The sequence below is a fragment of the uncultured Parolsenella sp. genome (genome assembly GCF_934660935.1).
Classification (GTDB): domain Bacteria; phylum Actinomycetota; class Coriobacteriia; order Coriobacteriales; family Atopobiaceae; genus Parolsenella.
The window spans coordinates 1-57671 of sequence record NZ_CAKUIH010000003.1 but is presented as its reverse complement, the minus strand read 5'-3'; the positions used below and the strand labels follow the sequence as shown (position 1 = coordinate 57671).

The window sequence follows — 57671 nt, the reverse complement described above, 5'->3', positions numbered from 1 at the left end:
GCGCTCGCCGGCGGCTTCATGGACGCCTATTCCTATATCGGCCGGGGAGGTGTCTTCGCCAACGCTCAGACGGGAAATATGCTGCTCGCGGCCGTGAACCTATCGAGTGGTGACCCGCGCTCGTCTCTCAAGCACCTGCTTCCGGTCATCGCCTTTGCGCTTGGCATCATGATGGCGGACCTCGTGCATGAGCGCTTTGCGAGCGTGCTGCACTGGCGTCAGGAGACGGTCCTCGTCGAGGCGGCGATCCTATTCGTCGTGAGCCGTCTGCCGGAGAGTCAGAACCTGCTGGCGAACTGTCTCACGTCGCTCGCGTGCGGTACGCAGGTCGAGAGCTTCCGCAAGATCCACGGGCATGGCATCGCGACGACGATGTGCATCGGCAACCTACGCTCGGCGCTGCAGAACGTCGACGACTTCATCATCACGCACAACCGTGGCTTCCTGCTTAACGGCCTGCTCTACTTTGGCGTTATCGCCATGTTCATGGCTGGCGCGGTGCTGGGCAACGCGTGCATCGGCTGGTTTGGCCTACGCGCCATCGCCGTGGCCTCCGCCTTGCTCGCGCTGGCCTTCACCGTGATGTTCGTTGATCTTGAGGGCAACGAGGAGTAATCGCGACCCGCAGAACGCAGTTGCGCCCGCAGAAGGGATCTCCTTTCTGCGGGCGCTTTTGCTAATCTGAAAAAGGGAACCTGAAAAAGGGACTGTCCCTTTTTCAGGTTGCGGCGGAAAAGTTGACAAAGGGACTGTCCCTTTGTCAACTCTCTAGCGGTCGGGCTCGTTTTCCATGGAGTTGGCGACACCGTGCATGACGTCGTCGCCGGAAAGCGCGCTGAGGAGCGTCGCGAAGCCGCGCGCGACGGGGAAGACCTCGGCGTCCGTGGCGCCCTGGGCAGCCTCCACCAAAACCTCGACCACGCGCTCCGTGGGAGCGAGCGGGATGTTGGTACGGCGGAGCGTCTCCTCGACATCCTCTGCCGCCACGCCATCAGAGCTGTTCTCGACACGCAGGCTCATGAGCTCGATGTGAGCCGCCATGCTGCAGGCGGAGTGGCTCATGACCGCCTTCTGATAGCACGCGTCCGCGACGTCAGTCTCGCCGAGCTTCCACTCGAGGAACGCGAGGCGGTAGTAGCACACGCCCACGCTCTGCGGGTCGAACGCGTACTCGAGCTGCTGGATAAGCTCGTTCGCCGCGGCCTCGAAGTCATGGTCGAGCTCGAAGCAGCGGGCGGCGCGGAGCGTGCCGGAGACATCGAATGGGCAGAGGTCCTGAGCTCGACGGGCGAAGCCGAGGGCTTCTTCCTGGCGGCCGGAGTCAATCAAGGCACTCGCCATGAGGAGCTGGGCGGCGAAGTAGGCGTCCGGCACGAGGCGGACCTCCTCGCCCTCCTTGGCAAGAAGCCTGTTGTAGAGCGCGCGGGAGACATAGCTCGTGAACTCGCGCCAGACAACGCCGTTGCCGTCCGCGTAGGTGTCGAGGGCGTCGACCGGGGCAAGGACGTCCGTGAGCGTCTCGATGGCGTCTGCGGACTTGCCGCTCGTGACCTGGTCGAGCGCGATCGCCGTCGCGCGGGAGAGGGCGCCGCCGTTGACGAACTCGTCCACGAAGGCGAGGGAGTCCTTGTCGTCGAGACGGCCGTCGATGATCGCCTGGGCGCAGCGCTCGCCGGCCTCGCGCACCGTAGCGTCACGGTCATTCTGCGTGAGGTCGAGGATGCGGCGGACATCTCCCAACGTGGTGCCGCCTAGCTGGCGCGCGACGGCCTCGGCCACCTGGGAGCGATGCGCGTCTTCGTTGATGCCGAGATCATGCACGTACTTCGTGCCAAGGAGGCTGGCCTCGAAATCCGGCAGGATGCGGCTCGAGAGATCGACGTTGTCATAGCGGCTCGCGGGGCAGAAGCGCTCCGCCTCCGGCACGAAGCCCTGCTCGACCGGGCAGAGGCGGTCTTCCTCGATGCGGAAGTCGACGCCCAGTTCGCGGCAGAGCTCGCGTGAATCGAAGGGCTTCGAGAGGTCATGCTCGCGCAGGGCCTCTCGCGAGATGTCTGCGCTGACGAGGCACCGGCGCCCGCGCGGGCTCTTGTCGACCACGGCGACGAACGCGTGGCAGAGGCGCCTCGAGCTGCGGAAGGCGTGCGCGGCGAGCAGGAGCGTCAGGCGAAGGGCGTAGTCTGTCGCCATTTGGTCGCGCATCTGGGAGGTAGCCGGGATGATACGGCCGAGCCCCTCGGAGTAGACGGAGTGGGGCTGGCAGAGGGCGTCCCTGTAGGGCGTCTCGATTGCGATGTCACCGCCCATGAGGTTCACGCGGAAACGCACGGAGAGGCGGAGCGGCAGGCGAAGGCTCTCGATGCCCGCGGAGAAGGTCTGGCGCACGCCCCACTCGCCGGCGACGTCGAGCATGCTCGCCTGCTTGATTGGCTTGGTGCCGAGCTGCGCGGTGAAGGTGCTCGCAAGGCCCTGGTTGAAGGCGTAGCACTCCTCGAGCGCGGCGGTGTGGTCGAGGCCCTTCCAGGCGAAGAGCGCGCGATTGAGGGCGCCTTCGAGGGCGATCACGCGCAGGGCCTCGCGCTCCGGAATGCGGCGCTTCGTCGTGCGGAGGAAGAAGCTCTTCGAGCGGTAGGGGAGGACGACCCCGAAATCCGGGATGTGAGCGCCGGGGTCATCGATTCCGGCCTCCTGGAGACCGCGGGCGAGGTAGAGGGAGAAGGCGTCCGGGTGCGGGGTCGTGGGGTCATCATCCGCCGAGCGCTCCTGAGCGAGGGTGTCGCGCGTGAGCGCGCGGAGCTCCCTCAGGGGGTTGTCCGCCTCGGCGAGGCGGCGGGAGAGCTCCTCGATGTCGCGGGGCTCGTCGTAGAGCGGGGCTGCGGGGACGTCGGCGTCAGTGGCGTTGTTGGCGTCAGGCGTGTTGCCAGACGCGACCATTGCAGCTCCGGCGTCGCTGGCCTGCGTGTCGCCATCCGCTGCGGTGTCAGCAATGGTGCCACTCGCGGCGTCTTTTGCCGCCGTGGCCGGCTGGCTATTCGCTTCGCGGGACGGGAAGGTGACGATGCCGTCGCGCGAAAGCCTGCCAAGCAGGAAGCACACGACGCTGACCAGGCCCAAGATGGACCCGATGGCGAAGCCAACCAATACCATGTTCGCGCTGCCGCCCATGAGCTCCTCTCCCAGCACTGAGACGTCGTGCTTCACGTGGTTCGCACGTCTGTGCGCCTTTATAATTTGCCTATCTTAGCTAACTATACCCGGCTACGGCGCAGCGGTGTCTTCTGGATATGACACCCGTGCACACGCACATAAAACCGCACGTTTTTGGCGTGTCGCGGGATGCCGTAGAGCCGCCGGGCCGTATCGCGCCGCGCCTGCGGCGAACAGAGGAGGAACCCATGCCCGTTGACATCAAGAGCCTCGCCGCACAGATCACCGAGGCAATCACGAACGCCCCGGAGCTCGCGCAGGAGCTCATCGACTCGCCCGCGCAGACCGTCGAGCGCATAACCGGCCAGAGCGAGGTGGATCTCACGGAGCTCTTCCAGCTCGTGCTTTCGAACCTCTCGAAGGTGGGCATCGACCTTTCCGGCCTCGACCTGACGAGGCTTGACCTGACCGCGATCGACCTCTCGAGGCTCGACCTCGGCGAGCTCGCCGGCATGGCGCGGTCCCTCGGCCTCAGCTTCACCGACCTCGCGGGAGCCGCGTCTGGCCTGCTTGGTGGCAGCGGCGTGTCCGGCCTGCTCGGCAGCCTCTTCGGTGGCAAATAGTCGGCGCGCGACTTCGCCATAGCCTACCGCTTGTAACGTTTCGAGGCCAAAAACGCGCTCAATCCCTTACAAACGGTAGGTTTCGTGCCTCGTCCGGCGTAGCGCCCCGCGCCGAACGTGTGCCACCCGCCCCTAGGCGAAGCGGTGCAGTAGCAGGCCGTTTCCGGGCAGAAGCTCGCACTCGACATCCTGTCCGCGCGGGACGAGGAGGGCGAGCGGGTGCAGGGCCGGCGATCGGGCGTCGAGGCTAGGCTTGCCGGCGCGGGCCTCGGCGGCGATCGCCACGGCAGCCTTCGCGGCGGCGAGGTCTCCCGTGGGCGCCACCTCGGTCGCGCCAATCGCCGCGACGATGGCCCCGACGGCATCCTCCCTGCTTACGCGCCACACTACGACCTGCGTACCAGTTCCGTTCGAGAGGTTGTAAAGCGGCGTGGCCGTCTGTGCTGCCGCGACGATCGTCTGGATTGCGAAGTTGTTCTCGTACGCGAGGGTCACGGCGTTCGTATGAGCGCCCAGGGAGCGCATGCGCGCGGCGGTCGAGTCTGCCGCGTCCGCGATTCCCGCCTCGGCGTCCTCACTGGCTGCTGCGGCAACGAGCCCGGTGAGCTCGCCGGCGTCGCAACAACACACGATGCCCTGGCGCACGACATCGCCGTCGCGACGTGCCACGAGGTAGAGCGCACGTCCCAGGTCCTGCATGTACGCACCCGAGGCGACGAGCGCGTCGAGCTCGGCGGCGGTCGCGGGCTCGCACATCTCGCCCATGCGCGTCGGAACGGGGCGGACGCTCGAGAAGGCCTGGATTTGCATCGTGTTCCTCCAAACTGAAAAGCGGCTGGGGGCCAAGGCCACCCAGCCGCGCGGGTTCGGGCGAGCGAGCCGTTGCGGTCGCTACTTGATGACTCGCACGCGATAGATCGCGGGAATCGCCTTGAGGGCTTCGATCGTAACATCCTCGAGGTGCTCGTCGGTGTCGAACATGGTGTAGGCGTTCTCGCCGGCGCTCTCGTTGACCATGCGTTGCACGTTGGCGTTGTCCTTCGCGAGGATGGCCGTGATTTGGCCGATCATGTTGGGGACGTTTGCGTGCAGGCACGCGATGCGGCTCGCGGCGCGCGCCTTGCCCATCGAGCAGGTGGGGTAGTTGACGGAGTTGGCGATGTTGCCGTTCTCGAGGTAGTCCTTGAGCTCGCTGATCGCCATGTCCGCGCAGTTGGCCTCGGCCTCGCCGGTGCCCGCGCCGGAGTGCGTGGTGATGAAGGTGTTGGGCATGCGGACGGTCTTGGGCGTGGCGAAGTCCGTCGCGAACCAGGAGAGGCGACCGCCGCGGAGAGCCGCGTCGACGGCGTCCTCGTCCACGATCGTCTCGCGTGCGTAGTTGATGAGGATGGCGCCCGGCTTGAGCAGGCCGAGGACGTCCGCGTCGATCATCGAGATGGTGTCGGCCTTGCTGGGGACGTGGAGGGTGAGGTAGTCGCAGTTGCGGCAGAGGTCCTCGAGCGTGCCCACGCGCTGGACCTCGCGCGAGAGCACCCACGCGTGCTCGACGGAGATGAACGGGTCATAGCCGAAGACCTGCATGCCGAGGTCGACGCAGGCGTTGGCGACCTTCGAGCCGACGTTGCCCAGGCCCACGACGCCGATGCGCTTGCCCTTGAGCTCGTGGCCGACGAACGCCTTCTTGGCCTTCTCGGCGTTGACCAGGATATTCTCGTCATCCGCGTGTGCGCGGACCCAGTCCATCGACTGTACGACGCCGCGGCTCGAGAGGATGAGCATCGCGAGGACGAGCTCCTTGACGGCGTTGGAGTTGGCACCCGGCGAGTTGAACACGACGACGCCTCGCTTGGCGTACTCCTTGATGGGGATGTTGTTCACGCCGGCACCGCAACGAGCGATGGCACGGACGGATTCCGGCAGGTCATAGCCGTGGAGGTCGGTCGAGCGCATGAGGATGGCGTCTGCGCCATCGGCATCGGGGACGAAGTCATAGCCCTCGCCAAATTCGACGTTGCCGTCCTTGGTGATGTCGTCGATCGTCTTGATGTGACGCATTACGCATGCTCCTTCTCGAACTCGGCCATGTAGTCGACGAGGGCGCGGACGCCTTCGACGGGTACTGCGTTGTAGACGCTCGCGCGCATGCCGCCCACGAGCCTGTGACCCTTCACGCCGGAGAGGCCGCGCGCGGTGGCGCCTGCCACGAACTCGGCGTCAAGCTCGTCGCTGCCCGTGCGGAATGTGACGTTGGAGATCGAGCGGCTCTCCGGCTGGGCGTGGCCGTGGAAGACCTTGCTGTGGTCGAGGAAATCATAGAGCAGGCCACTCTTCTCGAGGTTGCGCTCGCGCATGGCCTCAAGGCCGCCCTGCTCCTCGATCCAGCGGTAGACCTTGCCGCACAGGTAGATGCCAAAGGTGTTGGGCGTGTTGAGCATCGAGCCCTTCTCGGCCTGGGTGCGGTAGTCCATGTAGGTGGGGCAGCTGGGGATGGCGGGGCCGTCCTCGATGAGGTCCTCGCGCACGATGACGACGGTCACGCCCGCGCAGCCGGCGTTCTTCTGGGCGCCGGCGTAGAGCAGGCCGTAGCGGGAGACGTCGATGGGCTCCGCGAGGAAGCAGCTCGATACGTCGCCGACGAGCGGAAGCTCGCCGGTGTTGGGGATGTCGTGGAACTGCGTGCCGAAGATGGTGTTGTTCTGGCAGAAGTACAGGTAGTCATAGCCATAGATCTCTGCGAGCTCGCCAACGCCGACGACGCTGGGCACGCGGTCGAAGTTGGTCCACTCGCTCGTGGCGATGACCTCGGCCTCGCCGTATTTGCGAGCCTCCTGGTATGCCTTCTTGGAGAAGTTGCCAGAGACGATGTAGGCCGCACGGCCTGTCGCCATGAGGTTCATGGGGATGCCAGCAAACTGAAGCGTGGCGCCGCCCTGCAGGAAGAGGACCTTGTAGTCGCTGGGGATGTCGACGATGCGACGGAGGGTCGCCTCGGTTTCGTCGAAGATCTGCTGGTAGGCAGAAGATCGGTGGCTCATCTCGAGGACACTCATACCGCAGCCGCGGTAGTCGAGCATTTCCTCGGCGCACTCTGCGAGCACGCTTTCGGGCAGGGCCGAGGGCCCCGCTGCGAAGTTGAAGACGCGAGCCATGTGACCTCCTTGCCGCCGGCGAACCGACGCCTCGTTGCCCCGCGGGATGTTGGGGCTAGTTGCAAGTGCCATTAGGATAGCCGTCTCCGGTAGTTTTTCGTGTTAAGCCTTGGTAACGGAGCTCGAAGGTTGACTACGCTCGCGGGCGGTGTGCGCGCGGGTGGGTCTCCGGCATGCAAGTGGGTTTTTGTCTGCGGGCGTCCGGCGGTTGCCGGCGGAGAGCAACGTGGAACCAGTGCCTCCGCCTATGACTCGTCCGTGCTCTTGGCTTCGTCGAGGTAGCTGTAGAGGGTGTACTTCGAGATGCCGAAGTACTTGCAGACCTTCGGACCGCTCTTGGTGATGAGGAAGGCGCCCGTGTCGTTGAGGTAGCTGATGGCGCGCACGCGCTCCTCCTTGTTCATGAGGGCGGCAGGCTTGCCAACGAGCGCGACGCTCTGCTCGATGAGGTCGTCAAGCAAGTCCGCGACGTTCTTGACGATGGGCTCGGGGTCGCCGGTCGGGTCATCGTTAGGGCCAATGCCAGTCAGCGCGGAGAGGGTGTCCGCGGCGGCGGAGATAAGCGTGATGTCATAGTTGATGCCGAGGATGCCGATGGGCGTGCCTTCCTCGTCGCGGATGAAAACCGTGCTAGAACGTAGGATGCGGCCATCGTCCGTCTTGGTGAGGTAGGCGAGACGGTCGTCGAGCTTGTGGAGACGGCCCGCCTTGGCGGCCTCGAGGACGACATGGCTGGGGCCGTCGCCGACGGTGCGGCCGGTGACGTGGCCGTTCTCGATTGCGACGATCGAGCGACCGGGGTCGGTCGTCTCCAGGTCATGGATGACAACTTCGCAGTTCGACCCAAACTGTACGGCAATGGCGTGGGCGAGACGAGAATAGAAGTCGACTTGGGTTGCGTCCATGAGAGGCCTTTCAAATTGTTTAGGGTGAATCCGCTGGTCTCTCGACCGTTACACCGTATTGTAAACGGTCTACCTAACTTAAAGTATGGTACTAGATTACGACAAAAAATTAGTAAGGGAGAGCGATGCCGCGCGCGCTGACGGGCGACTGGCCTGTGGCGTCGGCAAGTGGGGTCGGCTGAGCGACGTCTGCCAATCGCGCTGCCCACCGCGCCGTCTGTCGCGCCATCGGCAGCACCGCGCGCCGTTCGAGCTGCTCGCGCCGTCTGTCACGTTACCCACCGCGCCGCTTGCTACCCGCGCTGCTTGCTGCGCCGTCGGCCGCGTCGCACTGCCCACCGCGCCGGCGCTCGCCATCATCTTTATCGTTAAATACGCTCTAATTTAGAGCCGAGAGGAGCAAATCATGGATGCTAAGTCCTTCGTTCTCAAGGGTAACGTCTGCTATAACACTACCCCGCAGGAGGTCACCTGCGTGCCATCCGGTTACGCCGTGTGCGTCGATGGCGTCTCCGCCGGCGTGTTTGCCGAGCTGCCGGAGGAGTTTGCCGCGCTTCCCCTCATCGATTGCGGCGACAACCTGATCATCCCCGGCATGAGCGACATCCACATCCACGCCCCGCAGTATGCGTTCCGCGGCCTCGGCATGGACCTCGAACTGCTTGATTGGCTCAACACCCACACCTTCCCGGAGGAGGCCCACTACGCGGACCTCGATTATGCCGGCCGTGCCTACGACATCTTCGCGGATGATCTGCGCCGCAGTGCCACGACGCGCGCCGTCGTCTTCGGCACGCTCCACGTTGAGGCGACCGAGCTGCTCATGGACAAGCTCGAGGCCTCCGGCATCACCTCCTACGTGGGCAAGGTGAACATGGACCGCAACGGTGGCGTTGACCTCGAGGAGGACACTGCCCAGTCCGCGGCTGACACTCGCCGTTGGCTTGCCGACGTCGACGGTCGCTATGACCACACGGCGCCGATCATCACTCCGCGCTTCACGCCGAGCGTCACCGACGAGCTCATGGGCGAGCTCGCGTCGATTCGCGACGAGTTTGGCCTGCCCGTCCAGAGCCACCTTTCCGAGAACCCCTCGGAGTGCGGCTGGGTCAAGGAGCTGTGCCCGTGGTCGAGTTGTTATGGCGACGCGTATGACCACTTCGGCATGCTGGGCGATCGCACCGTCATGGCACACTGTGTCTATTCCGACGAGACCGAGACCGAGCTTTTGCGCAGCACTGGTACGTACGTGGCGCACTGCCCGCAGAGCAATGCCCAGCTATCGAGCGGAATCGCGCCCGTTCGTCGTTACCTCGACCTTGGTATGAACGTTGGCCTCGGCACGGATGTGGCAGGTGGCCGAACCTCTCGATGTTCCGCTGCATGGCGGATGCCGTGGCGGTTTCGAAGCTGCGCTGGCGCCTCGTCGACGATGGCCTTGCTCCTCTGACGACGCAGGAGGCTCTGTGGCTGGCGACGGTCGGCGGCGGCTCGTTCTTCGGTCGCGTGGGTTCTCTTGCCGAGGGCTACGAGTTCGACGCCCTCGTCCTCGACGATTCCGCGATTCGCACTCCGCGTGTGCTTGACGTTTGGGAGCGGGTCGAGCGCTACGTCTACCTTGCTGAGGAGGGTGGCCGCCTCGTGCGCAAGTTTGTTTCCGGCCGCGAGATTGATCTCTCTTAGGAGGGTTGGCGCGGGTCCGTCCAACTGGGCGGGCCCGCGTTTTTGGTTTGTCTGGCTATCCGTTGTCGCGGCTTTGTCTGGACCCACCCCTTGCCTGGGCCCCCTCTTGCCTGGGCCCCCTCTTGCCTGGGCCCGCCCCTTGCCTGGACCCACCTCTTGTAACGTTTCGGGGCCGAAATCGATGGCGAACCCTTACAAGAGGTAGGTTTCGGCGAAGCGCGTCCACCGCGCCTCGCGTCGGTCGCGCCGTGCGCTGACGCTGGGCCTTATGCCAGGCAACTCGTCGTGCCGCCTGGCTTTTGCCTCACGCTGGTGAGCGCTCCAAACAATCTGTTTGCCTGCGGGCGAATCCGTTGGCCATTGTCGTGCGTTGTTGTCGCTTGTGAGTAACGAAACCCCAGCTAGCTCGTGTGGCAATGCCGACTAAAAAAAGATACCGTTCGCCGAAACGTCACAAATTGCTCGAATCGCGAACGCGGGGATAAACCTGCAGATATAACAAATAGTTAGGGCTAAAAACATAATGTACGCGCACTGCCGCTCGCCAGAGGAACGACATGGGTTTGCGGATGAATGGCAACAATGGGTTCAAGTCATGGTCACGAGGCCATGCTGCGCGCGGCGGGGGAGGGCCCGCCGGCGTTGCGCGAAACGGGGACACCCGCATGCGCCACGCGAGGCGGAGCAATCCGTCAGCCGGAGTCCGGCCGCGCTTCCATCAAAGAGTTGCAGGTGACAAACCCCGCCTGCCCGTTGGAGGGAGCACTATGCTGATCGTCGGCAATGGTCGTGTCATTACTCGCGACTCCAAGAACCCCTACCTCGAACGCGGTGCCGTCGCCATCGATGGAGACGCCATTTCCGCCATCGGCGATGAGGAGGAGCTCAAGGCCGCTAACCCTGGCTACGAGTACGTCGACGCCCATGGTGGCGTCATTATGCCGGGCCTCATCAACTGCCACACACACATCTACTCCGGCCTCGCCCGCGGCCTCGCCATCGAGGGCTGCAACCCCACCAACTTCCTCGAGAACCTCGAGCAGCAGTGGTGGAAGATCGACGACAACCTCACGCTTGACGGCACCCGCGCCTCCGCCTACGCCACGATCCTCGACTCGCTTCGTGACGGCGTGACCACGATCTTCGACCACCATGCCAGCTTCTGCGAGATCCCCGGCTCCCTCTTCGCCATTAAGGACGTTGCCAAGGAGCTCGGCATGCGCTCCTGCCTCTGCTACGAGGTTTCCGATCGCCGTGGCGAAGAGAAGCGCGACCAGTCCATCGCGGAGAACGCCGAGTTCGCAAAGTGGGCCCATGACGCCCGCGAGGCCGGTGACAACATGATCGCCGCGATGTTTGGCGGCCACGCCACCTTCACCCTGTCAGACGAGACGATGGACAAGATGGCCGAGGCCAACGACGGGCTCACCGGATTCCACATCCACGTCTGCGAGGGCATGAACGACGTCTGGGACTCCCGTCTCAACCGTGGCGGCATCTCGCCCGTCGAGCGTCTGCTCCAGCACAACCTCCTCGGTCCGGACACCATGCTCGGCCACTGCATCCACGTGACGCCTGCCGAGATGGACATCATCCGCGAGTCCGGCACCTGGCTCGTCAACAACCCCGAGTCCAACATGGGCAACGCCGTTGGCTGCGCTCCCGTCCTCGAGTTCTTCCGCCGCGGCATCCCGGTCTGCATGGGCACGGATGCCTACACCCACGACATGCTCGAGAGCCTCAAGGTCTTCCTGATCATCCAGCGCCACAACGCCGCCATGCCCAACGTTGGCTGGGGCGAGGCCATGACCATGCTCTTCGAGAACAACGCCAAGATGGCCACGAAGTACTTCGGCCGCCAGCTCGGCATTCTCGTGCCCGGCGCCGCCGCCGACGTCATCGTCATGGACTATCCGGTCTTCACGCCCTTCTCAGACGAGAACATCGACGGCCACATGCTCTTCGGCATGATGGGTAAGAACTGCCGCACCACCATCGTCAACGGCAAGGTCCTCTACAAGGACCGCGAGTTCGTCGCCTTCGACGAGGAGCGCATCAACGCCTGGACCCTCGAGCAGTCCAAGAAGCTCTGGGGCGACCTGAACCACCGCACCTACTAGTTTGTCCTCCTTCGGGCCGGCACGCCGCCGGCCCGTGGGCGTAGCCGGGCTGGGACCTGGCTACGCGTCCTCGTCCGGATGGGGTCTGGACGAGGACAAGGCGGCCTCCGCGGGGCCGTCGCGCGGGCGTAGGCTCGCCCGCGTTATCCACACTCGCCACGTCGCGCGGTCTCGACGGGGCAGGAGAGGAGCTCACACCATGAGCGACGTCATGAGGCCGATCCCGTTCGCACAGCTGATGAACTGGATCATCACCGAGCACGCAGACAAGGGCAGCATCTTCGGCATCCGCAAGATCGTGCGTCACGAGGGTGGTGCCGACCCGATCTTCGCCGAGAAGATCGAGACGCCCTTTGGTCCCGCCGCTGGCCCGAACAGCCAGCTCGCCCAGAACATCGTCGCCTCCTACGTGGCCGGCGCCCGCTTCTTCGAGCTCAAGACCGTCCAGGTCATGGACGGCGAGGAGCTTTCCGCGTGTGTCAACAAGCCCTGCATCGTGGCTGAGGACGAGTGCTACAACTGCGAGTGGTCCACGGAGCTCACCGTTCCGCAGGCCATGGACGAGTACATCAAGGCCTGGTGGGCCTGTAAGCTCCTCGCCCGCGAGCTCGGCCTCGGCGACCCGAACGGCTTCGTCTTCAACATGAGCGTGGGCTATGACCTCGAGGGCATCAAGAGCCCCAAGGTCGACGCCTACATCGAGGGTATGAAGGACGCCTCCAAGACCGACGTCTGGGCCGAGTGCCAGGCCTGGGCCAGTGCCAACCTCAACCGCTTCGAGAACGTTGACCAGGAGTTCGTCGACTCCGTGAGCCCGCGCGTCTCCTCCTCCGTGACCGAGTCCACGCTCCACGGCTGCCCGCCGGCGGAGATCGAGCGCATCGCCACCTATCTCATCACCGAGAAGGGCCTCAACACCTACATCAAGTGCAACCCCACGCTGCTCGGCTATGACTACGCCCGCGAGCGTCTCGATTCCCTTGGCTTCGACTACATCGCCTTCGACGACAAGCACTTCCGCGAGGACCTGCAGTGGGCCGACGCCATCCCCATGTTCGAGCGTCTCATCAAGCTGACGGCGGAGCGCGGCCTGTCCTTCGGCGTCAAGCTCACGAACACCTTCCCCGTTGACGTCACCCGCAAGGAGCTCCCGAGCGAGGAGATGTACATGAGCGGCCGTTCGCTGTTCCCGCTCACCATCCACCTTGCCCACCGCATCTCCGAGCAGTTCGACGGCAAGCTTCGCATCTCCTACTCCGGCGGCGCTGACGCCCAGAACATCCGCGATATCTACGGTGCCGGCATCTGGCCCGTTACCATGGCCACGACCGTCCTCAAGCCCGGCGGCTACGAGCGCTTCTCCCAGATCGCCGGCCTCCTCGCCGATGTCGCTCGCAAGGATGACGTCGACGTTGCCGCGGTCGCCGCTCTCGACGAGGCCGTCGCCGTGTCCCCGAAGTACATGAAGCCCATCAAGCCGATGCCGACCCACAAGCTCGACTGGCCGCTCCCGCTGACGAGCTGCTTCACCTCGCCCTGCCGCAATAACTGCCCGATCGAGCAGGACATCCCGGCCTACCTCGCCGCCGTTGACGAGGGCAGGCTCGATGACGCCCTCGCCATCATCGCCGAGCGCAACGCCCTGCCGTTCATCACTGGCAACCTCTGCCCGCACCCCTGCGGCTCCAAGTGCATGCGCGCCTTCTATGAGCCCGAGGGTGCCGCCATCCGCGCGAGCAAGCTCAAGGCCGCCCGCGGTGGCATCGACTCCCTGCTCGCCGCCATCAGGGCCGACGGCGTCAAGGCGCACGACGGCGCCGCCGACCACAAGGTCGCCATCATCGGTGGTGGCCCGGCTGGTCTGGCCTGCGCCTTCTTCCTGTCCCGCGCCGGCGCCGACGTCACGATCCTTGAGCGCAAGGAGACCCTGGGCGGCGTCGCTCGCCACATCATCCCGGCGTTCCGCATCTCTGACGAGGACATCGACCGCGACGTCGAGCTCTGCCTCGCCTATGGCGCCAAGGTCAAGACCGGCGTCGAGGCCAAGTCCGTCGCGGAGCTCAAGGCCGAGGGCTACACCGACGTTGTCGTGGCCTGCGGTGCCTGGGCTCCCGGCCACGTCGGCCTGGAGTACGGCGAGGAGATCGACGTTCTCGAGTTCCTCGGTGCCGCCAAGAGGGGAGAGGACCTCTCCGCCCTCGGCACCGACGTCGTCATCGTCGGCGCTGGCAACACCGCCATGGACGCCGCCCGCGTCGCCAAGCGCCTCCCCGGTGTCGAGAACGTCCGTATCGTCTATCGCCGCACCAAGCGCTACATGCCCGCCGACGAGGAGGAGCTGGCCGAGGCTCTCGCCGAGGGCGTCGAGCTGTGCGAGCTGCTCGCCCCCAAGGGCGTTCGCGCTGGTGTCCTGACCTGCGACAAGATGGTCCTTGGCGAGCCTGACGAGTCCGGCCGCCGCAGCCCCGTCGCCACCGGTGAGGTCGTCGAGGTCCCGGCCACGTCCGTGATCTGCGCCGTGGGCGAGCACATCGAGGGCTCCCTCTACGAGGCCGCCGGCGTCGAGGTTGACCGTCGTGGCCGCCCGGCTGGCTGCGCCACGGGCGTCGAGGGCGTTTGGGCTGCCGGCGACTGCCGCCGTGGCCCCGCGCGCTTCGTCGACGCGATCGCCGACGCGCAGGAGGTCGCCAAGGGCATGCTCGGCGTTGATTTCGCGGCCTATGCCAGCGAGAACGTCCGCACTGGTCACGAGGGCGAGTGCTACGCCCGCAAGGGTGACCTCCGCCTTGGCTGCGCCGGCTGCTCCAAGAACTCCGGCTGCCTTGGCTGCGCCACCGTGTGCGAGGCCTGCTGTGACGTCTGCCCGAACCGCGCCAACGTCGCCATTACCGTGCCGGGCCTCGCCCAGCACCAGGTCGTCCACGTTGACGGCATGTGCAACGAGTGCGGCAACTGCGCCGTGTTCTGCCCGTGGAGCGGTCGCCCCTACAAGGACAAGCTCACGCTCTTCTGGAGCGCCGAGGACATGGGCAACTCCGAGAACCAGGGCTTCCTGGCGCAGCCCGACGGCACGTTCCTCGTGCGCGTCGACGGCAAGACCGCTGCCTACGACGTCGATGACGCCGCGTGCGGCCTGCCGGAGGAGGTCCGCCTGACCATCAAGGCCACGCGCGACTCCTACGGCTACCTGTTCGCCTAGAGGCGAGACCCGGGCCGTCCCTTTGTCGGGCGGCTCGTATGGCCAGACAAGTAAGTACCGATTCAAGACCTGGGTGGCGCCGGGAGCGTCCGGCGCCACCTTCCGAGGGGAACGACCATGGGTGAGATGACCCCCAAGACAGCTAAGCCAAAGGCTCCCGCGCGCCCGCGCAAGCCGCGTCCCATCGCGTTCGTGCGCTGTGGCGGCGGCAACAAGACCTGCGACGACGCACCGTCGTGCGGCCAGGGCTGCATCGGTTGCGGCAGCTGCGCTGAGGCCTGTAAGTTCGGCGCCATAAGCATGAACGAGCACGGCGTGGCCTTCGTCAACCGCGAGCTCTGCCGCGGTTGCGGGGTCTGCGTGCGCAAGTGCCCGAAGGGCGTCATCGAGCTCGTCGACCCGGATCGCCCGATCCGCGTGCGCTGCGTAAACACCTCGCACCCACAGACGGCAAAGGACAAGTGCCATATGAGCTGCATCGGCTGCGGCCGCTGCGCGCGCGTCTGCCCGACGGGCGCGATCAGCCTCGACCATGGCCACGCCCGCATCGACTACGACGAGTGCATCGCCTGTGGCATGTGCGCAGTTACCTGCCCGCGCGGCGCCATCTCAGACGCCGGCGGCATGTTCGCGGCAGTGTAGGGGAGACGACATGACTACCAACGAGAAGAAGACCGCCGTCGCGGCGCAGGGTGCGCCGTCCGAGGCGTATGAGATTATCGTCAACGGGCGCGTCGAGGTGGCTCGCGAGAACAAGTCGCTCCTCCGCTTCTTGCGCGACGACCTCCACATCACGAGCGCCAAGGACGGCTGCTCCGAGGGTGCCTGCGGCGCCTGCATGGTCATCGTCGATGGCCGCGCCGTCCGCGCGTGCGTCCTCACGACGAAGCTCGCGGCAGGCCGCACCGTTACCACGGTCGAGGGTCTTACCCACGAGGAGCAGGAGGCCTTCGTCTACGCGTTCGGTGCCGTGGGCGCCGTCCAGTGCGGCTTCTGCATCCCCGGGATGGTCATCTCCGGCACCGCCCTCGTGCGCAAGAACCCCGACCCCACGGAGGCCGAGGTCAAGCGTGCCATCCGCGGCAACGTCTGCCGCTGCACCGGCTACAAGAAGATCATAGAGGGCATCCTGCTCGCCGCCGCCATCCTGCGTGGCGACGAGGTGATCGATCCGGCCCTCGAGCGCGGTGATGACTACGGTGTGGGCAAGCGCGCCTTCCGCGTCGACGTCCGTCGCAAGGTCCTCGGCTTTGGCAAGTACCCTGACGACCTCGACCAACGCGACTTCCCGGACATGGTCTTCGCGAGCGCCGTCCGCTCCCGCTTCCCGCGTGCCCGCGTGGTGAAGATCGACTTCGAGAAGGCGGCCAAGCAGCCCGGCATCCTCGGCATCCTCACCGCCGACGACGTGCCCGTCAACCAGGTGGGCCACCTCATCCAGGACTGGGACGTCATGATCGCGGAGGGCGACATCACCCGCTGCGTCGGAGACGCCATCGTGCTCGTGGTGGGCGAGACCCCGGCCCAGGTCGAGCGCGCGAAGAAGTTCGTGAAGGTCACCTACGAGCAGCTCGAACCCGTCCGAAACATCGCGGAGGCCGCCGCTCCGGACGCCCCGCTCATCCATGACGGCTTCCTCGCCTTCGGCAACCAGGTGAAGCTCGAGAACAACATCTGCCAGCAGCGCCACGTCACTCGCGGCGACGCCAAGACGGCGCTCGAGAACTCCGCGTTCACGGCGACGCAGAGCTTCACGACACCGTACACCGAGCACGCCTTCCTCGAGCCCGAGTGCGCCGTCGCCGCCCCTTACAAGGACGGCGTGAAGATCTGGTCGACGGACCAGGGCGCCTATGACACGCGCAAGGAATGCGCGCACATGTTCGGCTGGGACGCCACGCCCGAGCGCGTCGTCGTCGAGACGATGCTCGTCGGCGGCGGCTTCGGTGGCAAGGAGGACGTCTCCGTCCAGCACCTTGCCGCGCTGGCGGCGGTGCACTTCGGCCGCGCGGTCAAGTGCCGCCTCACGCGCCAGGAGTCGATCTACTTCCATCCGAAGCGCCACCCGATGGAGGGTACCTTCACGCTCGGCTGCGACGCCGAGGGCAACTTCACCGCGCTCGACTGCGAGATCAACTTCGACACGGGCGCCTACGCGAGCCTGTGCGGCCCGGTCCTCGAGCGTGCCTGCACGCACTCCGTCGGCCCCTACAAGTACCAGAACACCGACATCCGCGGCTATGGCTACTACACCAACAACCCGCCTTCCGGCGCCTTCCGTGGCTTCGGCGTGTGCCAGAGCGAGTTCGCGCTCGAGAGCCTCATCGACATCCTCGCCGAGAAGGTCGGGCTGGACCCGTGGGAGATTCGCTATCGCAATGCCATTGAGCCGGGCGAGGTCCTCCCGAACGGCCAGATCGCGGATTGCTCCACCGCCCTCAAGGAGACCCTTGAGGCCGTGAAGGACGCCTACTACGCGCATCCCGGCCACGCGGGCATCGCCTGCGCGATGAAGAACTCGGGCGTCGGCGTCGGCCTGCCGGACGCGGGCCGCTGCAACATCCGCGTCGAGCATGGCCGCGCCGTGGTCTATGCCGCCACGTCCGACATCGGACAAGGCTGCAACACGGTCTTCCTGCAGGACGTCTCCGAGGCCTGCGGCCTTCCGCGCGAGCGCATCGAAAACGGCGAGTGCTCGACCGAGAACGCGCCCGACTCCGGAACCACCTCCGGCTCCCGCCAGACGGTGGTCACGGGCGAGGCCGTCCGCGGTGCCTCGTTCCTGCTGCGTGACGCCATGATCGCCTACGAGCGCGACCACACCCTCCCCGAGGGACCTGTCAGTGCCAAGGGCGACGGCAAGAGCTTCTCGTTCGCGGACGGCACGAGCTTCGAGGTGCCCGCCGCCGAGCTCGTCCCCGGCAACACCCGCACGGCGTCCGATCCCGTCGCCGCACTCGAGGCGCTCGAGGGCAAGGAGTTCTTCTACGAGTATCTCGAGCCCACCGACAAACTCGGAGCCGACGTCCCCAACGCGAAGAGCCACATCTGCTACGGCTTCGCCACGCATGTAGTCGTGCTCGATGACGATGGCCGCGTGACCGATGTCTACGCCGCACACGACTCCGGCAAGGTCGTGAACCCGATCGCCATCCAGGGCCAGATCGAGGGCGGCGTCCTCATGGGCATGGGATACGCGCTTACGGAGGACCTGGGGCTCGAGGATTGCGTCCCCGCCGCCGGCTACGGCAAGCTGGGACTCTTCCGCGCGACGGACATCCCCGACATCCACGCCATCTACGTCGAGCGTGACGAACAGCTGCCCGTCGCCTATGGTGGCAAGGGCATCGGCGAGATCGCGACCATCCCGACAGCCCCGGCCGTCCAGAACGCCTATCGAGCCCTTGACGGCAAACTTCGCCCGAACCTTCCGATGGTCGATACCTATTACTCTCGAAAGAGGGCAAAATAGGACATAAAAGAAGGCATACTGGGTTGGTAAGCTGACAGTAATGGTAGAGAAACAACCCGGATGGAAAATATCTCTGAAGGCACGCGATTGGAAAGGTGGTAGCTATGGCCGAGTTGCTTCGCATGGACAACATCAGCAAGGCATTCGGCACGTTCTACGCGAACAAGAACGTAAACCTCGATATCGAGCAAGGCGAGGTACATACGCTTCTTGGTGAGAACGGTGCCGGCAAGTCGACGCTCATGAACGTCCTCATCGGCCTTTACCAGCCAACTGACGGGCATATCTTCATGCGCGGGCAGGAGGTGCACATCACCAATCCCGGCGTCGCCGTCGAGCATGGCATCGGCATGGTCCACCAGCACTTCATGCTCATCGAGGACATGACGGGTCTCGAGAACATTATCCTGGGCGACAAGCGTCACAACTCGCCGCTGCTTCAGATCGCGGATGACCGCAAGGCCATCGAGGAGCTCATGGATCGCTACGGCATGGAGATCGACCTCGACGAGAAGGTCGGCGACATGTCCATCGGCATGCAGCAGCGCGTCGAGATCATGAAGGTCCTGTTCCGTGGCGCCGACCTCGTCATCCTCGACGAGCCCACCGCCGTCCTGACGGACCTCGAGGTCGAGGGCCTGTTCGACATCATGCACTCGCTCACTGCCGAGGGTAAGTCCGTCATCTTCATCTCCCACAAGATGCGCGAGGTCATGCGTATCTCCGATCGTGTGACGGTCCTCCGCCGTGGCGAGACCATCGAGACGGTCCGCGTCGCGGATACCACCGAGCAGGAGCTTGCGGACCTCATGATCGGCCAGAAGTTCACGGAGAGCACCTACCAGAAGGTCACGGACGCCTCCGAGACTGCCTTCGAGCTCAAGGGCGTCTCCTATCAGCCCGAGGTCAAGCACGGCGGCCTCAAGAACGTGTCGCTCGCCATCCACAAGGGAGAGATCCTCGGCGTCGCCGGCATCGACGGCAACGGCCAGAGCCAGCTCGCCGCCCTCGTCACGGGCCTTCTCAAGCCCGAGTCCGGCGAGGTCATCGGTCCGGACGGTTCCGCTATCGGCCTCTTCAGCCCGAGCGCCTTCATCGAAACTGGCCTTGGCAACATCCCCGAGGACCGCAACAAGATGGGCCTTGTCGGTGACATGACGGTCGCCGAGAACCTCGTGCTCAAGGCCACCGAGGACGAGCGCTTCTCCGCTGGTCACGGCGCCTGGCTCAAGCTCGACGCCATCCGCGAGCATGCCGAGCGCCTGCGCGAGGAGAACGACATCCGCTGCACCTCCGTCGAGCAGACCGCCCGCTCGCTCTCCGGTGGCAACCAGCAGAAGGTCATCCTCGCCCGCGAGCTCGACGCCCACCCGAGGCTTCTCGTGGCCGTCTATCCCACGCGCGGCCTCGACATCGGAGCCACCGAGTTCATCCATGATCAGATCATCGCCCAGCGCGACGCCGGATGCGCGGTCCTTCTCATCTCCGCGGACTTCGATGAGGTGCTGAAGCTCTCGGATCGCATCACAGTCCTGTTCGAGGGCGAGATCATGGGCACGTATCCTGGTGCGAATCCTCCCATCAAGGAGATTTCGCTCGCCATGGCAGGAAAGTAGGAGGGGAGGGACAGTGGCTGACAACAAGAAGAAGGCAGTGCCCTCGAAGAAGGGTGCCCTGAGCGAGGAACAGCTGCGCGAGAAGCGCCTGACGATCATCACGCCGGTTGTGTCTGTGCTCCTTGCCCTCATCATCGGCGCGGTCATCATCGCCTGCCTCGGCAAGAACCCGATCACGGGCTATGCCGCGATGCTGAAGGGCTCTCTTGGCGATATCGGCAAGATTGGCAAGACGCTTGAGCGTGCCTGCCCGCTGATCTTCACGGGCCTTGCCGCCGTGTTCGCCTACAAGTGCGGCGTGTTCAACCTTGGCGGCGAGGGTCAGTTCATCATGGGCGCCTCCGCCTCCGCGTACTTCGTGCTGAAGCTTGGCCTCACCGGCCCGTCCGCCATCGCGGTGGGCCTCGTCGTGGGCATCGTCTTCGGCGGTCTGTGGGCCCTCCTCCCGGGTATCCTCAAGATCACTCGAGGGCTCAACGAGATGATCACGACGATCATGTTCAACTACATCGCCCTGTACTTCATGGAGTTCCTCTACAAGAACGTCTACTCCGACCAGGGCCTGCCCCAGACTCCTGCCATGCCCAAGTCCGCGCACCTCATGGACATCGGTCCCGCGCACTTTGGCGTCCTGATCGCCATCATCCTTGGCATCCTCGTCTGGTACGTGATCTTCCGCACGTCCTTCGGCTTCAAGATTCGTGCCGTGGGCATGAGCCCCACCGCTGCCAAGGTTAACGGCTTCCCCGTCCGCACGCTCGTGCTGCTCGCCTTCGTCATCTCCGGCGCTATCGCCGGCCTCGGCGGCGCCATCGAGCTCTTCGGCAAGACGCCGTTCCGCCTCGCTGACGGCTTTGGCTCCGGCTTCGGCTTCGACGGCGTGGCAATCGCGCTTATCGCGCAGCTCAACCCGCTTGGCGCCATCGTCGTCGCCCTGCTCTTCGGTGTGCTCTCCACGGGCGGCACGATGATGCAGTCCGTCATCGGCGTTCCCACGGCGATCATCGACATCATTCGTGGTCTCATCATCATCTTCGCCGTCGCGGGCATGGCCCTGGTGAAGCTGCCCAAGGTCAAGGCGTACATCGCCTCGCTGGGCAAGAACAAGAAAGCTGAGGTGAAGGCGTAATGGATTTCATGGTTGCGCTTCCCACCATCGTCAGGGCGATGGCTATGGGCGCCGTGCCCATCCTGCTCGCCGCCCTGGGCGAGGTCTTCTCCGAGCGTGCCGGTATGGTCAACATCGGCCTTGAGGGAATCATGGCCGTGGGTGCCTTCGTGGCGTTCGCCGTTGGCAAGGTCACGGGCAACCTCTGGCTCGGCCTGCTCGTCGGCATGGCCGCGGGCGTGCTCATCAACATGATCTACGCGTTCTGCACGGTCACCCTCTGCTCTGACCAGGTGGTTACGAGCATGGCGGTCAACATCCTCGCGCCGGCCATCGCGCTCTTTGGCTACAACCTGTTCGTCGGCTCCAACCCCGAGAACGCCACCGGTGCGCAGATGCCCAACATCGCCATTCCCGGCCTGTGCGATCTTCCGGTCATCGGCAATGGCATGTTCAACCAGTCGCTGCTTGCCTACATCGCGTTCCTCCTCGTGCCCGTGGTCGCGTTCTTCTTCAAGCGCTGCCGTGCCGGCCTGTCGTTCCGCTCCGTGGGCGAGAAGCCCCAGGCCGCAGAGACCCTGGGCATCAACGTCATCCGCACCAAGTACGTGGCCTGCATCCTGTGCGGCGCCCTTGCCGCTGCGGGCGGCGCCTTCCTCACGATCTGCTACACGCCGATCTACACGAACGGCATCGTCGCGGGTCGCGGCTTCATCGCGCTGGCGACGGTCATCTTTGGCCGCTGGAGTGCCGTGGGCGTCATGCTCGCGAGCCTGCTCTTTGGCTTCTTCGATGGCGTGAACGTCGCCCTCCAGGCTCAGTTCCAGTCTGCGCCGGTCATGTTCTTCAAGATGATTCCGTATATCTTCACGATTGTGGCCCTCGTGTTCTTTGGCTCGAAGCACGCTGGCCCGAAGGCCAACGGTCAGCCGTATAACCGCGAGAGCCGTTAGCGATACAATGAGGCGGTGATCCGCGGGGGTGGGTCACCGTCTCGTGTACAGCTTGTATTTAGTGTCAGGTCGGGCGGATATAGGGGTTTCGCTTGTCTTGGCGCAAGGCAGGGGCGGCATGGGTAGACTTCGTTTGGCCCGTCCGTCTTGCAGATGGTATCACCTGCCTGATTCGGCAGAGGCGTTTAGTTTCATGCGTACGTGCACCAGGCTTTAAATGTGGGGCGCAAAAGAGCCCCGGAAAAGAAGGGAAGCACCATGAGCAAGAACATCAATCGTCGTCAGTTCGTCGCCGGTGGCGCCACCGCCGCTGCGGCCCTCGCCCTCACCGCGTGCGGTGGCTCTGACTCTGGCTCCGCCAGCACTGGCTCTGCCGAGAAGAGCTCCTACAAGGTCGCTATGATCATGAGCGGCATTATTACCGACGGCGGCTGGGACCAGGCCCACTATGAGTCCCTCAAGCGCGCCGTTGACTCCCACCCCAACTGGGAGATGCTCGAGCCCAAGGAGAACGTCGCCAACGCCGACGCCGCCACCGCCGCCGAGTCCTACGTTGACCAGGACGTCGACCTGATCGTCGGCAACGGCAACCAGTTTGCCTCCACCTGGGCCGAGGTCGCCTCTGATGCCGCCGAGTCTCACCCCAACGTCCACTTCCTGATCACCAACACCAACCCTGAGCAGGAGCTCGCTGACTACGAGAGCACCGACAACGTCGAGACCGTTCTTCCTGACTTCACGCAGCTCGGCGCCCTCGCCGGTGTCATCGCTGGCCTCATGACCCAGACGAAGTCCATCGGCTTCATCGGTGGCATGAAGCTTCCGAGCACGCTCGCCAAGTACAGCGCCTACCTCGCCGCTGCCCAGAAGATCGATTCCTCCATCCAGGGCCAGTACAACTTCGAGGCCGGCTTCTCCGACGCCGCGAAGGGCACCCAGCTCACCGAGCAGTGGATCAACTCCAAGAACGTCGACGTTATGTGGGGCGACGCCTCCGCGGTCGACAACGGTTCCCGTAAGGCCCTCGAGGCTGCCGGCGCCGACACTCACTTCGACATCGCCCAGCCGATCGACATCCTCGGCGACGACCAGCCGACCGTCATCGCTTCCACGGTGACCGACTGGAAGATCGACCAGGCCATGGACGAGATCGAGGCCGGCACCTTCGGTGGCGGCAAGGCCATCACCGCCAACATGGACAACGGCGGCGTCACCCTCGGCAAGTTCTCCGACAAGGTCCCGTCTGACGTCCAGGACAAGATCAACGAGTACGCCGATCAGATCAAGGCCGGCACTTACCTGAGCGACTCCGAGATCGAGGCCATCCAGTCCACGCTGGGCTAGTCTGGCTAACTTGCGTTTGAGCCGAGGGGCTGGACGCGATTGTGACGAAGTTGCAACGCGCGTCCGCGTAGCTGAGGCAGTCGACGTGAGGTCGAAGTTGTTGTCGTTCGGCTAGAGCTAAAGACAATCGGCTATTTGGCCGGGATGCCAAGTGCGTCCCGGCCTTTTTGCGCCGCGAACGCGAGACCGCGCGTGGGTTGGGGTGTCCACGCTGCGTGCAATCCGTCCACCAGCGTCTCGCAAATACCAAATTATTGTCCACAAGTTCGTGTCTCACTGCGCACTCGTCTTGCTTGCAGCGCAATGCAGACATGGCTCCGCGTATCGCGGGGCCGCACGCATCTGCGGAATTACTTCATCGCGCTCTAGCGTTAAACTCACACAGCTATAACGCCCAGGTCAAAGGGGTTGTTTCGTAATTTGTGCTCCCTTGCCAGCCACCCGGTATTCCCGCCCGTTCACCGTCCAAAAGTAGGCTCGCGCTGCTCGCTTGGCTAACCTTTTGTTAGCTAGCAAGACTTCTCATCAGAGAACGTCGCTTGCTATGGGGCGTTTAAGGATTCGCGTTCGCGAGTGCCGCCGCGCCCAGCTATACGGGGCTGAGTCCCCTCGCGCGCCTGGGAAGCGCGCAACAATTCCATAAGGAGGACGTCATGGAGACACTGAGGGAGGTCGGCAGGCCGATCCCAAGGGTTGACGCCTACGACAAGGTCACTGGTCGTGCGAAGTTCACGGATGACCTATGTCCCAAGCCTTGCCTTGAGGCAAAGCTCCTCCACTCCACCATCGCAAACGGTCGGGTCACCTCGATTGACACTGCGGAGGCACTGAAGGTACCGGGCGTCGTTGCTATCTACACATGCTTCGATGTGCCCGAGCATCCGTATCCCGTGGCCGGCCACCCCTGGTATGCCAACTCCGCCGCTGCCAAGCGTGACCAGGCTGACCGTCGCCTGCTTGACGACCGCGTGCGCATCTACGGTGACAACATCGCCGTCGTGGTGGGCGAGGACACCGTCGCTTGTGATCGCGCGCTGCGCCTGATCAAGGTCGAGTACGAGGAGTATCCCGTCGTCTACGACGCGATCGAGTCCATGAAGGGTACCGAGGTGCCCGTCCAGGAGGCCAAACCTGACAACATCGTCGCCCACACCTGCGCGGTCACGCCTGAGGACAAGCTCGCCGAGGCCGGCTACAAGACGGTGGAGGAGGCCCTCGAGGATCCCGCCTATCATCACATCGCCATTCATGCGGAGAGCCGCGAGCAGTCTCAGGTCCACATCGAGTCCTGTGTCTCCTACTGCTACATGGAGGGCAACAAGATCGTCTGCGTGAGCTCGACGCAGATCCCGCACGTCGTGCGCCGCGTCATCGGCCAGGCCCTTGGCATTCCCTGGGGCGACGTGCGCGTCATCAAGCCCTATATCGGCGGTGGTTTCGGTACGAAGCAGGACGTCCACTACGAGCCCCTCAATGCGTGGATCTGCAAGCAGCTCGGCGGCCGATGCGTCAGGCTCGAGATCTCGCGCGAGGAACTCTTCTGGGCCACTTCTGGTCGCCAGCCTAAGACGTTCGACATCGAGTGCTCCTATGGCGACGACATGGCCCTCCACGCTCGCAAGATCGTCGCGTACTCGAATACGGGCGGATACATTCACCACGGTCACGCCCTCGTTCTCAACTCGGTGAACAGCTTCCGCTGGCTCTACCACACCAACGAGGTCGCCTCACACTCCGAGGCCTACACCATCTACACCAACGGTCCGCACACGGGTGCCATGCGTGCCTATGGCGTGCCCGAGGGGAACTGGGCCGCAGAGTGCCTCATGGGCGACATCGCCTATGACAACGGCTGGGATGGCCTCGAGTTCCGTCTCAAGAACGTCTATACCGACAAGTTCGTCGACGAGTTCACGCCTAACGGCACCATCGCCGCCCATACTTGCGCCATCAGGGAGTGCGCCGAGAAGGGCAAGGCGTACATCGAGTGGGATCGCAAGAAGAGGGAGTACGCGAACGAGACCGGTCCGATTCGCCATGGCGTGGGCGTCGCTTTCTTCGTATACAAGACCGCCGTCGCTCCGTTCGCGCTCGAGACGGCCACCGCTCAGGTCACGCTCAACCAGGACGGCTCAGTCCAGCTCCAGATGGGCGCCACCGAGATTGGCCAGGGAGCCGACACCGTCTTCAGCCAGATGGCAGCCGAGGCCATCGGCGTCGACACCGAGGACATCCACATCGTGTCTCAGCAGGACACGGACGTTACGCCCTATGACTCCGGTGCCTATGCGTCGCGCCAGACCTACGTCTCCGGCACGGCCGTGAAGAAGGCCGGCGAGACCCTTAGGAGCAAGATTCTCGACTTCGCGCGTAAGCTCACGCCCGACGCGCCCGGCGAGCTCGACCTGCATGACCATGCCATCTGGGACGGCGAGGGCAACAAGATCTGGAACCTCGCTGACCTCGCCCTCGAGGCCTACTACAACCTCGACGGAGCAGACCAGCTCTCCGCCCACGAGACCATCAACGTCCACACCAATACCCTCGCCGGCGGCGTCACTTTCGCTGACGTCACGGTGGACATGCCGCTTGGCCAGGTCACGGTCAACAAGATCATCAATGTCCAGGACTCTGGCCGTCTGATCAACCCCAAGCTCGTTGAGCAGCAGATTCACGGCGGTATGGCCCAGGGTATCGGTTATGGCCTCTACGAGGAGCTTCAGGTCGACCCGAAGACCGCTCGCGTCCTCAACCCGACCCTGCTCGACTACAAGATCCCTACGACGATGGACCTGCCTGACCTCAAGGCGGACTTCGTTGAGAAGCCGTGCCCGACGGGGCCCTACGGCAACAAGGCGGTTGGCGAGACCCCGGTCATCTCGCCCGCATCCGCCATCCGAGACGCAATCCTCGACGCTACCGGCGTCAAGTTCTACGTGGAGCCCATGACGCCGCAGCGTCTGTTCGAGGGCTTCAAGGAAGCGGGGCTGATCTAGATGTACGACATCGAATCGCTCTATGAGGCCACCAGCGTGGCTGATGCCTGCGAGGCCCTTGCGGCCGACCCCTCCGCCGAGGTCATTGCCGGCGGCACCGACGTCCTGGTCAAGCTGCGCGAGGGCAAGGGCGCGCCTGCCCACCTTGTCTCGATCCACGAACTCCATGACGAGCTCGACGGCGTGCGTCTTCTCGACGACGGCACCGTTTGGATCGGCCCCATCACGTGGTTCCACCACGTGACCACGTCCCCGGTCATCCAGGAGACCGTGCCGGTTCTCGGCGAGGCCTGCGATACCCCGGGCGGCCCGCAGCTGCGCGTCTCCGGCACGATTGGTGGCAACGTCTGCTCTGCCGCCACCTCGGCCGACACCGCATCGACGCTCTTTGCGTTTGGTGCCCTGCTCGACCTCCAGAGCTCCCGCGGAACGCGCACCCTCCCCATCGAGGAGTGGTATGCCGGTCCCGGCCGAAGCCATCGCGAGCGTGACGAGCTCCTCGTGGGCATCCGCATTCCGCGCGACCACTACGAGGGCTTCTCTGGCCACTACTTCAAGTATGGTAAGCGTCGCGCTCTCGAGATCACCACGATGGGTTGCTGCTGCCTGGTGAAGCTTGGCGAGGACAAGCGCACGATCGAGGACATCCGCCTCGCGTTTGGCGTCGCCGGCCCGACCCCGATGCGTGCCATCGCCGCAGAGGACGCCGTGCGAGGTCTCGACGTGGCCGAGGCCGCCGAGCGAATCGGCGAGCTCGCCTGCGCTTGCACCAACCCGCGTGACTCTTGGCGCGCGAGCAAGGACTTCCGCCTGCAGCTTATCAAGGAGATGTCGAAGCGTTCCCTCGTCGAGGCCGCTCGAAAGGGAGGGGCTGATATCTAATGGATATGCGAATTCTCAAGTGCACCGTCAACGGCAAGGAAGTGCAGGTTGGCTATGACCCGCGCGAGAGCCTGCTCGACACGCTGCGCAACCGTCTCGGCCTCACGAGCGTCAAGCGCGGCTGTGAGGTGGGTGAGTGTGGTGCCTGCACCGTCCTGATCGACGGCGTCGCGACCGATACCTGCCTGTACCTTACCGAGTGGGCCCAGGGCAAGAACATCCTCACCGTCGAGGGCCTTCAGGCTCCGGACGGTACGCTCAACCCCGTTCAGCAGGCCTTTATCGACCAGTTTGCCGTCCAGTGCGGCTTCTGCATCCCTGGCATCATCATGAGCGCCGTGGAGATGATCGACTCTGGCAAAACCTTCACGCGCGACGAGATCCGCAAGAACCTCTCTGGCCACCTCTGCCGCTGCACCGGTTACCAGAACGTGATCGACGGCGTCGAAAAGGCCATCGAGATCGTCCACAAAGAGTGCGGTGAGTAGGCGAGAGGCGTCTCACTTCGTGTATGCGTTAGCAAAGAGGGCCCGACTCCCCAGGGAGCTGGGCCCTCTCTTTATGCGCTTCCTCGTCCTACGCCCAGTTCACGATGATCGTGTTGTTGTCGAGCTTTCCGTTGCCCTGGTCCAGGCCATCGCCCACGCAGACGTCATAGCCGTTGCGCTGCAGGTCGTTGACGAACTTGGCCAAGCGCGCCGAGTAGGTGTTGAGCAAGCGGGCCGTCTGGATGGGGGAGATGAGGTCCTGGTCGCGACCGTAGATGATGTCGCAGATGGCGTCGGCGACATCCGTGTTGCTATTGGCAACGAGGTCGTTGTAGAAGGAGTTGCCCTCACCGTTGCGGTCGTCGACGCCCGGAGCGAACTTGACCGAGAGCTCGTAGCGGCCGAACTTCGCGTACATGCGGACGCGCGTGTCCGTGCGTGCGGCGCAGTTGCGGATCGCCCAGTTGATTGCGTTGTCGGAGAGGGTGTCCGCGGCGGCGCGCTCGCGGTTGGGTTTGGCCTCGTCGGCGATGGCGCGGGCCTCGTCCGCCTTGATCATGTCGAGCATGGTGCCCTCCGTCTGAAGCTGTTGCGTGTGGTTGAATCGTATCCCAGGCCAACGCCGTGGCCTGGCAATACCGCTGATTCATATAGTAAATTACCGTTCGCGAGGTTATACCCGCCGTTTGCGCTCCACAACGTAAGAACCAAACAAATAGTTTTAGTAACTGAAATATATTTTGCATGTCGTGCGGGACCCAAAGGAGGAGCACGCATGGGAAACACCATGAAGACCGAAGGTAATCTGGACGAGAGGCTTTTCAAGCGCGAGGGAGTTCCGCCCCTGTCCTCGCTTGTGCCGATGAGCCTTCAGCACGTGCTGGCGTCGTTCGCCGGCGTCATTACGCCAGCGATGATGATCGCCACCACGTGCAAGTTCACTCCGGAGCAGGAAGCGGCGATCATCCAGGTCGCCCTCATCCTCTCCGCAATCGACACGCTGCTTCAGCAGTTCCCGCTCTTTGGGCGCATAGGCGCGGGCCTGCCCATCCTCACGGGCGCGTCGTTCGCCTTCCTTCCCGTCATGCAGGCGGTTGGCGGCGAGTTCGGCTTCTCCGTGGTGCTCGGCTCGCAGCTCATTGGTGGTATCGTCGCGGTCGTCTTCGGCCTGTTCTACGACAAGGTGAAGCGCTTCTTCCCGCCGCTCGTCACCGGTACGGTCATCTTCACCATCGGTGTCTCGCTCTATCCCACCGCCATCAAGTACATTGCCGGCGGTGTCGGGACACCGGGCTTTGGCAGTGCCCAGAACTGGCTTGTTGGCCTCGTCACCTTCGCGCTGACCTTCGGCCTCACCAACTTCACGACGGGCATCACCAAGATCGGCTCGATCTTCTTCGCCATGCTCATTGGCTGCCTTGTCTCGATTCCCTTTGGCATGATTGACGCCTCTGCGATTTCCGGCGCGTCCTGGTTCTCCCTCCCGCAGTTCATGCCCTACGAGCTCAAGTTCGACCCGGCAGTGTGCATCACGGTCGGCATCATCTACGTGATGGTGAACGTACAGCTCATCGGCGACCTCTCCGCCGCGGTTGCCGGTTCGATGGACCGCATGCCCAAGGGCCGCGAAATCAGTGGCGGCATCATGGCGCAGGGTCTCGTCTCCATCATCTCCTCGATGTTCGGTGGCCTCCCGACCTCCGCGTTTGGCCAGAACGTCGGCATCATCGTGAGCACCAAGGTCATCAACCGCTGGGTCTTTGGCGGCGCGGCCCTTACATTCATGGCAGCCGGCCTCTGCCCGAAGCTCTCTGCGCTCCTGCTCATGATTCCGCAGCCCGTCATTGGTGGCGCCACGATCAGCGTCTTCGGCACCATCACCCTGAACGGCATCCGAATCCTCGTGAAGGACGGGCTTACGCCGCGTACCTGCACCATCTTTGGCGTGTCCGTGGCATTTGGCCTGGGCATCGCGCAGGTCTCCGGCTCCCTTACCGGCACTGGCATGCCTGTCTGGATCAACACCATCTTCGGCACCTCCGCGATCACCCCGTGTGCCGTCATGGCCATCGTGCTGAACCTCCTCATGCCTCCCGAGCCCATCGAGGAGAGCGAGGCGCTTAAGGTAGCCGATTCTGGCGATCACGACGCCGAGGATAGCGGCGAGGCCGAGACTGCCGAGGCGTAGCATGACGCCGAACCTGACGGTGAGTCCGAGACTTTCATGGCCGTCGCGCTAATAAGTTTGATTCGCATATTGCGTGATTGCGCGACTCGCTAAGGGCGGACGCGGCCGGGATGTGGATCCTAGCCGCGCCTGCTGTTCGTAAAAGAAGCGGGTGCGCCCAGCTGAGGGGAGCACCCGCTAGTCGTTGAAGCGGTTCAATCGTCGCAGATTTGCATGTTAGTTATTGCTCGTTCCGTGGCGCCAGCTATTGCTCGCGTTAGGGTATCGCTCGTGTTCGCTACGCAAGCTCGGCCACGGCGGCCTTGAGCTCGTCGACGCGATTCGTGGCTTCCCAGGTGAAGTCAGGGTCCTTGCGGCCGAAGTGGCCGTACGCGGCGGTCTTCTCGAAGATTGGGCGGCGAAGGTCGAGGTCGCGAATGATGGCGCCCGGGCGCAGGTCGAAGACGCGCTCGACCGCAGCTTCAATCGTGCGATCGCTTACCGTTCCGGTGCCCTTGGTATCAACCAGGATGGACAGCGGGTGCGCGACGCCGATGGCGTAGGCGAGCTGCACCTCGCACTTGTGAGCGAGGCCGGCGGCGACGACGTTCTTGGCAACCCAGCGCGCGGCATACGCGGCGGATCTGTCGACCTTGGTGCAGTCCTTGCCGGAGAAGGCGCCGCCGCCATGACGGCCCATGCCGCCGTAGGTGTCGACGATGATCTTGCGGCCGGTGAGGCCGGTGTCGCCCATCGGGCCGCCAACGACGAAGCGTCCGGTGGGGTTGACGTAGATGTCCGCATTACCCCAGGGAATGTCGACCTCGGCGAGAACCGGCGCGATAACGTGCTCGATGACGTCGTTCTTGATGACGTCCATGCTCTCGACGCTCGGGTCATGCTGCGTGGAGACGACGATGGCGGTCACCTCGGCGGGGCGGTCGTTCTCGTAGCGGACGGTCACCTGGGTCTTACCATCCGGGCGGAGGTATTCGATCTCGCCGGACTTGCGGACGTCCGCCAGGCGCTTGGCGAGGTTCTGGGCAAGGTAGATGGGCATGGGCATGAGGGTCTCGGTCTCGTCCGAGGCATAGCCGAACATCATGCCCTGGTCGCCTGCGCCGATGAGGTCGAGAGGATCGGTCGTGCGGCCTGCCTGGGCGTCGAAGGACTCGTCGACGCCCTGGGCGATGTCGGGGCTCTGCTCGTGAATCATGCTGATGACGCCGCAGGTCTCGCAGTCAAAGCCGAACTTGGCTCGGTTGTAGCCGATGCGGCGAAGCACGTCTCGGGCGATGGTCTGCACGTCGACGTAGGCCTGGGTGCGAATCTCTCCGGCGACGACGACGGTGCCGGTGGTGACGAACGTCTCGCAGGCGCAACGGACCTCGGAAAGGCTGGCGGGGCTGCCGGACGGGCTGACGTAGCCCTCGGCCTCGAGGCGAGCCTCCTTGGCGAGAATCGCGTCGAGCACGGCGTCGCTGATCTGGTCGCAGGTCTTATCGGGGTGACCCTCGGTCACAGACTCCGAGGTGAAGTAGTAGCTCTCTGACATGCGTGCAACCTCCTTGGGCGCAAGGCCCGTACGTGACGCCTTCTGGCGCCCGGAGACGAAAAACGTCCCCATGCCTATATGCAAGGGGACGCCGATGACGCGTGTCATGCTTCCCCCGTCTTCCGGAGAGCGCGGCTCTCCGCCGAGAATTGGCACCCTGCCGGCGGCTGCGGCCGCGAGGTGGGTTGTCGGAGCGTCATAGGGCTCGGTCCCTCGGCTCTACGCGTCTTGGCGGTGCTTGGCCGCTTCGACGCCTCTTGACGAGCGCCCTTTCAGGGCACAGATAGTGTATTGGTTCGCAGGGCGTCTGTAAACTTGTAAAATTATGTAAACTTGTCTGCTTAGAGTGCGTATAATGCCCCTTCGCGAGGGTATATAGGACAGCCGGGGAGACGGGGTCATCCTGGCTCCTTACTAAGCACATAAATGAGTGCGCCCAGCGTTACTGCACGTCCCGTACCTCCGCCGGCAAGGCTCCACCGCCGGCCAGCAAGACCCGCGCCATCGTCGGCAAGGCCTCGTCGTCGGCGAGCGCAACCGTAAGTCACGTTCTACTGCAGGGAGTCACCACGTGAGAACTGCCTTCGACATCTTCAAGCGCGACCTCAAACGCATCCTCGTCAATCCCGTGGCCATCATCGTCGCCATCGGCGTGTGCATCATCCCGTCACTCTACGCATGGTTCAACATCCTCGCCAACTGGGATCCGTACGAGAACACCTCGACGGTCCCCATCGCTGTCGTCATCGAGGACGAGGGCGCCGAGGTGGGCGACAAGGGCTACATCAACGCCGGCGACATGGTCGAGGAGCGCCTCAAGGATAACGACCAGCTCGGCTGGAACATCGTCGATAGCGAGAACGAGGCGATCGAGGGCGTGAAGAGCGGCCGTTACTACGCCGCCTTCGTCCTGCCGAAGGACTTCACCAGCTCCATGGGAGACGTTCTCGACGGCGATACCGAGCAGGCGCACATCGCCTATTACGTTAACGAGAAGGTTAACGCCATCTCGCCCAAGGTGACCGATACCGGTGCGACCACCCTCGAGGCGCAGATCGCCAACCAGTTCGTGCAAGTCGTCGGCGAGACGGTTTCCGAGAAGCTTTCCGTCCTCTCTGGGAGCCTACTTGGCGGCATCGACGAGGCCACCGCGAGTGCTACCGAGAGCCTGATCGAGGTACAGGGCCTGCTCAATGGCATCGCCGACGGCCTTGATAACGCCGGTGGCACCATTTCCGATGCCCGTGGCGCCGTCAGCTCCGCCCGCTCCACGCTCTCCCAGGTGAGCACTTCCTCTGCCTCGCTCGCGAACACGCTCTCGAGCTCCATGGACTCCCTCTCCAGCACCCGCGCCAACGCGGGGGCCCTTGGCGCACAACTTTCCGCTGCCCTCGGCACGAGCGTTTCGACCATCTCTGGCATCTCCAGCAAGGCCAACTACGATATTGGCCAGATCACCGGCGACGTGGGCTGGGCGCAGGGCCAGCTCGATGGCGCGATCAGCCACATCGGCGCCCTCAACTCCAATACCATTGCAGACCTCACGACCTCCATCCAACGTGCGTGGGTCACGATCAACGGCCTCGATGACTCCACCCCCAACAAGCAGGAAATTCTCAACGCGCTTTCCTCCGCGGAGTCTGCGCTCAACGAACTCAAGAACCTGAACGATGGCCAGCTCGCCACCCTCAAGGAGAAGAGCGCCGCCATCAAGAACGCCAACGACGCGATCGCCGGCCTCTCTGATTCCGTGAACGCCGCCGTGCAGGCGACCTCCCAGGGCCTTGCCGAGGTGCAGGGAACGCTCAACACCACGACGCTTCCGGCCGTCTCCAGTGCGCTCGACGGCTTCGCCGACGCCGGCGGCCGCCTCGTGGGCACCGCCAGCGCGCTCGCCCCGATGCTCTCCCAGGCCGACGGCACGCTCTCCCAGCTCGACGGCATCCTCGCCCAAAGCTCTGACGCCATCGCCCAGACCTCTGCCGGCGTTCGCTCCGCCGCGGATGCCGTGGGTACGCTCGCGACCGACACCGCCGCCATCCAGAGCGCCGAGGCGTTCAGCATGCTCAAGGACGCGCTCGACCTCGACGCGGAGCAGGTGGGCGACTTCATCGGCTCGCCCGCCGAGATGGTCTCCCAGCCCGTCTACGCCGTGGAGAACTACGGCAGTGGCGTGGCGCCGTTCTTCACCAACCTCGCTCTTTGGGTGGGTGGCTTCGTGCTCGTCGCCATCTACAAGCTCGAGGTCGATGACGAGGGTATCGGCAAGTTTAAGCCGTGGCAGGGCTTCTTCGGCCGCTGGCTGCTGCTGAACCTCTTGGGCCAGGTCCAGGCCATCATCTGCTGCGTTGGCGACGTTCTTCTCGGCATTCAGTGTCTGAGCCCGGTGGCGTTCGTCTTCGCCGGCATGGTCGAGAGCTTCGTCTACGTGGCGTTTATCTATTCGATATCCGTGGCCTTCAAGCATATCGGCAAGGCCATCGCCGTCCTGCTCGTGATTCTGCAGATTCCTGGCGCCTCGGGCACCTATCCCATCGAGATGATGCCGGACTTCTTCAAGAACGTTCACCCGTTCCTGCCGTTCACGTATGGCGTCAATGCCATGCGCGAGGCCATTGCGGGCTTCTACGGCAACTATTACGCCACGAACCTGCTCGTTCTTCTCGTGTTCCTGATCCCGGCGCTGCTCATTGGCGTCGCCGCGCGCCGCCACCTGCTCAACATCAACGCCCTGTTCGATCGCAAGCTTGGAGATACGGAGCTCATGATCACGGAGCGCACGAGCATGGAGGGCGCGACCTTCCGCCTCTCGACGCTCATCAAGATCATTATGAACTCCGGCGAGTACAAGGCCGCCTTCACCGAGCGCGCCGCAAAGTTCGAGCTCATGTATCCCACCCTCATCAAGCGTGGCTTCGCAGCGCTCATCTGGGTGCCGCTCGTCCTGCTCGCGCTCATGTTCGTCCTGCCCGCGAAGTTTGCAATGCTGACGCTCTGGATCCTCTCGCTGATCATCATCAGCACGTTCCTCATCGTGGTGGAGTACTTCCACGAGCGCGTCTCCAAGAAGCTCTCGCTCACCGACATGAGCCGCGAGGAGCTCTTCGCCCTCCTCGACGACGAGCTTCGCCAGGAGTTCATGGCGTTCGCTCCGCTCGACAAGATGCGTCTCGAAAAGGGCGAGATCAACGCCTCCGCCCTCGAGGGCCGTTCCGCACGCAAGGATTCCGATGCCTCGGATGCCGATTCCTCGAAGGGAGGCGAGGCGTAATGCGCAAGATCATCGACTTCATCAAGCGCGACCTGCGCCACATCAAGGGGAACGTCATCGCCCTCGTTGTCATCATGGGCATCATCGTGGTGCCGACGTTCTACGCATGGTTCAACATCGGTGGCTTCTGGGATCCGTACAGCAACACGAAGAACCTGAAGGTCGCCGTTGCCAACTCTGACCTCGGGTACGCCTCTGACCTCATGCCGATCGAAATCAACTTCGGTGACCGCGTTGTCGATGACCTGCGCGAATCGACGACCATCGGCTATACCGTGGTCTCCGAGGACGAGGCCATCGAGGGAGTTCGTTCTGGCGAGTACTACGCTGCCGTCGTCATCCCCGAGGACTTCTCCGCCGATCTCCTCACTGCTCTTTCTGACAATCCGGTCAAGGCCCAGGTCAAGTTCTATCAGAACGAGAAGGCCAACGCGATTGCCCAGATCGTGACCAACAAGGCCTCTTCCGCCATCGAGAAGGACATCGACGAGTCATTCGCGAGCACCGTGACGACCGTCGGGGCCGGCGTCCTCGATCAGCTTGGCAACTATCTCGACGACGATAAGATCGCGGAGGTCGCCGCCAACCTCGACACCGCCGTGCAGAAGAGCTCCGAGACGCTCACGTCCACCGCCCAGACCATGCGCGGTTTCGCGGACACGCTTGACGCCACCCAGGGCCTGCTTGGGTCCGGCTCCTCGGCCTTCGACGCCTCCTTGTCTTCCGCGCTCTCCGTGGGCAACTCGCTCAAGGGTGCGGCGAGTAACGTCCGTGACCTTGGGAACGCCCTCGATGGCACCACGGGATCGATCAACGACGCCATCGCCTCGAGCTCTGCCAGCATCGGCGCGGTCTCCGATGCCATCGATAGCGCGTTCGATGCCGCCGATGCCCCCACGAACGACCTCATCGACGCCCTCACCAAGGCGCAGGGCGTGGCCTCCACGAACCAGGAGCGCCTGAGCGACCTCGCGTCGCGCCTTGGCGCCGCGGCCGACAAGATGGACGCAGCCAAGTCCTCCGTCGACGCTCAGCTGAACGCCCTCGATCCGAATTCTCCGCTCTACGCCATTCGCTATTCGACGCTCCACAAGACCTCGATTGCGCTCCAGGACGCGAGGGACTCCGCCCGCGAGCTCAAGGCACACGCCGAGAGCGCCGCCTCCTCGATGGGCGAGCTCGCCCAGATGCTCGGCAAGACCGCCGGAGACATCCAGACGGGCAAGACCGACGCCGCAGCCGCCCGCGCCGAGCTCCAGGGCATCGTCTCGAATGCGAAGGGCAGCCTTTCCTCCGTCGAGTCCTTCTACGAGACGAACCTCAAGGGGTCGCTCAACGACCTGGCCAACAACATCGACTCTGCTGCCGGCGACGCCGATTCCATCATGTCGAGCCTGAACGAGACGCTCGGCGCCGTTGGTTCCACCGCCTCTTCCGCCGCGGACTCCATCGGTGGCGCTAGCGACTCGCTGAGCCAGGCCGCCGACGTGCTCGACGACTCCGCCCAGAAGCTTGTCGCGCTCCATGGCAAACTCACGGCGGCTCTCGAGTCCGATGACATGAACCAGGTGCGCTCGATTCTCTCGGGCGACGTCAACGATCTTGCGAACTTCATCTCCAACCCGGTTGTCGTCGATCGCAACCCGATCTATGCGATTGAGAATAACGGCAGCGCCATGGCGCCGTTCTACACGACGCTCGCCATCTGGATCGGTGGCGTCGTTCTGGCCGCCCTCGTGAAGACGGGTGCGAGTGAGAAGGCCATTGAGGAGACGGGCTGCTCGCACACCCAGGTCTACCTCGGACGCCTTGCCCTGTTCGCGGGCGTCGGCCTGCTCCAGAGCGCGCTCATCTGCGCCGGTGACCTTTACTTCCTCGGCGTGCAGTGCGCTAATCCCGCCCTCTTCTTCCTCGTGGGGTGGCTGGCGAGCTTCGTGTTCGTGAACATCATCTACGCCCTTACCGCTAGCTTTGGCGACGTGGGCAAGGCTATCGCAGTCGTGCTCATGGTCATCCAGGTCGCCGGCTCCGGCGGCACCTTCCCGAAGGAGATGCTGCCTGCCACGTTCCAGGCTCTGTATCCCTTCCTGCCGTTCGTCCATAGCGAGAACGCCATGCGAGCCGCGATGTTTGGCCTTTACGGCAACGACTACTGGATCTGCATGGGCAAGCTCGCGTGCTTCCTTGTTCCGGCGCTGCTGCTCGGTCTCGTGCTTCGTCGCCCGATCATCCGCCTGAACGAGTGGGTCGAGGAAAGACTCGAAAGCACGAAGCTGATGTAGGGGAGGCCTCGAGCTGCTCCCGCTCGCCTCGGCTGATATGGCCGCGTGACCGGGAAGCCCCGTCTCGCCAATCGCCGCGTAACGCAACCAACGCCCGGATGTGCCCTGTGAGCGCGTCCGGGCGTTACACTTAGGCGCATGAGATACGCAAAGGTCGTCCCGGACATACAGACGCGCGCCATCGACGGCGCCTTCGACTACGCAATCCCGCCGGAGCTCGAGCCGCGGTGCCTCGTGGGTGCCACGGTGCTCGTGAGCTTTGGCCATAGGGACGTCGTCGGCTACGTCACTGCCGTTGGAGACCAGCCTGGCGAGGGCGTCTCCCCGGAGCGCGTCCTACCCGTTGCACGCGTGCTTGCGGCCCCGGCGTTTGACGAGGTGGGAGCGCGTCTTGCGGAATGGATGGCTGCCGAGTATGCCGCGCCCCGGCCCGCGTGCCTCCGCCTCATGATGCCTCCTGGCCAGACGATGCGCGTGAAGCGCGAGGAGGGCGGCGAGTGGCAGCTCGTCGTCGAGCGCGCCCAGGCCGTCGACGACCGCTGGGTCTCCCTCACGGGGGAGGGCCGCACCTACGAGCCTCGCGCGAACGCCAGCCGCCAGCGCCAGGTCCTCGCGGCACTCGCGGCGGGTCCCATGCGCCTGGCGGAGCTCTCCGCCCTCGTGCCGGGGGCCTCGAGTGTGGTGTCGTCGCTCTCGCGCAAGGGCGTCGTCTCTGTCGAGCACAGGCGTCGCGTCCGCGGGTCTGACGAGGGGACGAGCCTCTCGAGCGCCTCCGCGCCCAGGCCCGAGCGCCTCACGGCCGGGCAGGTCTCCGCGCTTGACGCCATTGCTCGCGCTGCCGAGGCTCGCGTCGGCGACGTCGTCCTCGTCGACGGCGTCACGGGGTCTGGCAAGACGGAGGTCTACCTCGACGCTATCGAACGCGTCCGTGCACAGGGGAGGGGCGCGATCGTCCTCGTTCCGGAGATTTCGCTCACGGCCCAGACGGTTGGCCGCTTCAGGAGCCGCTTCGGCGATGATGTGGCCATCCTCCACTCCCGTCTTTCTACCGGCGAGCGCTTTGACCAGTGGGATATGGTTCGCACGGGCGCCGCGCACGTTGTGGTTGGCGCGCGCTCCGCCCTGTTCGCGCCTCTCGCGAACGTGGGCCTCATCATCGTGGACGAGGAACACGAGGGTTCCTACAAGCAGGACCAAGCTCCGCGGTATCACGCGCGTGACGTCGCGGCGAGGCTCGCTCGCGAGCGTGGCGCGGCGCTCGTGCTCGGCAGCGCCACGCCCTCGCTCGAGAGCCTCGAGCGCTGCCGCGTCGGCTCGTGGCGCGGCGCCCGATGGACCCGCGTCGTGATGCCCGAGCGTCCGGGCGCCGCCGTCTTGCCCGAGGTCCGCGTGGTTGATATGCGCCAGCAGTTCGCGGCGAAGAACGGTTCGGTCTTCTCGACGGTCCTCTCGGAGGCCCTTCTCGGCGTGGCGAAGCGCCGCGAGAAGGCGGTCCTGCTGCTCAATCGACGCGGCTTTGCCAGCTTCCTCATGTGCCGCGAGTGTGGCTGCGTCCCCACCTGCGAGCACTGCTCGACGGCGCTCACGTACCACGAGCGCACGCATAGCCTCATGTGTCACAGCTGTGGCCGCTCCTGGCCCGTGCGGGCCTATCCGGACCCCTCGACCAAGTGCCCCAACTGCGGCAGCCGCTACCTCGCGCAGTTCGGCCTCGGCACCCAGCGCGTCGAGGACGGGCTCAACCTGCTGCTCGCGGGGCAGGGGGTCGACGTCATCCGCATGGACGCGGACACTACCTTGACGAAGGGAGCGCACACGCGTCTCCTCGAGGAGTTCGACGCGAGCGAGTGTGCCGTGCTCGTGGGCACGCAGATGATTGCGAAGGGCCTCGACTTTCCCGAGGTCACGCTCGTAGGCGTGGTCAATGCGGACACGACGCTCAAGCTTCCGGACTTTCGTGCCGGTGAGCGTACGTATGACCTGCTCGAGCAGGTTGCCGGCCGCGCGGGCAGGGGAGGCCGGCGCGGTGAGGTCATCATCCAGACGTACTGGGCGACGCACCCCGCCATCGTCGCCGTGGCCCGGCATGACCGCGCGCGGTTCGAGGGCTATGAGCTCGCTCAGCGTGAGGAGGCGTACTACCCGCCCTTCTCACGCGTGTGCAACGTGACCGTCTCCGGCAAAAGCGAGTGCCTCGTGCGCGAGAGCACCGACGAGCTCGCCCGATATGTGCGCGAGGCGGTGCTCGACCTCGACGGTGAGTGGGAGGTTCTTGGCCCCGCGGAGTGCGTGCGCGCTCGCGTCAAGGATCGCTTCAGGCGTCATGTCGTGCTCAAGTGCCCGGTGGACGCCGAGCCCGGCCCTATCCTCGCGGCGGCGGCCTCGCGGCTCCCGGCGCGTCGAGACGTGTCGCTTGCGATTGACGTCGACGCTTACGACATGATGTAGCGGTTGGTCCCGCAGACGGCGTGGCGCACTTGCGCTTGCGGGATGCCGCCGAGCGAGGGCTGCGCGCGTTGCCCGTCGCCCATCGCGTGGCTATCGCGTGAGGACGTGCTGGCGCCCCGTCGCGAGCGCATTCCTGCTGGTATCATGGTCTCTTGTGAAAACTCACGGCAGCCGAGAAGGAGCATCATGAGCGCATCCGAAGACATCGTCCTGACCCCAGACCCGCGCCTCTCCGAGATGTGCGCGCCCATCGAGAAGGTCGACGACTCCGTCCGCAAGCTCGCCAAGTACATGCTTGACGTCATGTATGACGCCGACGGTTGCGGTCTCGCCGCGCCCCAGATTGGCAAGCTCGTTCGCCTCGTCGTCATCGATGTGGACTATGTGCCGGGTGACCCATCCAGCCGCAATCCTTACGTGCTGATTAACCCCAAGATCGTCACCGCAGACGGCGCCCCGCGCCTCTTCTCCGAGGGCTGCCTCTCGTTCCCCGGCATCTCGGTGGACATCGAGCGTCCGAGTCACGTCATCGTCCACGCGACGGATCTCGACGGCGACCTTCTTCAGTATGAGGCCGAGAACAACCTCCTCGCCGTCTGCCTCCAGCACGAGATCGACCACCTAAACGGCGTGACGATGGTCGATCATCTCCCGCTGCTCGAGCGCGTCAAGGCCCTGCATGACTGCGAAGCTGCTATCTCCGGCGGCGCGCGTCCTGGCGAGACCTCAGCGGAGTAGCGGCTGCGTCGCTCGCTCCTTTCATCCTTTAGACCCGTTCCCTTCTAGGGAGGCCGATATGCGCGTTATCTTCATGGGCACGCCCGATTTTGCCGTCCCATCTCTTTGCGCCCTCGCGGATACCTTCGAGGTCGCTCTCGTCATCACGAGGCCCGACGCCGTTCGTGGCAGGGGTAAGCGCCTCGAGCCCAGTCCCGTCAAGGCGGAGGCCGCCTCTCGTGGCATCGAGGTAATCGAAGCAAATCGCATGACGCCCGAGGTCTTGGATGCCATGCGCGCCGTGCGCGCGGATATCATCTGCGTCGCCGCCTATGGCTGCATCCTTCCGGACGCCGTCCTTGAGATGGCGCCTCTCGGCTGCGTGAACGTGCACGCGTCGCTTCTTCCTCGCTGGCGCGGCGCCGCCCCCGTACAGCGTGCGATTCTCGCCGGAGACGAACGCGCGGGCGTCTCGATCATGCAGGTCGTTTCCGCCCTCGACGCCGGTGCCTATTGTGCGCAGGCCTCCTGCGAGGTTGGCGACATGACTTCCGCCGAGCTCATGGCCAAGATCGGCGAGCTTGGTGCGAATGCGCTCATCGAGTCCCTCCGCGAGATCGAGGCTGGTACGGTCACGTGGACCGAGCAGGACGAATCCCTCGTCACCTACGCGCACAAGATCGAGAAGGCCGAGATGAAGCTTGATCCGGCGGATGATGCCCTCGAGAACGCGCGCCGCGTGCAGGCTTCTTCGGACGCCGCTCCCGCGCGTTGTGCCGTCGCGGGTAAGGGCGCTCGCATCATGCGCGCCACCATCTGCGAAGACATGAGGCCCGCTGTCGGAGCGGTCGAGGTTTCCCATGGTCGCGTCGCCCTTGGTTGCGCCGACGGTGCCATCGAGGTCATCTCCGTCAAGCCCGACGGCAAGCGCGAGATGGAGGCGTCTGCCTGGGCGGCTGGTCTCCGTGGAGACGATATCGCCTGGGAGCGTGTGTAAATGGCGGTCGCAAGCCCGGCTCGCACGACGGCCCTGCATCTGCTTGGCGCTCAGCGCCGCCGTGGTGCCCGCGCCCGCGATCTCATGCGTGGCGCCCGCGAGATGGAGACGCTCGGGCGCAAGGGCCGTGCTTTGGCCACAAGGCTCGTGCTTGGCGTGAACGTCGCCTCCGGAGAACTCGATCGCCGCATCGACTCGTTCGTCTCTCGCCCTGGCTCCCTTGAGCCGCGCGTGAGGGATGCCCTCCGTCTCGCCTCGTTCGAGCTGCTCTATCTCGACACGCCGCGGCAGGTCGCCGTGAGCCAGGGTGTCGAGCTAGTCAGGGGAGTGCAGCCGCGAGCCGCACGCATGGCGAACGCCGTGCTCAGGCGCGTGGCCGAGTGCCGCCCTGAGGTTGATGAGGCACGCGAGGCGACGGACGCCGTCGCCGCGGGGGCCCGCATGTCCGTCTCTGTCGGCGAGCTCGTGGTCGCCTCCGGCTATCCCGAGTGGCTTGTCGAGCGCCTCGTCGCCGCCGTGGGCATGGCTCGCGCCGCCGGGATGTGCGCATGCGCCCTCGAGCCCGCGCCTATCTACGCAGCCGCCGGCAAGGTTGGCGTCGAGGGAGTCGAGGGACTTCTCGGCAAGGCTGGTCTCGATCCTGCCGCCACTGAGCTTCCCGGTTGTTGGCGCCTGGGTATGCCGGCAGGTCTCTCAAGGAGCGGCCTTCTCGGTACGTGTGACGTCGTTGCCGCTGATATGGCGGCGCAGATGTGCTGTCGAGCCGCAGCTGGGGCCGGTCGCGTGCTTGAGGTGGGGCAGGGCCGTGGCACGAAGTCCCTGCTTCTTGCGAGCCTGGCCTCTCGGCTTGGCGAGGGGACGTGTGTCGTCGGTTGCGAACTGGTTGCGTCGAAGGCACGGCTCTCCGCTGCGCGCATGGAGAGCGCCGGCCTTTCCGACGTCGTCTCGTGCGTCGAATTCGACGGGACGCGCCTTGCCGAAGAAGACGAGCTTCCCGAGGCGCTTCGTGGTCAGTTTGACTCCGTCCTCGTCGACGCGCCTTGCTCGGGTACGGGTACCATGCGTCGCCATCCCGAAACTGCTTGGGCGCTTGAGCAGGCGATCGTCGACCCCGAGAATGTGGACTCCCTGCCCAGCCTGCAGCTGAGGCTGCTTCGCGCCGCCGCTTCCCGCGTCGCCGTGGGCGGCTCCCTCGTCTATGCCACGTGCTCGGTCCTTCCGGAGGAGAACTCCTGCGTCGTGGAGCACTTCCTCGCGAGCGAGGAGGGTCGCGGCTTCGTGCGTGGCGACATCCTCGCGGCGCCCGCCGTGGCGGCGCTTGACGAGGGGTCTCGCGCGCCGTTTGAGCGCAACCTCAACGAGCGCGGCGAGTTCCAGTCGACTCCCATGCGCGATGCCTTCGACGGCCACTTCTTCGCGAGGCTGATCCGCGAGTCATAGCTGGGGTGCGTCGGTGGCGCGAGGTCGCGTGGCATCCGCGAGCCGGGCAGGTGCCGTCGAGATAGAAAAGCGGGGACCACGCGTCAACGTGGACCCCGCTTGTATGCCATCGTATGTACGCTCCGCCGTTCGGCGACGTCAGCTGGCGCTATTTGGAGCAGCTCGAGCAGTCGCCGCCGGAGCAGCTGCCGCAGCCACCAGAGGTGGCGCTCGTCGAAGAACCGCCGCCGCGCTGGTCGGTGTTGTAGAAGCCGGTGCCCTTGAAGGAAATCAGCGCGGGTTTGAAGACACGCTCGCACGGGGCGCCGCACTTGGGGCACGTGATGGCGGGGTGCTCGGACATGGAGTGCACGACCTCGAAGACGTTGCCGCAATCCGAGCATCGGTAGTCGTAACGAGCCATCTGAAGAACCTCCGTGTCTGGGTCGCCCACGTGGCGACCATCGTCAGCGCTCTCGCGCGTTATCGCATAGAAATACGGCCCTACGGCCGCATGAGCTACTTTACCCAATTTCGCAGGTAGTTTCATCCCTAAGATAACCATACTTTTATATGACGGCCGAGTCTCCGCGTCCGTGGCGGTCGGCTGGTATTATTTCCGTGGAAGAATCCGCGGAGGGGCCTGGTTGCCCCGGTATAAGGGGTACTTATGGCCAAGATTTCTGGCGCTATCTTCGACTGCGATGGCACGTTACTTGATTCTATGTGCATGTGGAACAGCGTCTTTGCTCGTCTTGTCGAGTCTTACGGCATTGATCCCACGCCCGAGCTCATCGCGCGGATCGAAGCGGCCACTCTTCCGCATACGAGCGAGATGCTCCACGAGGATTACGGTGCCGGAGCGAGCTCTCAGGAAGTTCTCGACCACATTCATTCCGTCGTTCTCAACGAGTACGTTACGAACATCAAGGAAATGCCGGGTGCGCGTGCCTTCGTTGAAAGTCTTGCCGCTGAAGGCATTCCTATGATTGTGGCCAGCTCCACCACCTCGAGTGTCCTGCGCCACGTGCTTGCGCATTTCAATCTCGATAAGTATTTCATCGACATCATCTGTACGGCCGAGGTTCGCGACGGTCGCGACAAGGACTTCCCGGACGTCTATCTCGAGGCTCTGTCTCGCCTCGGCACGCCCCTCGAGGAGACTTGGGTCTTCGAGGACGCGCCCTTCGCTGTGCGCGCGTCTCGCCGTGCCGGCTTCCACGTCGTGGGCATCCACAATGACCACGATGGCCGTGACCCGGAGTTCATCCGCGCGTGGTCGGACATCTATTCCGAGAACTACGAGTCCGTCTCGCTCGAGGCTATCCGCGCTTTCGACGACACGACGCGCAAGCCCGTCCCCGAGGAGGCGTAGGCGCGATGCGCGCCCTTCTCGTCGCAGGCTCGCCCGCTCCCAGCTCGTCCGCCCTCGTCTCTCGCCTTTCTGCCGAGAGCGACCTGGTGCTTGCCGTCGACCGAGGTGCCGATGCCTGTCGCGCTGCTGGCGTCGTCCCCGGCGCCTTCTGTGGTGACGCCGACACCGTGAGTCCCGATGGCCTCGCGTGGGTCCGTGACCAGGCGCGCCGGCGCGAGGGCGAGAACGAGATGCCCATCCGTCTCTTTCCTCCTGCGAAGGATGACACGGACCTCTCGCTCGGTTTTTCGTGCGCTCGTGAGCTCGCCGCCGAGAGGGACGAGGCCCTCGAGGTCACAGTGACGTGCGCGAGCGCCGGGCGCATGGACCATGCCCTGGCCGTGTTTGGCGTGCTCACAAAGAACGCGGACCTCGCGCCGCGCCTTGTCGAGGACGAGTTCGAGTGTCGCATCCTCGCGCCCGTGGGCGCTACTACCTGGGAGCTGGGGGAGAGGGCCCTCGGGCGCCACTTTTCCTTCGTGGCCCTTGCGGACGATACCTGCGTGTCCGAGACGGGCCTGCGCTGGGAGCTCGACCACTTCCGCGTCGACGCTCTGCGCGATCGCGGGATCTCCAACGTCGTTGATGCCCCTGATGCGCGCGTGACCTGCCATGAGGGAGTTCTCGCGGCGTTCCTCATAAGCTAGCGCTCGTGTTCACGCGCCGGCGTCTCGCGCTCGTTGCGGGTCGCCGGCGTTTTCGCGATGCGCTCTGCCTTCGTTGGATGCGCCTGTTGCGTGCTGACACATATGGCGCGGCTATGCGTGCGGAAGCATGGGCTGCGACGGGGCCGTAAAACAAAAGGGAGCCGCCCGAAGACGACTCCCTTGAACTCGCATATGTTGTCGCCGAAGAAGCGACGACCGCTACTAGGAGCGGGCAACCTTGCCGGACTTGAGGCACGTGGAGCAGACGTTCATCTTCTGCTTGTGGCCGTTGATGACAACGGTGACGTGCTGGATGTTCGGACGGAACTTACGGTTGGTGACGCGGTGCGAGTGGCTGATCGAACGGCCGGCGACAGCGTGCTTGCCGCAAATGGCGCAAACCTTAGACATTGTTGTAAACCTCCATTAAGCGGCGCGTGGTGCAGCCGCCCTCGACACATAGCTGGATAAGGATAGCACACGAGACGGCTCGCGCAAGCGAGTTTCGTCGAGATGTTGTGTCCGTGCTGTGAAGTCTACGCCAATTTGTGGGTTATGCAATCCACAAAGGCTGATGCGGATATATTGCCTAACGTTAGAAACTACTACTAGAAGGTATTAAGGGGGACGGAAATGAGCGCTGAAGGTTGGGGAACGAGCGCGGAATCGCCCGCCGGGGCGTTCGAAGCCTACGCGGACCAACTTATCCACGCTGGCTTCCTGATGTCTCGCCTAAGGTCAGGCCGGGGCATCGACCAGAAGCTCCGCGGCATGCCCGTCGTCCTGCGCGAGCTGATCACCTCCGGCGGAGCGCTTTCGCCGGGTGAGCTTGCGAACCGTATGGGCGTTTCGGATGCGCGCGTCGCGAATATCCTGCGCGCGCTCGAGGAGCGCGGGCTCGTCACTCGCACGACGTCCGCGAAGGACAAGCGCCGCGTCGTCGTAACCATCACGGACGCGGGACGCGTCACAGCGGACAAGATTCGCGACGAGGGCGTCGAGATGGTCGCGGACTTCCTGAGGGAGCTCGGCGAGGATGACGCCCGGGACCTCGTCCGTGTCATCAATCGCGTGGTCGAGGTCATGGAGGCGCGCAGGCGCGAGGGCCGTCAGGTCCACATCGCACCGTCCGCGCAGGGGGAATAGAGAGGGGAGTGGCATGAGGATTATCAAGCTATTCAAGAACCACATCCTGGCGCTCGTGTGTGCCGTCGCGCTGATCATCATCAGCTGCAACGCAGACCTCACGTTGCCCACGTACATGAGCGAGATCGTCGACGTGGGCATCCAGCAGGGCGGCATCGAGAGCGCCGTGCCCGCCACCATCCGAGAGCAGACCCTCGCGGACCTCGAGCTTTTCATGAACGACGAGGATGCCGCCACCATCGAGGCCGCCTATGGCGAGCCTGATGCCGAGGGCGTCCGCGCCTATGTGGGCACCGACGAGGCCCGCTCGGACGAGGGGGAGCTCGCGAACATCATGAGCCTGCCCGAGACCGTGGCCCTCGCGCTCGAGCAGGGCATCGACGCCTCCGCTACCGGCGCCCCCATCCAGGGGACCGTCACCATGGACGACATCCGCAAGGCCGTCCCCATGGGCATGCTCGACAGGGACCAGCTCGTCTCCGGCGCCGAGTCCATGGCTGACGAGATGGGCTCCATGGGCGGCTCGATCGTGCGCCAGCGTGCCATCTCGTTCGTCGGCAAGGAGTACGAGGCCCAGGGCATCAGCCCGTCGGACGTCCAGAACTCCTACCTCGCGTCCATGGCGGCCAAGATGTTCGGCTTGTGCGCCGTGAGCCTCGTCGCCACGATCCTCACCGGCGCCGTGGCCTCGCACACCGCCTGTACCATCGCGCGCGACCTGCGTCGCAAGACCTTCGAGAGCGTCATGCGATTCTCTCCAGCCGAGGTGGGCAAGTTTAGCCAGGCCTCGCTCATCACGCGCTGCACGAACGACATCCAACAGATCCAGATGGCAACCACGCTCGTCATCCGCATGGTGATGATGGCGCCGATCATGGGCGTCGTGGCCCTCATGCGCGTCTTCGCCACGCGTACGGGCCTCGAGTGGACCATCGGCGTCGCCGTCGTGGCCGTGTCCGCGGTCGTCGGCGTCCTCATGGGCCTCACCATGCCCAAGTTCAAGAAGATGCAGCAGTACGTCGACCGCGTGAACCTCGTTGCCCGCGAGATGCTCGACGGCATCATGCCGATCCGTGCCTTCGGTCGCCAGGACCACGAGCTCGCCCGCTTCGACGACGCCAGCACGGACCTGATGAAGACGCAGCTGTTCACGAACCGTGCCATGAGCTTCATGATGCCGCTCATGATGTTCGTCATGAACTGCATCACCGTGCTGATCGTGTGGACGGGCTCGCACGGCATCAACGACGGCGTCATGCAGGTGGGCGACATGATGGCGTTCATCTCCTACACGATGCAGATCGTCATGGCGTTCATGATCCTCACCATGGTCTCCGTCATGCTCCCGCGTGCCGAGGTCGCCTGCGAGCGCGTCGAGGACGTCCTCAACACGCAGAGCTCGATCAGGGAACCTGAGTGTCCGCAACTCCCCGCGGCCGACGGTCCGCGCGCTCAGCTCGAGTTCCGCGACGTCTCCTTCAGCTATCCCGACGGCGACGAGAACGTCGTCACGGGCGTCAACTTCACCGTCCGTGCGGGCGAGACGCTCGGCATCATCGGCGCCACCGGCTCCGGCAAATCGACGATCGCCCAGCTCATCCCGCGCCTGTACGACGCGACGGAGGGCGCGGTCGCGCTCGATGGCATCGACGTCCGCGACATGTCCCTCTCCGAGCTCCGCTGCCGCATTGGCTACGTGCCGCAGCAGGGCATGCTCTTCTCCGGCACCATCGAGACGAACCTCAAGTTCGCGGGTGACACCGTAGGCGACGACGACATGCGTGCTGCTGCGAGCATCGCCCAGGCCGCCGAGTTCATCAAGGGCCGCGAGGGCGGCTACGAGTCCGAGATCAGTCAGGGTGGCACCAACGTCTCCGGCGGCCAGCGCCAGCGCCTCGCCATCGCGCGCGCCCTCGCCAAGCGCCCCGAGGTCATGGTCTTCGACGACTCCTTCTCCGCACTCGACTACAAGACCGACGCGAAGTTGCGCGAGGCTCTCGCGACCTCCGCGTCCGGCTCCGCCGTGGTCGTGGTCGCCCAGCGCATCGCCACGATCATGCGCGCCACGCAGATCATCGTCCTCGACGACGGCCGCGTCGTCGGGCAGGGCACGCACGAGGAGCTTCTCCGCAGCTGCCCCACCTATCTCGAGATTGCACAGTCACAGCTGTCCTCCGCCGAACTCGGCCTCACCAACGAGGAGATTGCGGCGGTCATGAAGGGAGGCGAGCGCTAATGGCAGGCGAGACGAACAAGACCCAGGCCCCGGCCAGGCGCCAGCGCGGACCGATGGGCGGTCGCGGGCCCATGGGCCGCGGCGAGAAGCCCAAGGACTTCAAGGGCACCATCCGCAAGCTGCTCGGGTACGTCGGCAGGCACAAGGTTGCCGTGTTCTTCGCCATCGCGTTCGCGATGTGCTCGGTCATCTTCAACATCGTGGGTCCGAAGGTCCTCGGCAAGGTGACGACCAAGCTCTACGAGGGCCTCGTCGCCAAGGTCCAGGGCACCGGTGCGGTCGACTTCGACTGGATCGGCAAGACGCTCTTGCTCCTACTCGGCCTCTACCTCGCGAGTTCCGCCTGCAACCTCATCCAGGGCTGGCTCATGACGGGCGTCACGCAGAAGATCTGCTACCGCATGCGCAAGGAGATTGCCGAGAAGATCGCCGTCGTGCCGATGAGCTACTTCAACGGCCACAGCAAGGGCGACGTGCTCTCTCGCATCACGAACGACGTCGACACGCTTGGCCAGAGCCTCAACCAGTCCGTGACGCAGCTCATCACCTCGCTCACCCAGATCGTCGGCGTGCTCGTGATGATGCTCTCGATCAGCCTGCCGCTCACGGGCGTCGTCGTGGTGACGCTTCCCGCCGCCGCGGCCATCATGGGCGTCATGATGCACTTCTCGCAGCCCTACTTCCGCGAGCAGCAGCAGGTCCTCGGCGCCGTCAACGGCGTCATCGAGGAGGACTTCGCCGGCCAGAACGTCATCCAGGTGTTCGACCGCGCCGACGCCGCCGTGAGGGAGTTCGACGAGAAGAACGACCGCCTGTTCATCTCCGGCTGGCGCTCGCAGTTCCTCTCCGGCCTCATGATCCCGCTGATGAGCCTCGTGAGTAACGCCGGCTACGTGGCCGTGGTCGTCGTGGGCGCGCAGCTCGCGCTCACCGGAAGCGCCACCCCCGGTGACATCCAGAGCTTCATCCAGTACGTGCGCAACTTCACGCAGCCCGTGCAGCAGCTCGCCAACGTGAGCAACACGATGCAGTCGATGGCCGCCGCCACCGAGCGTGTCTTCGAGTTCCTCGCCGCTCCCGAGGAGGAGCTTGCCGCCGATCCCCAGATTCCCGAGAGGCGCGACGGCCTCGTGGAGTTCGACCACGTCAAGTTTGGCTATGACCCCGAGAGGACGATCATCCACGACTTTTCCTGCACGGCCGAGCCAGGCCAGACCGTGGCCATCGTGGGTCCCACGGGCGCCGGCAAGACCACGCTCATCAAGCTGCTCCAGCGCTTCTATGACGTCGACGGCGGCAGCCTGCGCGTCGATGGCGTCGACGTCCGCGACTGGGACCGCGCGGCGCTTCGCGAGCAGTTCGCGATGGTGCTTCAGGACACGTGGCTGTTCAACGGCACGATCCGCGAGAACATCCGCTATGGCCGTCCCGACGCCACGGATGCCGAGGTGGAGGCTGCTGCCCGTGCGGCCCGCTGCGACCATTTCATCCACACCCTCGCCGGTGGCTATGATTTCATGATCAACGAGGAGGGCACGAACCTCTCCCAGGGCCAGCGCCAGCTCGTGACGATTGCCCGCGCGTTCCTCGCCGACAGGCCCGCCCTCATCCTTGACGAGGCGACCTCGAACGTCGACACGCGCACCGAGGTCCGCATTCAGCAGGCGATGGACGCGCTCATGCAGGGCCGTACGAGCTTCGTGATCGCTCACAGGCTCTCGACGATTAAGGGCGCGGACACGATCCTCGTCCTTCGTGATGGCGACATCGTCGAGCGCGGCTCGCACGAGGAGCTGCTTGCGAAGAACGGCTTCTACGCGGAGCTCTATAACTCCCAGTTCGAGGAGTAGGGGCGCCGCGAGTTGGCGCGAGAGGCGGCCGCTGCCTGCCGGTGCATATTAGGCTCGCAGGTGAAGATTCCCTTGCGCGCCGTAAGCAGCAATCCATATAGCTGCGGGTATGGTAAAGTAATCGGGATACGCGCATGGAGCGCGCGAAGTACCTGCGATTTTCATGTCCCGCAAGCCCGCGCGTTGGGTCTGGGGCCAGCACGAAAGGAGCCTGCGCATGCAGCCAGGTGAGGAGATCGAGAACTTGGTCAACGAGCTCGAGGACATTATCTCCGATGGCAAGAAGCCCATCATGGGCGGCACCGGCAGCAATCCTAAGATTGTCGACGCTGACGCCGTCTATGAGCTTCTTGACGAGATCCGCAACGTCTTCCCGGAAGAGTTCCAGACCTCCCGTCGCATCCTCAAGGAGGAGGACGAGATTCTCGCCCGCGCCCACCAGATGGCGGATTCCATCGTTGCTGACGCCCAGCAGCAGGCCATGATCCTCGCTGGCGACCAGGAGGTCGTCCGTCTCGCCAACCAGCAGGCCGAGGAGATCCGCGACCAGGCCACGCAGTACGCGAGCGACCTTCGCTATCACATCAACGAGTACGTCGAGAACCTCCTCACGGGCATCGAGGACAACCTCAAGAGCGTTATCGGCACCCTCGAGCGCAACCGCCAGTCGCTCGATGACGGCTCTTCGCGTAGGTAATCCCCATGGAGCCTATTCGCGTTCTCATTGACGAGCGCCTCGAAGGCGCTGGCAGCGTCCTGCCCCTTTCCGGCCACATCGACGAGCCGGGCTACGAGCTCGGTGGCCGCGAGTTCAAGCTGCCTGAGGGCATCGACTACGACCTCGTCCTCACCAACGCCGGCGAGGGCATTCTCGCGTCCGGCATGGTTCGCGCCCATGTCCTCGGCACGTGTGACCGCTGCCTCGAAGACGCCGAGTTTGACGTCGCCTCCGAGGTGGACGAGTACTTCCTGTTCGAGGCTCCCGCAGAGGAAGAGCTCTCCGATGACGAGGATGAGGTGGACTTCTCCCTGGTGGACGAGGACCACACTATCGATGTCTCCGAGCCCATCATGGCTGCCATCCTCATGGAGACGCCGTTCGTGGTGCTCTGCCGCGAGGATTGCAAGGGTCTCTGCCCCACGTGCGGCGCGAATCTCAACGAGGGGGACTGCGGCTGCGCCGCGAAGCGCGAAGCTGAGAAGCTCGCGGAGAGCCCGTTTGCGGCTCTTGCGGATCTAAACCTCGAGGATGATGATGAGAAGTAGCATATTTGCGCTTGACGTGAGAATCCTCCACCAAATACTGTGTATCTCTAGTGCGAACGCTCCATTTCGTGCTATCATTCCAATTCGTCTGTGATAGACCGTCGCGTGCGGTGCGGCGTAAGTTCAGTAAGAGAGGTCAACAATGGCAGTACCCAAGCAGAAGAAGGGCCGCGGCGCGACCCACACCCGTCGCTCGGCCAACAGCAAGCTCGCTATGCCGGCCCGCTCCACGTGCCCCCAGTGTGGCGCCGTGAAGCTCCCGCACCGCGTGTGCCCGAGCTGTGGCTACTACAATGGCCGTCAGGTCATCGTCACCGAGTAGCCGCCATTCCTAGAGTGGCCAGAAGGCCGGCCCGGAAGGGTCGGCCTTTTTTGTTTATCCGGACACTGCAGCCGTGTGCGGGATGCTAAGGTGTTAACATCCTGCGCGGGCAGTGCGCCCCGTGTCGCTTATGTTCGTGAGAAGGGAACCACCATGGTCCGTGTCGTAGTCGATGCCATGGGCGGAGACGAGAAACCCGAGGTCGTTCTCGAGGGAATCGCCCGCGCTCTCGAGGCCGATGATGACCTCGAGGTTGTCGTTGCCGGTAACGAGGACGTCGTCGTGCCGTTCTGCGCCAAGCACGCTCGCGCCGAGGCCCTCGTGACCACCGAGGCCATCGAGATGGACGAGCATCCCACGGAGGCCGTCCGTCGCAAGAAGGACTCCTCGATCGTGCGCGGCTGCCGCGCCGTCCGTGCGGGCGAGGCGGACGCCTTCTTCTCCGCTGGCTCCACCGGCGCCATCCTCGCGGCGGGCACGCTCATCGTCGGCCGCGTCAAGGGCGTGAGCCGCGCTGCCCTCTGCACCGCCATGCCCGGTGCCGCCGGACACATGACGACCCTCCTCGACCTTGGCGCCAACGCGGATTGCCCGCCGGAGATGATCGTCCAGTTCGCTCGTATGGGCACCGCGTACTCCCAGATTGTGCTTGGCGTGGAGAATCCCACGGTTGGCCTGCTCAACAACGGCACCGAGGAGACCAAGGGCTCCGAGGCGGCTCTCGCGCGCCATGCGGCGCTCGCGGCCACCAAGGGAATCAATTTCTCCGGCAACTGCGAGGGACGCGACATCCTTACGGGTGACCTTGACGTCATCGTCTCCGACGGCTTCACGTGCAACATCGCCATCAAGGCCGTCGAGGGAACGGCGAAGTTCATCGTCTCCGCGCTGAAGGCAGCGGCGGGGGAGAGCAAGAAGGTTGCCCTCGGCGCGCTCTTGGTCAAGCCCGCCATGAAGGAGGTTGCCGCGCTTCTGTCCGGCGATCGCTACGGTGGAGCCGCCCTTCTCGGCCTCAAGGCGCCCGTGCTCGTCGGCCATGGTGCCACCAACCCGGACGCCATCATGAACGGCACGCTGACGGCGGCTCGCTGCGTTCGCCAGAACCTGTGCGGAAAGCTTGCCGAGGCGATCGCCGAAGCCGAGTAAGCCCTGCGCGATTGGCTTGCAGCGGGTACAATTAACTGATGTGTGTGACGGCGCTCCACGCGGGCGCCGTCGCCGTATCTAGCCGTTGCGACAGATGGGGGAGCGCATGCCCCGCAACACCGCCACCGAGCGGATTCGCCACATCGAGAGCATTTGTGGCCACACCTTCAATAACCGCAGCCTCGTAGAGGCCGCCATCACGCACCCGAGCGCCGTCGAGGGCCTGCCAGTATCGGCCTCCTACGAGAGGCTCGAGTTCCTGGGAGACTCCATCCTCGGCGCCATCGTTGCGACCGATCTCTTCGAGCGCTTCCGCGATATGGACGAGGGCGCGCTCACACGCCTCAAGATTTCCCTCGTCTCTGGCAAGACCCTCTCCGCCGTGGCCGAGGAGCTCGGCATCGGCGAGTGCATCGTCTTTGGCGAGTCTGAGAAGGGCACGGGTTCCCGTGGCCTCCACTCCGCTCTCGAGAACGTGTTCGAGTCAGTCGTCGGTGCCCTTTACCTCGACGCCGGCTATGACGCCACGCACGAGTTCGTTCAGCGTACGCTTGGCCCCCACATGGTGCCCGAGCTCGCGGAGCGCCCCGTGAGCCCCAAGAGCCGCCTCCAGGAGATCACTCAGCGCGAGCTCCGCTGTGCCCCGGAGTACAAGCTCGAGGGCGAGAAGGGCCCCGCGCACAGCCCCACCTTCACCTCCGTCGTCCTCGTTGAGGGGAGGCGCATGGGACGCGGCACCGGCTCTTCCAAGAAGGAAGCGGAGAGCGCCGCCGCAACTGACGCCATCAAGCGCCTCGCCGAGGAGGGCGTCAATTGTTCCTGAAGTCCCTCACGCTGAAGGGCTTCAAGTCCTTCGCGGATCGCACTCATATGGTCTTCGACCCGGGCCTCACCGTCGTGGTGGGTCCCAATGGCTCGGGCAAGTCCAACGTCAGTGACGCCATCCTGTGGGTCCTGGGCGAGCAGAGCGCCAAGATGCTGCGCGGCCAGGCCATGGAGGACGTCGTCTTCTCGGGCTCCTCCGCCCGCAAGCCCGTGGGCGTGGCCGAGGTCACCCTCGTGCTCGACAACACGGACCACACACTGCCGGTCGACTTCTCCGAGGTCGGCATCACGCGAAGGATGTATCGCTCCGGCGAGTCCGAGTACCTCATCAACGGCGCTCCGGCTCGCCTCATGGACATCCAGGACATCCTGCATGACTCCGGCCTTGGCAAGGACACGCACTCGATCATCTCCCAGGGCAAGCTCGACTCGATCCTCTCGAGCCGCCCGGAGGAGAGGCGCGTCCTCATCGAGGAAGCCGCAGGCATCTCCAAGCACCGTCGTCGCAAGGAGCGCTCACAGCGCAAGCTCCAGGACATGGACAAGAACCTCGTTCGCGCCCGCGACGTCGCGCGAGAGCTCAACCGCCAGCTTCGCCCGCTCGAGCGCCAGGTTGACCGCGCGAAGCGCTGGGAGGAGCTTGACCGTCGCCTGTCAGAGCTCAACTGCCAGCTCGCCGTCGACGACGTGAGGCGTCTCCAGCGCCAGTGGACCGAGCTCGAGTCTCGCGCCAAGGAGGCCTCGGCCGCCGTCGAACTCGCGCAGTTCCGCGCGGACGAGAAGAGCCGCGAGCTCGAGAAGCTCCAGAGCCTGCTCGAGCAGAAGGGCCTCTTCGTCGGAGACCTCGGCGAGCAGCGCCGTCGCTGCAGCGACATCCTCGGCCGCCTCGAGAGCGACATGCGCCTCCTCGAGGAAAAGGGCCGCAACATGGTCGATCGCCTCTCTGAGACGCGTATGACGCTCTCGCAGGTCGATCGCCAGAGGAGCGAGGCCTCGAGCGAGCTCGAGGACGTTTCTGGGCGCCTGTCTGACACGCGCGTCGCGACCGAGACCCTCGAGGCGGAGGTCAAGCGCCTCGAGCCCGCGGCCCGCGAGGCCACAGCCGCGCGTCGCGAGGCTGGCTCGGCCCAGGCGCGCCTCAATGACGAGCAGCGCTCCTGCCAGCGCGAACTTGACGACGCGACGCTCGCGCACGCCAAGCTCACGGACGAAATCAGTAACGCCGAGGTCGAGGACCAGATGTTCGCGAGCCGTCTCGCGCAGATCGACGAACAGCTCGAGACTGCCGAGGCCGCGCTCGCGAGTCGCTCCGGCAGGCTCGAGGAGCTTGCCTCGAGCATCGAGGACGCCCGTGCCGCCGCAGAGGCAGCCAAGGAGGAGATCTCTCGCCTCGCGGCCGAGAGGGATGCCGCTCGCGAGGCCGCGAAGGCCGCGCGCGAGGCGTTGGGAGCCGCTAAGGCCGCACTCTCCGGCGCCCAGGCAAAGCTCGAAGCGCTTCGCTCGATCGACGCCGGGCTCGTTCCGGGCTCCGAGTCCCTTGAGGGTCGCGTGTTGTCTGACGGCACGCTCGCGGGACTCGTTCGCTATCGCCTCGCTGATGTCGTGAGCGCTCCGGCCGAGCTCGACTCGCTCGTCGAGCGTCTTCTCGGTGACACGCTCTCCGCGCCTGTCGTTTCCGCAGACGCTGACGTCGCGCGCCTCATGGATGCCGCCGCTGGCGAGGCTTCCGCCGCTGGCTCCTTTACGGTCCTTAACCTCGCTGAGACCGCGCCCGTCGCGCCCCAGGGGGAGGGCCGTCGCCTCGTCGACATGCTTGACGTCGAGGATGGCGCCAGCGGCCTCGTCGAGCGCCTCTTGGGCGATGTCTTCATCGTCGACTCCCCCGAGGCGGCGGTGCGTGCCCACGCCGCGAACCCGAGCCTTACCTACGTTACAGAGTCCGGCGTCGTCGCGACGAGCGATGGCCGCACGCGGGCTGGCGTCTCCGCCGGTGCCGCCGCGGGCACGCTCGAGCGTAGGCGCGAGGTCGCAGCGCTCGAGGAGGGCATGCCCGCCCTCGAGGCAGCCGTCACCTCGGCAGACTCGACGCTCTCGGACGCCTCTGCCGCCGCGGACACCGCCGCGGACGCCCTCGCCCAGGCTCGCGACGCCTCCGCCGATGCTGCCGGCGAGCTCTCCCGCCTCACCGGCGAGAGGGACTCCCTCAACTCGGAGATCGGCCGCCTGCAGTCTCAGGTGAGCTCCGCTCGCGACGAGCGCACGCAGGTAGAGGCCCGCCGCGAGAAGGCGCGCGAGCGCACCCGCGAGGCCCGCCCACGCTTGGATGAGCTCAAGGCCAAGGCAGATGCCGCCAAGGAGCGCCTCGCCAAGCTGTCCCGCGACCTCGAGGAGGCCAACAGCCGCCGTCGCGAGGCCTCTCGAGCAGAGGACGAGGCCACCAAGAAGGCCGCGGACGCGCGCCTCAAGCTTGCGACGAGCCGCGAGCGCCTACATCATCTCGACGAACGCCAGCGTGAGCTCTCTGGCCGCATCTCCTCCCTCGACGAGCGCGCCCGCGCCGCGGAGGAGGCCACACGCTCCCTCGAGGTGCTCCGCCTTCGCGTCGATCCGCTCCACGAGCGCTACGAGGCGATCCACGAGGCTTGCAAGACCTGGGCTGAGCGCCTGCGTGACCGCGCGAGCCTCGCCGAGGCGGACTCCGACTCCCTCAAGAAGACCATTGGTGACGCGAAGCAGCAGGTCACGGATGCCAATGCAGCACTCGAGCAGGCCAAGGGCGCCCAAAGCGACGTCAAGGTGGAGAGTGGCCGTCTCGAGGTCCGCGTCGAGCAGGCCATCGCGCAGATCACGGCCGATGGCAGGCACGTCCTCGAAGAGGCGCTGCAGATGCCCGAGCCCGATGACCGCGAGGCCACCGAGCGCGAGGTCGCGTCCCTGCGCCGTCAGATCGATAGCCTCGGACCCGTCAACCAGGTCGCGATGGACGAGTACACCAAGCTCAAGGAGCGCGCGGACTACATCGGAGCTCAGCTCGAGGACCTCGAGAGCGCCCGTGCCGCGCTCGCCAAGATCACCGCGGCCATCGACCGCAAGATGCGTAGGCAGTTCCTCGAGACCTTCGAGGCCGTGAACGCCAACTTCATCGAGATCTTCGGCATGCTCTTCCCGGGCGGCAAGGCGCATCTCGAGATGTGCGACCCGGACCACCCTGCGGAGACCGGCATCGAGGTCGTGGCGCAGCCCAAGGGTAAGCGCATCGCGAAGATGACGCTCATGAGCGGTGGCGAGAAGTCCCTCACGGCTCTCGCGCTGCTCTTCGCCGTCTATCGCACGCGAACCGTGCCGTTCTACGTCTTCGACGAGGTGGAGGCGGCGCTCGATGACGCCAACCTCGACAAGCTTCTCGATGCCATCGAGCAGCTCAAGGAGACGACGCAGCTCATCGTCATTTCGCACCAGAGGAGGACCATGGAGCAGGCCGACGTCCTGTACGGCGTCTCCATGCAGGCCGATGGTGTCAGTCACGTTGTATCCCAGCGGCTTGACCGCGCGACAGGAAAGGTGGTCGATGCCTGATGGGGCTTGCTGACCGCTTGAGGAGCGGACTCGCGAAGTCTCGCGAGGCGCTCAACCAGATCTTCTACATGGGCGGCGACGTCGACGAGCAGTTCTGGGAGGATCTCGAGGACACCCTCGTCATGGGTGACATCGGTCCCGAGCTCGCGATGAGCGTCACTGATGACCTCCGCGAGCTTGCTGCGAAGAAGGGCCTGCGTACGGCCGACCAGCTCCGCGAGGCCCTCGCCAAGCGCCTGGCCGAGGCGTTCCCCACCTCCGAGCGAGATCCGTTCGACGACACGCCGAGTTGCGTGCTGTTCGTCGGTATCAACGGCGCCGGCAAGACCACCACGGTGGGCAAGCTCGCCGCGGCCGCGAAGGGCAAGGGCAAGTCCGTCCTCATCGGCGGCGCCGACACCTTCCGCGCCGCCGCGATCGAGCAGCTCCAGGTCTGGGGCGAGCGCGCTGACGTGCGCGTCGTCACCCGCGAGCGCGGCGCTGACCCTGCGAGCGTTTGCTATGACGTGGTCGAGACCGCGGAGCGCGAGGGCACGGAGCTCATGCTCATCGACACCGCTGGACGCCTTCACACGTCCTCCGAGCTCATGCGCGAGCTCGCCAAGATCGTAAACGTCACGCGCAAGCGCGCGAGCATGCCCGTAACCGTCGTCCTCGTCGTCGATGCGACCACTGGCCAGAACGGCCTTGCGCAGGCGAAGG

The 57671-nt window shown here is 64.8% G+C and carries 43 protein-coding genes (1 of these 43 running past the window's edge); 34 read left to right on the top strand and 9 right to left on the bottom strand.

The features are described from left to right. Positions 1-615, top strand: partial view of a YoaK family protein gene (locus Q0H23_RS02160; protein WP_293813946.1) — the 3' portion only. Its footprint begins 51 nt before the window's first position; 615 of the gene's 666 nt are visible here — the last part of the coding sequence; its start codon lies beyond the left edge, outside the window; it ends in the stop codon at positions 613-615. A gap of 153 nt (positions 616-768) precedes the next feature. Here Q0H23_RS02160 and Q0H23_RS02155 read toward each other — a convergent pair whose 3' ends face one another. Next, positions 769-3201, bottom strand: a complete 2433-nt coding sequence (locus tag Q0H23_RS02155) for a hypothetical protein (protein ID WP_293835225.1) — start codon at positions 3199-3201, stop codon at positions 769-771. 194 nt (positions 3202-3395) lie between these two features. On the opposite strand from Q0H23_RS02155, the gene Q0H23_RS02150 reads away from it, so the two are divergent. Continuing rightward, on the top strand, positions 3396-3770 hold the full coding sequence (locus tag Q0H23_RS02150) for a hypothetical protein (RefSeq protein ID WP_293835222.1): 375 nt from the start codon (positions 3396-3398) through the stop codon (positions 3768-3770). A gap of 132 nt (positions 3771-3902) precedes the next feature. On the opposite strand, the gene Q0H23_RS02145 is transcribed toward Q0H23_RS02150, so the two are convergent. The 4 genes from Q0H23_RS02145 to Q0H23_RS02130 all read right to left on the bottom strand — a co-directional run bounded on the left by Q0H23_RS02145 (position 3903) and on the right by Q0H23_RS02130 (position 7824). Continuing rightward, the gene (locus tag Q0H23_RS02145) at positions 3903-4580 is read right to left on the bottom strand and encodes a DUF1015 family protein (protein ID WP_293835219.1); all 678 of its coding nucleotides are present in this window, start codon (positions 4578-4580) and stop codon (positions 3903-3905) included. 81 nt (positions 4581-4661) lie between these two features. Then, on the bottom strand, positions 4662-5825 hold the full coding sequence (locus tag Q0H23_RS02140; protein ID WP_293835217.1) for a phosphoglycerate dehydrogenase: 1164 nt from the start codon (positions 5823-5825) through the stop codon (positions 4662-4664). After that, positions 5825-6919, bottom strand: coding sequence for a 3-phosphoserine/phosphohydroxythreonine transaminase (serC, locus tag Q0H23_RS02135; RefSeq protein WP_293835214.1), 1095 nt, complete (start codon positions 6917-6919; stop codon positions 5825-5827). The genes Q0H23_RS02140 and serC overlap by 1 nt, the downstream gene beginning before the upstream one ends. Before the next feature lie 245 nt (positions 6920-7164). Further along, on the bottom strand, positions 7165-7824 hold the full coding sequence (locus Q0H23_RS02130; RefSeq protein ID WP_293813952.1) for a helix-turn-helix transcriptional regulator: 660 nt from the start codon (positions 7822-7824) through the stop codon (positions 7165-7167). Between the two features lie 406 nt (positions 7825-8230). Here Q0H23_RS02130 and Q0H23_RS02125 point away from each other — a divergent pair, with 406 nt between their 5' ends. The 13 genes from Q0H23_RS02125 (at position 8231) to xdhC (ending at position 27685) form a co-directional block, all read left to right on the top strand. Continuing rightward, positions 8231-9274: an amidohydrolase family protein gene (locus Q0H23_RS02125; RefSeq protein WP_293835212.1), complete on the top strand. Its 1044-nt coding sequence runs from the start codon at positions 8231-8233 to the stop codon at positions 9272-9274. Continuing rightward, on the top strand, positions 9220-9507 hold the full coding sequence (locus tag Q0H23_RS02120; RefSeq protein WP_293835209.1) for a hypothetical protein: 288 nt from the start codon (positions 9220-9222) through the stop codon (positions 9505-9507). Before Q0H23_RS02125 ends, Q0H23_RS02120 begins: the two co-directional genes overlap by 55 nt. Positions 9508-10274: 767 nt before the next feature. Beyond that, positions 10275-11627: a putative aminohydrolase SsnA gene (ssnA, locus tag Q0H23_RS02115; protein ID WP_293835206.1), complete on the top strand. Its 1353-nt coding sequence runs from the start codon at positions 10275-10277 to the stop codon at positions 11625-11627. A 199-nt stretch (positions 11628-11826) separates the two neighbouring features. Beyond that, complete coding sequence (gene ygfK, locus Q0H23_RS02110; RefSeq protein WP_293835204.1) at positions 11827-14826, top strand: putative selenate reductase subunit YgfK; 3000 nt, start codon at positions 11827-11829, stop codon at positions 14824-14826. A gap of 117 nt (positions 14827-14943) precedes the next feature. Further along, complete coding sequence (locus tag Q0H23_RS02105; RefSeq protein ID WP_293835202.1) at positions 14944-15468, top strand: 4Fe-4S binding protein; 525 nt, start codon at positions 14944-14946, stop codon at positions 15466-15468. 10 nt (positions 15469-15478) lie between these two features. Continuing rightward, on the top strand, positions 15479-18298 hold the full coding sequence (gene xdh / locus Q0H23_RS02100; RefSeq protein WP_293835200.1) for a selenium-dependent xanthine dehydrogenase: 2820 nt from the start codon (positions 15479-15481) through the stop codon (positions 18296-18298). Positions 18299-18402: 104 nt separating this feature from the next. Further along, complete coding sequence (locus Q0H23_RS02095) at positions 18403-19914, top strand: ABC transporter ATP-binding protein (RefSeq protein WP_293835198.1); 1512 nt, start codon at positions 18403-18405, stop codon at positions 19912-19914. A gap of 13 nt (positions 19915-19927) precedes the next feature. Continuing rightward, positions 19928-21043 (top strand): ABC transporter permease, encoded by a 1116-nt coding sequence (locus Q0H23_RS02090; RefSeq protein WP_293835196.1) that lies wholly within the window; start codon positions 19928-19930, stop codon positions 21041-21043. Then, positions 21043-21975: an ABC transporter permease gene (locus Q0H23_RS02085; protein ID WP_293813960.1), complete on the top strand. Its 933-nt coding sequence runs from the start codon at positions 21043-21045 to the stop codon at positions 21973-21975. Before Q0H23_RS02090 ends, Q0H23_RS02085 begins: the two co-directional genes overlap by 1 nt. Before the next feature lie 258 nt (positions 21976-22233). Further along, entirely contained in the window at positions 22234-23319 is a 1086-nt protein-coding gene (locus tag Q0H23_RS02080) for a BMP family ABC transporter substrate-binding protein (protein WP_293835193.1), read from the top strand. Between the two features lie 653 nt (positions 23320-23972). Continuing rightward, entirely contained in the window at positions 23973-26315 is a 2343-nt protein-coding gene (gene xdhA / locus Q0H23_RS02075) for a xanthine dehydrogenase subunit XdhA (protein WP_293835190.1), read from the top strand. Then, positions 26316-27197, top strand: a complete 882-nt coding sequence (gene xdhB, locus Q0H23_RS02070) for a xanthine dehydrogenase subunit XdhB (protein WP_293835188.1) — start codon at positions 26316-26318, stop codon at positions 27195-27197. Continuing rightward, the gene (gene xdhC, locus Q0H23_RS02065; protein WP_293835186.1) at positions 27197-27685 is read left to right on the top strand and encodes a xanthine dehydrogenase subunit XdhC; all 489 of its coding nucleotides are present in this window, start codon (positions 27197-27199) and stop codon (positions 27683-27685) included. Before xdhB ends, xdhC begins: the two co-directional genes overlap by 1 nt. 88 nt (positions 27686-27773) lie before the next feature. Here the strand turns inward: xdhC and Q0H23_RS02060 are convergent, their stop codons facing one another. Further along, positions 27774-28253: a hypothetical protein gene (locus Q0H23_RS02060; RefSeq protein ID WP_293835184.1), complete on the bottom strand. Its 480-nt coding sequence runs from the start codon at positions 28251-28253 to the stop codon at positions 27774-27776. Positions 28254-28460: 207 nt separating this feature from the next. Here Q0H23_RS02060 and Q0H23_RS02055 point away from each other — a divergent pair, with 207 nt between their 5' ends. Then, positions 28461-29873 carry a solute carrier family 23 protein gene (locus Q0H23_RS02055; RefSeq protein ID WP_293813966.1) on the top strand — a complete coding sequence of 471 codons (1413 nt, stop codon included), beginning with the start codon at positions 28461-28463 and terminating at the stop codon, positions 29871-29873. Positions 29874-30150: 277 nt separating this feature from the next. Here Q0H23_RS02055 and metK read toward each other — a convergent pair whose 3' ends face one another. After that, a complete protein-coding gene (metK, locus tag Q0H23_RS02050; RefSeq protein WP_293835181.1) occupies positions 30151-31407 on the bottom strand; it encodes a methionine adenosyltransferase in 1257 nt (418 codons plus the stop codon). A 571-nt stretch (positions 31408-31978) separates the two neighbouring features. On the opposite strand from metK, the gene Q0H23_RS02045 reads away from it, so the two are divergent. The 6 genes from Q0H23_RS02045 (at position 31979) to Q0H23_RS02020 (ending at position 42562) form a co-directional block, all read left to right on the top strand. Further along, positions 31979-34678 (top strand): YhgE/Pip domain-containing protein, encoded by a 2700-nt coding sequence (locus Q0H23_RS02045; RefSeq protein ID WP_293835178.1) that lies wholly within the window; start codon positions 31979-31981, stop codon positions 34676-34678. Further along, positions 34678-36960, top strand: a complete 2283-nt coding sequence (locus Q0H23_RS02040) for a YhgE/Pip domain-containing protein (protein ID WP_293835174.1) — start codon at positions 34678-34680, stop codon at positions 36958-36960. The genes Q0H23_RS02045 and Q0H23_RS02040 overlap by 1 nt, the downstream gene beginning before the upstream one ends. Positions 36961-37098: 138 nt before the next feature. Beyond that, the gene (priA, locus tag Q0H23_RS02035) at positions 37099-39408 is read left to right on the top strand and encodes a primosomal protein N' (protein WP_293835172.1); all 2310 of its coding nucleotides are present in this window, start codon (positions 37099-37101) and stop codon (positions 39406-39408) included. Positions 39409-39594: 186 nt separating this feature from the next. After that, positions 39595-40146, top strand: a complete 552-nt coding sequence (gene def / locus Q0H23_RS02030) for a peptide deformylase (RefSeq protein WP_293835169.1) — start codon at positions 39595-39597, stop codon at positions 40144-40146. Between the two features lie 58 nt (positions 40147-40204). Then, entirely contained in the window at positions 40205-41122 is a 918-nt protein-coding gene (fmt, locus tag Q0H23_RS02025) for a methionyl-tRNA formyltransferase (RefSeq protein ID WP_293835166.1), read from the top strand. Next, entirely contained in the window at positions 41123-42562 is a 1440-nt protein-coding gene (locus Q0H23_RS02020) for a transcription antitermination factor NusB (protein WP_293835164.1), read from the top strand. 148 nt (positions 42563-42710) lie between these two features. Here Q0H23_RS02020 and Q0H23_RS02015 read toward each other — a convergent pair whose 3' ends face one another. Beyond that, positions 42711-42995: an FmdB family zinc ribbon protein gene (locus Q0H23_RS02015; RefSeq protein WP_293835162.1), complete on the bottom strand. Its 285-nt coding sequence runs from the start codon at positions 42993-42995 to the stop codon at positions 42711-42713. A gap of 216 nt (positions 42996-43211) precedes the next feature. Between Q0H23_RS02015 and Q0H23_RS02010 the strand changes: the two genes are divergently transcribed. Both Q0H23_RS02010 and Q0H23_RS02005 read left to right on the top strand, forming a co-directional pair. Further along, the gene (locus Q0H23_RS02010) at positions 43212-43916 is read left to right on the top strand and encodes an HAD family phosphatase (RefSeq protein ID WP_293835160.1); all 705 of its coding nucleotides are present in this window, start codon (positions 43212-43214) and stop codon (positions 43914-43916) included. Between the two features lie 5 nt (positions 43917-43921). Next, positions 43922-44602, top strand: a complete 681-nt coding sequence (locus tag Q0H23_RS02005; protein ID WP_293835157.1) for a thiamine diphosphokinase — start codon at positions 43922-43924, stop codon at positions 44600-44602. Between the two features lie 222 nt (positions 44603-44824). Here the strand turns inward: Q0H23_RS02005 and rpmB are convergent, their stop codons facing one another. Next, positions 44825-45013, bottom strand: coding sequence for a 50S ribosomal protein L28 (gene rpmB / locus Q0H23_RS02000; RefSeq protein WP_293813977.1), 189 nt, complete (start codon positions 45011-45013; stop codon positions 44825-44827). A 222-nt stretch (positions 45014-45235) separates the two neighbouring features. On the opposite strand from rpmB, the gene Q0H23_RS01995 reads away from it, so the two are divergent. From Q0H23_RS01995 to Q0H23_RS01950, 10 genes are all read left to right on the top strand, one after another. Continuing rightward, positions 45236-45748 (top strand): MarR family transcriptional regulator, encoded by a 513-nt coding sequence (locus tag Q0H23_RS01995; protein ID WP_293835155.1) that lies wholly within the window; start codon positions 45236-45238, stop codon positions 45746-45748. Between the two features lie 13 nt (positions 45749-45761). Further along, entirely contained in the window at positions 45762-47984 is a 2223-nt protein-coding gene (locus Q0H23_RS01990) for an ABC transporter ATP-binding protein (RefSeq protein WP_293835153.1), read from the top strand. Continuing rightward, positions 47984-49834, top strand: a complete 1851-nt coding sequence (locus Q0H23_RS01985) for an ABC transporter ATP-binding protein (protein ID WP_293835151.1) — start codon at positions 47984-47986, stop codon at positions 49832-49834. Before Q0H23_RS01990 ends, Q0H23_RS01985 begins: the two co-directional genes overlap by 1 nt. 217 nt (positions 49835-50051) lie before the next feature. Next, the gene (locus Q0H23_RS01980) at positions 50052-50531 is read left to right on the top strand and encodes an ATPase (protein ID WP_293813981.1); all 480 of its coding nucleotides are present in this window, start codon (positions 50052-50054) and stop codon (positions 50529-50531) included. A gap of 5 nt (positions 50532-50536) precedes the next feature. Further along, on the top strand, positions 50537-51100 hold the full coding sequence (locus Q0H23_RS01975; protein ID WP_293835149.1) for a DUF177 domain-containing protein: 564 nt from the start codon (positions 50537-50539) through the stop codon (positions 51098-51100). 142 nt (positions 51101-51242) lie between these two features. Further along, positions 51243-51422: a 50S ribosomal protein L32 gene (rpmF, locus tag Q0H23_RS01970; RefSeq protein WP_293813983.1), complete on the top strand. Its 180-nt coding sequence runs from the start codon at positions 51243-51245 to the stop codon at positions 51420-51422. Positions 51423-51575: 153 nt separating this feature from the next. Then, a complete protein-coding gene (gene plsX / locus Q0H23_RS01965) occupies positions 51576-52568 on the top strand; it encodes a phosphate acyltransferase PlsX (RefSeq protein ID WP_293835146.1) in 993 nt (330 codons plus the stop codon). Between the two features lie 106 nt (positions 52569-52674). Next, the gene (gene rnc / locus Q0H23_RS01960; protein ID WP_293813985.1) at positions 52675-53391 is read left to right on the top strand and encodes a ribonuclease III; all 717 of its coding nucleotides are present in this window, start codon (positions 52675-52677) and stop codon (positions 53389-53391) included. Further along, positions 53382-56969 (top strand): chromosome segregation protein SMC, encoded by a 3588-nt coding sequence (gene smc / locus Q0H23_RS01955; RefSeq protein ID WP_293835142.1) that lies wholly within the window; start codon positions 53382-53384, stop codon positions 56967-56969. The genes rnc and smc overlap by 10 nt, the downstream gene beginning before the upstream one ends. Next, a partial coding sequence (locus tag Q0H23_RS01950; protein ID WP_293835139.1) for a signaling recognition particle receptor family protein occupies positions 56969-57671 on the top strand: 703 nt, incomplete at its 3' end. The genes smc and Q0H23_RS01950, both read left to right, overlap by 1 nt.

What these genes read in the sequence shown, in the direction of transcription:
- Q0H23_RS01990 (WP_293835153.1), top strand. Translation starts at nt 45,762, where the DNA reads ATGAGGATTATCAAGCTATTCAAGAACCACATCCTGGCGCTCGTGTGT.
- plsX (WP_293835146.1), top strand. Translation starts at nt 51,576, where the DNA reads ATGGTCCGTGTCGTAGTCGATGCCATGGGCGGAGACGAGAAACCCGAG.
- serC (WP_293835214.1), bottom strand. Translation starts at nt 6,919, where the DNA reads ATGGCTCGCGTCTTCAACTTCGCAGCGGGGCCCTCGGCCCTGCCCGAA.
- Q0H23_RS02105 (WP_293835202.1), top strand. Translation starts at nt 14,944, where the DNA reads ATGGGTGAGATGACCCCCAAGACAGCTAAGCCAAAGGCTCCCGCGCGC.
- rnc (WP_293813985.1), top strand. Translation starts at nt 52,675, where the DNA reads ATGCCCCGCAACACCGCCACCGAGCGGATTCGCCACATCGAGAGCATT.
- xdhA (WP_293835190.1), top strand. Translation starts at nt 23,973, where the DNA reads ATGGAGACACTGAGGGAGGTCGGCAGGCCGATCCCAAGGGTTGACGCC.
- Q0H23_RS02085 (WP_293813960.1), top strand. Translation starts at nt 21,043, where the DNA reads ATGGATTTCATGGTTGCGCTTCCCACCATCGTCAGGGCGATGGCTATG.
- rpmB (WP_293813977.1), bottom strand. Translation starts at nt 45,013, where the DNA reads ATGTCTAAGGTTTGCGCCATTTGCGGCAAGCACGCTGTCGCCGGCCGT.
- fmt (WP_293835166.1), top strand. Translation starts at nt 40,205, where the DNA reads ATGCGCGTTATCTTCATGGGCACGCCCGATTTTGCCGTCCCATCTCTT.
- ssnA (WP_293835206.1), top strand. Translation starts at nt 10,275, where the DNA reads ATGCTGATCGTCGGCAATGGTCGTGTCATTACTCGCGACTCCAAGAAC.
- ygfK (WP_293835204.1), top strand. Translation starts at nt 11,827, where the DNA reads ATGAGCGACGTCATGAGGCCGATCCCGTTCGCACAGCTGATGAACTGG.
- Q0H23_RS02130 (WP_293813952.1), bottom strand. Translation starts at nt 7,824, where the DNA reads ATGGACGCAACCCAAGTCGACTTCTATTCTCGTCTCGCCCACGCCATT.
- def (WP_293835169.1), top strand. Translation starts at nt 39,595, where the DNA reads ATGAGCGCATCCGAAGACATCGTCCTGACCCCAGACCCGCGCCTCTCC.
- rpmF (WP_293813983.1), top strand. Translation starts at nt 51,243, where the DNA reads ATGGCAGTACCCAAGCAGAAGAAGGGCCGCGGCGCGACCCACACCCGT.
- Q0H23_RS02080 (WP_293835193.1), top strand. Translation starts at nt 22,234, where the DNA reads ATGAGCAAGAACATCAATCGTCGTCAGTTCGTCGCCGGTGGCGCCACC.
- xdh (WP_293835200.1), top strand. Translation starts at nt 15,479, where the DNA reads ATGACTACCAACGAGAAGAAGACCGCCGTCGCGGCGCAGGGTGCGCCG.
- xdhB (WP_293835188.1), top strand. Translation starts at nt 26,316, where the DNA reads ATGTACGACATCGAATCGCTCTATGAGGCCACCAGCGTGGCTGATGCC.
- Q0H23_RS02020 (WP_293835164.1), top strand. Translation starts at nt 41,123, where the DNA reads ATGGCGGTCGCAAGCCCGGCTCGCACGACGGCCCTGCATCTGCTTGGC.
- Q0H23_RS01995 (WP_293835155.1), top strand. Translation starts at nt 45,236, where the DNA reads ATGAGCGCTGAAGGTTGGGGAACGAGCGCGGAATCGCCCGCCGGGGCG.
- Q0H23_RS02010 (WP_293835160.1), top strand. Translation starts at nt 43,212, where the DNA reads ATGGCCAAGATTTCTGGCGCTATCTTCGACTGCGATGGCACGTTACTT.
- Q0H23_RS02145 (WP_293835219.1), bottom strand. Translation starts at nt 4,580, where the DNA reads ATGCAAATCCAGGCCTTCTCGAGCGTCCGCCCCGTTCCGACGCGCATG.
- Q0H23_RS02005 (WP_293835157.1), top strand. Translation starts at nt 43,922, where the DNA reads ATGCGCGCCCTTCTCGTCGCAGGCTCGCCCGCTCCCAGCTCGTCCGCC.
- Q0H23_RS01980 (WP_293813981.1), top strand. Translation starts at nt 50,052, where the DNA reads ATGCAGCCAGGTGAGGAGATCGAGAACTTGGTCAACGAGCTCGAGGAC.
- Q0H23_RS01975 (WP_293835149.1), top strand. Translation starts at nt 50,537, where the DNA reads ATGGAGCCTATTCGCGTTCTCATTGACGAGCGCCTCGAAGGCGCTGGC.
- Q0H23_RS02125 (WP_293835212.1), top strand. Translation starts at nt 8,231, where the DNA reads ATGGATGCTAAGTCCTTCGTTCTCAAGGGTAACGTCTGCTATAACACT.
- Q0H23_RS02095 (WP_293835198.1), top strand. Translation starts at nt 18,403, where the DNA reads ATGGCCGAGTTGCTTCGCATGGACAACATCAGCAAGGCATTCGGCACG.
- metK (WP_293835181.1), bottom strand. Translation starts at nt 31,407, where the DNA reads ATGTCAGAGAGCTACTACTTCACCTCGGAGTCTGTGACCGAGGGTCAC.
- Q0H23_RS02060 (WP_293835184.1), bottom strand. Translation starts at nt 28,253, where the DNA reads ATGCTCGACATGATCAAGGCGGACGAGGCCCGCGCCATCGCCGACGAG.
- Q0H23_RS02150 (WP_293835222.1), top strand. Translation starts at nt 3,396, where the DNA reads ATGCCCGTTGACATCAAGAGCCTCGCCGCACAGATCACCGAGGCAATC.
- xdhC (WP_293835186.1), top strand. Translation starts at nt 27,197, where the DNA reads ATGGATATGCGAATTCTCAAGTGCACCGTCAACGGCAAGGAAGTGCAG.
- priA (WP_293835172.1), top strand. Translation starts at nt 37,099, where the DNA reads ATGAGATACGCAAAGGTCGTCCCGGACATACAGACGCGCGCCATCGAC.
- Q0H23_RS02140 (WP_293835217.1), bottom strand. Translation starts at nt 5,825, where the DNA reads ATGCGTCACATCAAGACGATCGACGACATCACCAAGGACGGCAACGTC.
- Q0H23_RS02055 (WP_293813966.1), top strand. Translation starts at nt 28,461, where the DNA reads ATGGGAAACACCATGAAGACCGAAGGTAATCTGGACGAGAGGCTTTTC.
- Q0H23_RS02040 (WP_293835174.1), top strand. Translation starts at nt 34,678, where the DNA reads ATGCGCAAGATCATCGACTTCATCAAGCGCGACCTGCGCCACATCAAG.
- Q0H23_RS01985 (WP_293835151.1), top strand. Translation starts at nt 47,984, where the DNA reads ATGGCAGGCGAGACGAACAAGACCCAGGCCCCGGCCAGGCGCCAGCGC.